This window comes from Sporolactobacillus kofuensis (assembly GCF_024125425.1).
Lineage (GTDB): Bacteria > Bacillota > Bacilli > Bacillales > Sporolactobacillaceae > Sporolactobacillus > Sporolactobacillus kofuensis.
This window is the reverse complement of sequence record NZ_JAMXWN010000001.1, coordinates 1-57,671: the sequence shown is the minus strand read 5'-3', so window position 1 is coordinate 57,671 and position 57,671 is coordinate 1. Positions and strand designations below refer to the sequence as shown.

53 protein-coding genes and 1 other annotated feature (1 of these 54 running past the window's edge) are annotated in these 57,671 nt (G+C 41.0%); of the genes, 19 read left to right on the top strand and 34 right to left on the bottom strand.

Annotation, left to right across the window (positions count from 1 at the left end; genetic code table 11):
* Window positions 1-668 carry the 3' portion of a DUF421 domain-containing protein gene (locus NIE32_RS00265; RefSeq protein WP_253051837.1) on the top strand. Its footprint begins 16 nt before the window's first position, so 668 of the gene's 684 nt are visible here — the last part of the coding sequence; the start codon falls outside the window, past its left edge; its stop codon occupies window positions 666-668.
* 74 nt (window positions 669-742) lie between these two features.
* On the opposite strand, the gene NIE32_RS00260 is transcribed toward NIE32_RS00265, so the two are convergent.
* From NIE32_RS00260 to NIE32_RS00250, 3 genes are all read right to left on the bottom strand, one after another.
* Window positions 743-973, bottom strand: coding sequence for a hypothetical protein (locus NIE32_RS00260; RefSeq protein WP_253051835.1), 231 nt, complete (start codon window positions 971-973; stop codon window positions 743-745).
* 64 nt (window positions 974-1,037) lie between these two features.
* Complete coding sequence (locus NIE32_RS00255; protein ID WP_253051833.1) at window positions 1,038-2,018, bottom strand: hypothetical protein; 981 nt, start codon at window positions 2,016-2,018, stop codon at window positions 1,038-1,040.
* A 343-nt stretch (window positions 2,019-2,361) separates the two neighbouring features.
* Complete coding sequence (locus NIE32_RS00250; RefSeq protein ID WP_253051831.1) at window positions 2,362-3,501, bottom strand: BMQ_0737 family morphogenetic spore coat protein; 1,140 nt, start codon at window positions 3,499-3,501, stop codon at window positions 2,362-2,364.
* 204 nt (window positions 3,502-3,705) lie between these two features.
* On the opposite strand from NIE32_RS00250, the gene NIE32_RS00245 reads away from it, so the two are divergent.
* Window positions 3,706-4,011, top strand: a complete 306-nt coding sequence (locus NIE32_RS00245; protein ID WP_253051829.1) for a hypothetical protein — start codon at window positions 3,706-3,708, stop codon at window positions 4,009-4,011.
* Between the two features lie 259 nt (window positions 4,012-4,270).
* Here the strand turns inward: NIE32_RS00245 and fabI are convergent, their stop codons facing one another.
* A complete protein-coding gene (gene fabI, locus NIE32_RS00240; RefSeq protein WP_253051827.1) occupies window positions 4,271-5,047 on the bottom strand; it encodes an enoyl-ACP reductase FabI in 777 nt (258 codons plus the stop codon).
* A gap of 343 nt (window positions 5,048-5,390) precedes the next feature.
* On the opposite strand from fabI, the gene NIE32_RS00235 reads away from it, so the two are divergent.
* Both NIE32_RS00235 and prpE read left to right on the top strand, forming a co-directional pair.
* Window positions 5,391-6,557 carry an FtsW/RodA/SpoVE family cell cycle protein gene (locus NIE32_RS00235; protein ID WP_253051825.1) on the top strand — a complete coding sequence of 389 codons (1,167 nt, stop codon included), beginning with the start codon at window positions 5,391-5,393 and terminating at the stop codon, window positions 6,555-6,557.
* Between the two features lie 191 nt (window positions 6,558-6,748).
* Window positions 6,749-7,489: a bis(5'-nucleosyl)-tetraphosphatase PrpE gene (gene prpE, locus NIE32_RS00230; protein WP_253051823.1), complete on the top strand. Its 741-nt coding sequence runs from the start codon at window positions 6,749-6,751 to the stop codon at window positions 7,487-7,489.
* On the opposite strand, the gene NIE32_RS00225 is transcribed toward prpE, so the two are convergent.
* The 3 genes from NIE32_RS00225 to yjbM are packed head-to-tail and all read right to left on the bottom strand — an operon-like array spanning window position 7,470 to window position 9,969.
* On the bottom strand, window positions 7,470-8,420 hold the full coding sequence (locus tag NIE32_RS00225; protein WP_253051821.1) for an RluA family pseudouridine synthase: 951 nt from the start codon (window positions 8,418-8,420) through the stop codon (window positions 7,470-7,472). The two genes, prpE and NIE32_RS00225, sit on opposite strands and share 20 nt — an antisense overlap.
* Window positions 8,421-8,443: 23 nt before the next feature.
* Complete coding sequence (locus tag NIE32_RS00220; RefSeq protein ID WP_253051819.1) at window positions 8,444-9,283, bottom strand: NAD kinase; 840 nt, start codon at window positions 9,281-9,283, stop codon at window positions 8,444-8,446.
* Window positions 9,284-9,333: 50 nt separating this feature from the next.
* Window positions 9,334-9,969, bottom strand: coding sequence for a GTP diphosphokinase (yjbM, locus tag NIE32_RS00215; protein ID WP_290443361.1), 636 nt, complete (start codon window positions 9,967-9,969; stop codon window positions 9,334-9,336).
* A 165-nt stretch (window positions 9,970-10,134) separates the two neighbouring features.
* Between yjbM and NIE32_RS00210 the strand changes: the two genes are divergently transcribed.
* From NIE32_RS00210 to NIE32_RS00200, 3 genes are read left to right on the top strand one after another with little or no spacing between them, the layout of a single operon-like run.
* Window positions 10,135-10,719, top strand: a complete 585-nt coding sequence (locus NIE32_RS00210) for a CYTH domain-containing protein (protein WP_253051815.1) — start codon at window positions 10,135-10,137, stop codon at window positions 10,717-10,719.
* 7 nt (window positions 10,720-10,726) lie between these two features.
* On the top strand, window positions 10,727-11,458 hold the full coding sequence (locus NIE32_RS14145) for a lytic transglycosylase domain-containing protein (RefSeq protein WP_290443359.1): 732 nt from the start codon (window positions 10,727-10,729) through the stop codon (window positions 11,456-11,458).
* 33 nt (window positions 11,459-11,491) lie between these two features.
* Window positions 11,492-11,656 carry a hypothetical protein gene (locus NIE32_RS00200; protein WP_253051813.1) on the top strand — a complete coding sequence of 55 codons (165 nt, stop codon included), beginning with the start codon at window positions 11,492-11,494 and terminating at the stop codon, window positions 11,654-11,656.
* A 315-nt stretch (window positions 11,657-11,971) separates the two neighbouring features.
* Here NIE32_RS00200 and NIE32_RS00195 read toward each other — a convergent pair whose 3' ends face one another.
* Window positions 11,972-13,666, bottom strand: coding sequence for a M3 family oligoendopeptidase (locus NIE32_RS00195; RefSeq protein WP_253051811.1), 1,695 nt, complete (start codon window positions 13,664-13,666; stop codon window positions 11,972-11,974).
* A gap of 164 nt (window positions 13,667-13,830) precedes the next feature.
* A complete protein-coding gene (locus tag NIE32_RS00190; RefSeq protein WP_253051809.1) occupies window positions 13,831-15,075 on the bottom strand; it encodes an MFS transporter in 1,245 nt (414 codons plus the stop codon).
* Between the two features lie 315 nt (window positions 15,076-15,390).
* Between NIE32_RS00190 and NIE32_RS00185 the strand changes: the two genes are divergently transcribed.
* Window positions 15,391-16,269: a LysR family transcriptional regulator gene (locus tag NIE32_RS00185; RefSeq protein WP_253051807.1), complete on the top strand. Its 879-nt coding sequence runs from the start codon at window positions 15,391-15,393 to the stop codon at window positions 16,267-16,269.
* A gap of 51 nt (window positions 16,270-16,320) precedes the next feature.
* Here NIE32_RS00185 and NIE32_RS00180 read toward each other — a convergent pair whose 3' ends face one another.
* Window positions 16,321-17,301, bottom strand: coding sequence for a YitT family protein (locus NIE32_RS00180; RefSeq protein WP_253051805.1), 981 nt, complete (start codon window positions 17,299-17,301; stop codon window positions 16,321-16,323).
* 383 nt (window positions 17,302-17,684) lie between these two features.
* Here NIE32_RS00180 and NIE32_RS00175 point away from each other — a divergent pair, with 383 nt between their 5' ends.
* From NIE32_RS00175 to NIE32_RS00160, 4 genes are all read left to right on the top strand, one after another.
* On the top strand, window positions 17,685-18,590 hold the full coding sequence (locus NIE32_RS00175; protein ID WP_253051803.1) for a DsbA family protein: 906 nt from the start codon (window positions 17,685-17,687) through the stop codon (window positions 18,588-18,590).
* Between the two features lie 175 nt (window positions 18,591-18,765).
* Window positions 18,766-19,995 carry a DNA polymerase IV gene (locus tag NIE32_RS00170; protein WP_253051801.1) on the top strand — a complete coding sequence of 410 codons (1,230 nt, stop codon included), beginning with the start codon at window positions 18,766-18,768 and terminating at the stop codon, window positions 19,993-19,995.
* Window positions 19,992-20,357 (top strand): YhjD family protein, encoded by a 366-nt coding sequence (locus NIE32_RS00165; protein ID WP_253051800.1) that lies wholly within the window; start codon window positions 19,992-19,994, stop codon window positions 20,355-20,357. The genes NIE32_RS00170 and NIE32_RS00165 overlap by 4 nt, the downstream gene beginning before the upstream one ends.
* Window positions 20,358-20,507: 150 nt before the next feature.
* The gene (locus tag NIE32_RS00160) at window positions 20,508-20,684 is read left to right on the top strand and encodes a hypothetical protein (protein WP_253051798.1); all 177 of its coding nucleotides are present in this window, start codon (window positions 20,508-20,510) and stop codon (window positions 20,682-20,684) included.
* 50 nt (window positions 20,685-20,734) lie between these two features.
* Here NIE32_RS00160 and pepF read toward each other — a convergent pair whose 3' ends face one another.
* From pepF to mecA, 3 genes are all read right to left on the bottom strand, one after another.
* Window positions 20,735-22,549 (bottom strand): oligoendopeptidase F, encoded by a 1,815-nt coding sequence (gene pepF / locus NIE32_RS00155; RefSeq protein ID WP_253051796.1) that lies wholly within the window; start codon window positions 22,547-22,549, stop codon window positions 20,735-20,737.
* 182 nt (window positions 22,550-22,731) lie between these two features.
* Window positions 22,732-23,952 carry a competence protein CoiA gene (locus tag NIE32_RS00150; protein WP_253051794.1) on the bottom strand — a complete coding sequence of 407 codons (1,221 nt, stop codon included), beginning with the start codon at window positions 23,950-23,952 and terminating at the stop codon, window positions 22,732-22,734.
* A gap of 239 nt (window positions 23,953-24,191) precedes the next feature.
* Entirely contained in the window at window positions 24,192-24,899 is a 708-nt protein-coding gene (mecA, locus tag NIE32_RS00145) for an adaptor protein MecA (protein WP_253051792.1), read from the bottom strand.
* A 300-nt stretch (window positions 24,900-25,199) separates the two neighbouring features.
* Here mecA and NIE32_RS00140 point away from each other — a divergent pair, with 300 nt between their 5' ends.
* A complete protein-coding gene (locus tag NIE32_RS00140) occupies window positions 25,200-25,883 on the top strand; it encodes a TerC family protein (RefSeq protein ID WP_253051790.1) in 684 nt (227 codons plus the stop codon).
* A gap of 108 nt (window positions 25,884-25,991) precedes the next feature.
* Here NIE32_RS00140 and spxA read toward each other — a convergent pair whose 3' ends face one another.
* The 6 genes from spxA to NIE32_RS00110 form a co-directional block, all read right to left on the bottom strand.
* Window positions 25,992-26,387 carry a transcriptional regulator SpxA gene (gene spxA, locus NIE32_RS00135; protein WP_023509241.1) on the bottom strand — a complete coding sequence of 132 codons (396 nt, stop codon included), beginning with the start codon at window positions 26,385-26,387 and terminating at the stop codon, window positions 25,992-25,994.
* 911 nt (window positions 26,388-27,298) lie between these two features.
* Window positions 27,299-28,294 (bottom strand): ABC transporter ATP-binding protein, encoded by a 996-nt coding sequence (locus NIE32_RS00130; protein ID WP_253051788.1) that lies wholly within the window; start codon window positions 28,292-28,294, stop codon window positions 27,299-27,301.
* The gene (locus NIE32_RS00125) at window positions 28,287-29,312 is read right to left on the bottom strand and encodes an ABC transporter ATP-binding protein (protein WP_253051786.1); all 1,026 of its coding nucleotides are present in this window, start codon (window positions 29,310-29,312) and stop codon (window positions 28,287-28,289) included. The genes NIE32_RS00130 and NIE32_RS00125 overlap by 8 nt, the downstream gene beginning before the upstream one ends.
* Window positions 29,313-29,326: 14 nt before the next feature.
* Window positions 29,327-30,334, bottom strand: a complete 1,008-nt coding sequence (gene opp3C / locus NIE32_RS00120; protein WP_253051784.1) for an oligopeptide ABC transporter permease — start codon at window positions 30,332-30,334, stop codon at window positions 29,327-29,329.
* Entirely contained in the window at window positions 30,334-31,260 is a 927-nt protein-coding gene (locus NIE32_RS00115; RefSeq protein WP_253051782.1) for an ABC transporter permease, read from the bottom strand. The genes opp3C and NIE32_RS00115 overlap by 1 nt, the downstream gene beginning before the upstream one ends.
* Before the next feature lie 191 nt (window positions 31,261-31,451).
* The gene (locus tag NIE32_RS00110; RefSeq protein WP_253051780.1) at window positions 31,452-33,134 is read right to left on the bottom strand and encodes a peptide ABC transporter substrate-binding protein; all 1,683 of its coding nucleotides are present in this window, start codon (window positions 33,132-33,134) and stop codon (window positions 31,452-31,454) included.
* 280 nt (window positions 33,135-33,414) lie between these two features.
* Here NIE32_RS00110 and NIE32_RS00105 point away from each other — a divergent pair, with 280 nt between their 5' ends.
* Together NIE32_RS00105 and trpS are read left to right on the top strand one after the other, a co-directional pair.
* Window positions 33,415-33,807 (top strand): DUF3899 domain-containing protein, encoded by a 393-nt coding sequence (locus NIE32_RS00105; protein WP_253051778.1) that lies wholly within the window; start codon window positions 33,415-33,417, stop codon window positions 33,805-33,807.
* A 74-nt stretch (window positions 33,808-33,881) separates the two neighbouring features.
* Window positions 33,882-34,126: a binding site (T-box leader), on the top strand.
* Between the two features lie 75 nt (window positions 34,127-34,201).
* Window positions 34,202-35,194, top strand: a complete 993-nt coding sequence (gene trpS / locus NIE32_RS00100; protein ID WP_253051776.1) for a tryptophan--tRNA ligase — start codon at window positions 34,202-34,204, stop codon at window positions 35,192-35,194.
* A gap of 191 nt (window positions 35,195-35,385) precedes the next feature.
* On the opposite strand, the gene NIE32_RS00095 is transcribed toward trpS, so the two are convergent.
* From NIE32_RS00095 to NIE32_RS00085, 3 genes are all read right to left on the bottom strand, one after another.
* Complete coding sequence (locus NIE32_RS00095; protein WP_253051772.1) at window positions 35,386-36,135, bottom strand: DUF3603 family protein; 750 nt, start codon at window positions 36,133-36,135, stop codon at window positions 35,386-35,388.
* A 755-nt stretch (window positions 36,136-36,890) separates the two neighbouring features.
* The gene (gene fabF / locus NIE32_RS00090) at window positions 36,891-38,129 is read right to left on the bottom strand and encodes a beta-ketoacyl-ACP synthase II (protein WP_253051770.1); all 1,239 of its coding nucleotides are present in this window, start codon (window positions 38,127-38,129) and stop codon (window positions 36,891-36,893) included.
* Between the two features lie 79 nt (window positions 38,130-38,208).
* Entirely contained in the window at window positions 38,209-39,144 is a 936-nt protein-coding gene (locus NIE32_RS00085) for a beta-ketoacyl-ACP synthase III (RefSeq protein WP_253051765.1), read from the bottom strand.
* A 224-nt stretch (window positions 39,145-39,368) separates the two neighbouring features.
* On the opposite strand from NIE32_RS00085, the gene NIE32_RS00080 reads away from it, so the two are divergent.
* A complete protein-coding gene (locus NIE32_RS00080) occupies window positions 39,369-39,716 on the top strand; it encodes a YppG family protein (protein WP_253051763.1) in 348 nt (115 codons plus the stop codon).
* A 110-nt stretch (window positions 39,717-39,826) separates the two neighbouring features.
* Here NIE32_RS00080 and NIE32_RS00075 read toward each other — a convergent pair whose 3' ends face one another.
* Together NIE32_RS00075 and NIE32_RS00070 are read right to left on the bottom strand one after the other, a co-directional pair.
* Entirely contained in the window at window positions 39,827-40,474 is a 648-nt protein-coding gene (locus NIE32_RS00075; protein ID WP_253051761.1) for a hypothetical protein, read from the bottom strand.
* A 300-nt stretch (window positions 40,475-40,774) separates the two neighbouring features.
* Window positions 40,775-41,101, bottom strand: a complete 327-nt coding sequence (locus tag NIE32_RS00070) for a metal-sulfur cluster assembly factor (RefSeq protein WP_381451258.1) — start codon at window positions 41,099-41,101, stop codon at window positions 40,775-40,777.
* A 138-nt stretch (window positions 41,102-41,239) separates the two neighbouring features.
* On the opposite strand from NIE32_RS00070, the gene NIE32_RS00065 reads away from it, so the two are divergent.
* Window positions 41,240-41,512 carry a NifU N-terminal domain-containing protein gene (locus tag NIE32_RS00065; RefSeq protein ID WP_253051755.1) on the top strand — a complete coding sequence of 91 codons (273 nt, stop codon included), beginning with the start codon at window positions 41,240-41,242 and terminating at the stop codon, window positions 41,510-41,512.
* 231 nt (window positions 41,513-41,743) lie between these two features.
* Complete coding sequence (locus tag NIE32_RS00060; RefSeq protein WP_253051753.1) at window positions 41,744-42,847, top strand: ABC transporter ATP-binding protein; 1,104 nt, start codon at window positions 41,744-41,746, stop codon at window positions 42,845-42,847.
* A 96-nt stretch (window positions 42,848-42,943) separates the two neighbouring features.
* On the opposite strand, the gene NIE32_RS00055 is transcribed toward NIE32_RS00060, so the two are convergent.
* The 10 genes from NIE32_RS00055 to NIE32_RS00010 all read right to left on the bottom strand — a co-directional run bounded on the left by NIE32_RS00055 (window position 42,944) and on the right by NIE32_RS00010 (window position 56,051).
* A complete protein-coding gene (locus NIE32_RS00055; RefSeq protein WP_253051751.1) occupies window positions 42,944-43,807 on the bottom strand; it encodes a helix-turn-helix domain-containing protein in 864 nt (287 codons plus the stop codon).
* Between the two features lie 133 nt (window positions 43,808-43,940).
* On the bottom strand, window positions 43,941-44,600 hold the full coding sequence (gene pgmB / locus NIE32_RS00050) for a beta-phosphoglucomutase (RefSeq protein ID WP_354326689.1): 660 nt from the start codon (window positions 44,598-44,600) through the stop codon (window positions 43,941-43,943).
* Window positions 44,578-46,896 carry a glycoside hydrolase family 65 protein gene (locus tag NIE32_RS00045; RefSeq protein WP_253051749.1) on the bottom strand — a complete coding sequence of 773 codons (2,319 nt, stop codon included), beginning with the start codon at window positions 46,894-46,896 and terminating at the stop codon, window positions 44,578-44,580. The genes pgmB and NIE32_RS00045 overlap by 23 nt, the downstream gene beginning before the upstream one ends.
* Window positions 46,893-47,771: a DUF1189 domain-containing protein gene (locus tag NIE32_RS00040; protein WP_253051747.1), complete on the bottom strand. Its 879-nt coding sequence runs from the start codon at window positions 47,769-47,771 to the stop codon at window positions 46,893-46,895. The genes NIE32_RS00045 and NIE32_RS00040 overlap by 4 nt, the downstream gene beginning before the upstream one ends.
* A 63-nt stretch (window positions 47,772-47,834) precedes the next feature.
* The gene (locus tag NIE32_RS00035; protein WP_023509217.1) at window positions 47,835-48,686 is read right to left on the bottom strand and encodes a sugar ABC transporter permease; all 852 of its coding nucleotides are present in this window, start codon (window positions 48,684-48,686) and stop codon (window positions 47,835-47,837) included.
* Window position 48,687: 1 nt separating this feature from the next.
* A complete protein-coding gene (locus tag NIE32_RS00030; protein ID WP_253051745.1) occupies window positions 48,688-49,995 on the bottom strand; it encodes a carbohydrate ABC transporter permease in 1,308 nt (435 codons plus the stop codon).
* 30 nt (window positions 49,996-50,025) lie between these two features.
* Entirely contained in the window at window positions 50,026-51,291 is a 1,266-nt protein-coding gene (locus NIE32_RS00025) for an extracellular solute-binding protein (protein ID WP_253051743.1), read from the bottom strand.
* Between the two features lie 101 nt (window positions 51,292-51,392).
* Window positions 51,393-53,180, bottom strand: a complete 1,788-nt coding sequence (locus NIE32_RS00020) for a glycoside hydrolase family 13 protein (protein WP_253051739.1) — start codon at window positions 53,178-53,180, stop codon at window positions 51,393-51,395.
* A 15-nt stretch (window positions 53,181-53,195) separates the two neighbouring features.
* Window positions 53,196-54,881, bottom strand: a complete 1,686-nt coding sequence (locus NIE32_RS00015) for a glycoside hydrolase family 13 protein (RefSeq protein WP_253051737.1) — start codon at window positions 54,879-54,881, stop codon at window positions 53,196-53,198.
* Between the two features lie 216 nt (window positions 54,882-55,097).
* The gene (locus NIE32_RS00010) at window positions 55,098-56,051 is read right to left on the bottom strand and encodes a LacI family DNA-binding transcriptional regulator (RefSeq protein WP_253051735.1); all 954 of its coding nucleotides are present in this window, start codon (window positions 56,049-56,051) and stop codon (window positions 55,098-55,100) included.
* Window positions 56,052-56,283: 232 nt separating this feature from the next.
* On the opposite strand from NIE32_RS00010, the gene NIE32_RS00005 reads away from it, so the two are divergent.
* Window positions 56,284-57,654, top strand: a complete 1,371-nt coding sequence (locus tag NIE32_RS00005) for an MATE family efflux transporter (protein WP_253051733.1) — start codon at window positions 56,284-56,286, stop codon at window positions 57,652-57,654.
* Window positions 57,655-57,671 lie beyond the last annotated feature (17 nt).

Below are 57,671 nucleotides of genomic sequence, written 5' to 3'. Positions count from 1 at the left end.
CCATTGCCATTGAATTAAGTGTTGGCTTATTTGCTTTGCTCATCCTAACTAAGGTTATGGGCAGAGCATCATTATCCGAATCCACACCATTCGATTTCATTTCAATGATCGTTGTCGGCGACTTTGTCAGCGATGCAATCTATGACCCGGAAACACACATTTTTAAAGTGATTTTCGCGATCCTTTTCTGGGGAAGCTTAATTTACATTATTGATGTTGTGACTTTAAAGTTTCACAAATCACGCGGTTTTTTTGAAAGCCAACCGTCCTTGGTCATTAATAAAGGAATGATTGACAGAAACGTTATGAAAAAAAATCGAGTGGATATGAATCACCTTCAGATGCTTCTACGCGATCGGGATATCTTTTCATTTAAAGAAGTTGAGTTCGCCATTTTGGAACCGAACGGAAAGATTTCAATCATTAGAAAGCCAGAGTATGAAACAACAAAACGAGGGGACTTGGACCTAGCTACCCGGTCGGTCTCCATCCCTGTTACGTTAATCAGTGACGGCGTTATTATCAACAGAAACTTAAATCGTTTAGGAAAAACAGAACAGTGGTTGATCAGCGAATTGAAGAAACACTCAATTGAAGATTCGGCAACAGTAATGATCGCCGAATGGCATGATGAAGATGGGCTATTTGTTCAAACGATTGTCTCTTAGGGAAACCAAAGAAAAACCGGGCAAGCTCTGTCCGGCAAGTTGCATCGTAATCCTTCCATCTGTTTCGTTTCTTCTTATTCTTTCTCTTTTTGAGGTTCAGTATCTCGAGGAGCACTATTCGGAATCGGGAATCCCCAGAAGTCGCGTGCAATCGGCTGGTTGGTGTTCGGTTGCCGAATTGGTCCGCCATGGAACGGTCCATTGTTCTGCTCTTTGTGTTCCTGCTGAATAATGACTTCGTCCGCTTTGATAATTAATTTTCCAACACGAATGACCTTAGGTTCTTTTTTACTTTCTTCTGCCATATGAATCTCCTCCTTAATGGTCTCCTGACAGAATATGCAGATACCCGGTCATCTGTGTAGCGAATTACTTTTCTTCTCTAGATACCATGCTTATCACAATCTGGTTGCCACATTTGATTTTGTACTCATCCTCTCCAAAGAACACAAAACACTCGATCCGGACAGAATCTGAATAGGTGTGGTCAATTGGAATTTGAAAATTATTGAAGGCTATGGATTGTCCCGGAAGAAGATCAGACAATTCAAGTGGTCTCACCCAAATTTCTCCATTCTGGTTGGTATCTTGATCTTCTTCCGTATCAAGAATCACCCACAGATGCTCGCCTTGTTCTCGATCTTCGCCGTAAGCATCCTCCTCGTGAACCACTCGCCCTTTTAATGTTGCTAAATCTCCGGGATGAAAACGAAAGCAAACCGTTGGTGTCTTCAGGGGTATGGAGCCCGTATTTTCAATAATAACATCCCCTTGAATAACACTTTTAAAGCCGTTTAGCATCCATACATAATTTAAAAAGGCAACCGCACGGGATTTCAAATCATTATGGTCATCGCCAGGCGTAGGTACCGGAACTGCCTTTTTCTGCTCGTTTTTCAACCGACGTTCAAGAATTGCGATCCGTCTTTCATAGATTTCGATACGGTTCACCTTTTCATTTAATGCTTTCTGCATGTCTGTTAAGAGTTTTTCATAGCCCTCTACACGATGATGGTAGATTTCATCTGAAAGATCTGAATCTGCGCGCTGGTTTCTTTTCAAGTCGGCAATTTTCTTTTCAGCTTCTTCAATTTTCTCTCGCGCCGCTTGTAATTGATCATTTAACGCATCATATTCTTTTTTCAACTCAGCGGACTTACGCTGTATCTCAACTTTAAGTTGTTCAGCTTTCCTCGATTTGACTTGTTCATCTTCCAGCTCACTTTTGAGTTGCACGACTTCTTCTCTGGCAAAAATCACTGCTTGCTCAAGTTTCAGCGCCTTATTGCGGTAGAATTTCTGCCGATCTTCCAGTGATGCGCTATTTAACTTATCTTTTTGATTGACCAAGATAGGCGCCTCCCCATATATGTCATCACTGAGTTCAGTATATGTTCGGTGTCCTTGTCCATTGCCTGCCCCTATTTTTTTGCAGCTCCCTTTACATTGATCGCGACAATTAAGGAAGACAACATTTTTGGTTATACTCAACCGTTCAAAGTAATGAGAAAAACCGGGCCGAAAAAAACCACCCAGTCCTTAATTTCCATCGATTGTGCTGCGATATCCTCTTACCAAAAGCGATCTATAAGCATCCTCATCCATGTATGTTCTCTGCGGGTCATGAATGTTTCTTATCTTTCAAAAAAAATTGAGAGTGAATCAATCACTCTCATTACAAACGAGATTCTTTTCAAAGTTCTACGTGGAGACTTTCATCATTTGTCTCCACCAAACCGGTTTCGAATGTTACTTTATCTTTCTTCCCATCAATCAGTTTCAAGCTAAATTTGCTTGATTCTGTTCCGCTTGCCAGATCTAGTGTAAAATCCAGCTTTTCATCATTATCCGCTTTACCTTCTCCTGCGAGCTTCAAAATGGCGTATCCATTTTTCTCGAAGGCTTCCAAACTTTCTGGATCAACATGCGTAGCATTAAAGGTTAAGCTTTTGCTGTCGCTCCCTTTATTTGAATCTTCGAACTTGAATTTAACAGAACTGTCTTCCAACTGTCCATTTGGAGCAATATTGACCTTGAGACCTGCAACGCCCTTTAATTCAGATCCTTCGGTAATCGAACCACTTACTTTACCACGCGCGCTTGCGCAGTAATGTTTTCCTGGGAAAATATCCTCACATTGCTTTGGAAAATCCGGCTCTGGACAATGGTCATCCCATTCTGGATCATGGACATGAATGTCATTACCGCGAGGATCGCAGAATTTAGCCTTTACTTCCAACTTAACCTCTGCTTCTACTTGAATATCGGCGCAGAAGAATACTTTAATCCGCAATGTTTGCGGGAACGGGCCGTTCAGAATGATCGAATCGCCTAACAAACGTGAGGTGATCTTTGAAATTCTGCAAAATAGATCGGTTCCATCTGGATAGCAAAGCGCAAAAGATTCAAGTGCCGAGACGTCTGTTTTTACTTTTGCAACTTCCTCTCCCTGTCTGTCGACGACAAGTACAGTAATCGTAGCAGTAAACAGTAAATCTACCAATTCAGCGCTGACTTCATGCCCGTGCAGCCATCCTGTTACAGGACGCTTTTCTCCAACCTGCTCACAGAAGAAATCTTTATGATGGCCCTTTTTTGCCTCACTAGTACCAAGTGGAAATAAAGGCGGAGTTTTCGGTGCTTTAACCACCACTTGAAGTGGTCTTCTGTATGGATCGGACAAAGCGCGATCAATGTCTTCAAGCTGCGCTTCAGTAAAACGGATTCTAACCTTTGTCGGTATTCTGTCCGTTACCCAGTCATAGACCTTGGGAACTCTGATACACTCATCTTTAAGCCCACTATGTGGCTTAGATATCAATTTACTTCCCATTCAAAACCTTCCTTTCTAACAAATATAAAAACATGGTTGGTTGTTTCCCTACATAGTATGGATATGGCATGGGGATTGGCACACATATCGCTGCCCATTTTGTGCTAATAACTAGAAAAATGACAATGAAAAGCACATTGAAAATCATGACGATGCTCATCTACAAAGCATAATGTAGAGTGGCTCAATAAAAGGAGGGATAAAATGTCAGATGAACGTCGAGATCAGCGGAAAAGAGCACTCGAGATACTTAATTCCTCAAATTCATGGCCGATTTGGCCAAAAAAGAAAAAAAAGATCACTGAAGACCTTGACCAGAAAATAGACTTGAAAAATGTGCCAAGCACGGGTGATGAAGAAGCAGAGAGCATCTTTTATCAGTCATTTAAAGAACGAACAATCAGGGAAACAGAACGACACCCCATTCAGCCATTTAATCAAAGTGAGCGACAGTCTGCTCAGATCGATCCATTTAAAGAAGACAACGCTAACGGCCCAGACAACCAGTGACATTCTGAATACGATGAAAGGAGACTTGAAAAGGAGCTGGGTACAATGGTTTATCGAAAGGATCCTAAGGTATCCCGAAAAAGAAAAGGGCAAAAGAATAAATCCACACAGGAGGCCGATCTGTTCTTTGAAGCACCAAAAAACAACTGTAGTACTTGTGGAAGAGTCACCTGGCATCCGGGACAGACAAAATAAAGAAAAAAAGATACCTGACCCATGAAAAATAGGGGCCAGGCATCTTTTATTAATGATTTGACAATCAGATACTGATAATGTTGAAACCGGCATCAACATGAATCGTTTCACCGGTAATACTTTTCGACAAATCACTAAACAAGAAGAGTGCGGTGTTGCCAACATCTTCCGGATTAATGGCTCGACGCAGTGGCGCTTTTTCTTCGATTACTTTCAGTACACTATTGAAATCGGAAATACCTTTTGCTGAGAGTGTACGAATCGGACCTGCAGAAATGCCATTTACGCGAATGTTGTCCTTGCCAAGGTCGTTAGCCAAATATTTGACACTCGCGTCTAGGCTCGCTTTTGCCACACCCATCACATTATAATTTTTAACGACGCGTTCTCCACCGAGATAGGTCATCGTGACGACACTGCCGCCTTCAGTCATCAAATCCTTCGCTTCCTTAAGCACTGCGGTTAAGGAATAGGCACTGACATTCTGAGCGAGCAGGAACCCGTCACGTGTTGTATTCATGTAGTCTCCGTCTAGTTCTTCTTTCTTTGCGAAAGCAATACAATGTGCCAATCCGTGAATAACGCCTACGTCTTCTTTGATTTTGGCAAAAGTGGTCTTTATTTCCTCATCAATCGTAACATCGCATGCATAGAAAAGACTGTCTTTTCCTTCCAGTGTTGCAGCAAGTTTTTCGATTGGTTCACGAAAACGTTCATTATTATAAGTAAAGACTAGTCTTGCGCCCGCGCGATCAAGCGCTTGAGCAATTCCCCAAGCAATACTTCTTTTATTAGCGACACCCATGACAACATATGTACGTCCTTTAAGTGTTAATTCCATGTCTAATCCTCCCTAGTATCACATCAATCCAAATGATATTATATCATGAAAGCGCGCGAACGTCCTATTCGAGTCTATGAGCACAGAATTTAACCGAAAAACTGATGAACGTTTTCCTCAACTAATGCTTCGAATCGTATTTCTCAGTTTAAATAACGAATTATTTTACTCTATAGTAAAAAAGGTAAAATCCATACGAATAGTATAAAAAGCAATCACCTCACCGCTTTTGAATGATCGCAATCCTCATGATTATTGTTTCTTTTTTTCAAATGATAGGCTATCATGATAAAGGATTATTATCCGTGAAGTAGTGAAATTATTTCTGAAGAAGGATTCATTTATGATGAACAGAGACTCTCTCGCAAAAATAGATTATACACTGTTTTTTATTGTCTTCTTATTGGCATGTATCAGCTATATCTCCATATCGATGGCACCGCTAAGTTCCGGTGCACCTGCGGTCAGTATGGCTCATCGCCAAATCGTATGGTACGTGATCAGTTTCATCTTCGCATTGGGGATGATGCTCTTCGATTATGATCGTTTAAAGCGCATGCACTGGATTTTCTATGGCATCGGCATGTTTCTGCTCTTTGGTCTAACACTTGCTCAGATCGGCTTACCAATCCCATTGGTTGATAAATCACACGGGGCAACAAGTTGGTATATCCTACCTGGAATCGGCCAACTCCAGCCCTCGGAGTTCATGAAACTCTTTATGATTGTTTCACTTGCTACCACTATTGATAAGCATAATGAAGCATATCCAATTAGAGGACTTAGAGAAGATCTGCACTTGTTAGGCAAAATTGCGCTCGTCTCTTTTCCACCATTTGCTCTGGTATTTATCCAACCCGACCTTGGAACCGCACTTGTGATGTTTAGCATTATCATCTCCATGACTCTCGTGAGCGGGATCAATTGGAAACTGATTGTGAGTATTCTCACTTCCATTGTCTTTGGACTGACTTTCTTTGCCATTAGTTGGTTTAAGTTTCCTGCAATCATTAATCTTGTACTCAAATCGCATCAAAAGGATCGATTTTTAGCTTGGCAGGATCCTCAACGCTATTCTTCTGAGGAAGGTTATCAGTTGCTTCAGGCATTAAATTCGATTGGCTCGGGCGAATTTTTCAATCATAAATTTAATCCGGCGATCTCACTTCCTGAATCCTATAATGATTTTATTTTCGCTGTGATTGGTGGTAGTTTTGGGTTCGTTGGCGCGGTAACTGTTGTCTTGCTGTTCTTTCTATTGATATCAAGAGTCATTAAAGCCGCCGTCGAAACGCATGATCCTTTTGGCAGCTATATATGTACCGGCATTGTCGGTATGATTATGTTTCAGGTATTTGAAAATATCGGTATGAACATTCAATTGATGCCAGTTACAGGTATTACCCTTCCCTTCCTAAGTTATGGAGGAAGCTCACTGCTCGCCAGTATGATCTGTGTTGGTTTGGTCCAAAGTGTACGGATGCAAACGCAAAAGTTCATGTTCACCTAAAAACGGTCATTTGACCGTTTTTTTTTACACATAAGTAAGTATCATACGCTGGTGGTGTTTCGTGTAGGCGCAATCGATCATCAAGAAAAACTACATTTTTACACAAACAGATTTGCACTTTCTTTATTTTAAAATAGGCCCGTTTGGAGAAAATAGAAGCTAAAGCTAATTCAACATGAAGGATGAATGGTATGTATGATGTAATTGGAGACGTTCATGGGTGTCTTCGCGAATTTGTTCAACTGACTAAAAAACTGGGTTATCTGTGGCAAAATAATCTGCCCATCCATCCGGATCAACGCAAGCTCGTTTTTGTCGGAGACATCACAGATCGTGGATCATCATCTGTCGCCATGATTCGAATAGTTACACGCTTGGTTGACCAAGGTCTAGCTCTGTATGTGCCCGGTAATCACTGCAATAAACTATACCGATTTCTTATCGGCCGCCATGTGCAAGTTGCTCATGGACTGGAAACAACGGTTCAGGAACTGGATCAGCTCGATGCTCAAGTCCGCGACCAAGTCTCAATGCAGTTTATTAATCTCTACACAAAAGCGCCACTGATTCTCTATTTGGATCAGCAGCGCTTAGTCGTTTGCCATGCAGGTATTCAGGAACAGGATTTAAATCAACCGATTTCGAATCGCATCAAAACTTTTGTTCTCTACGGGGACATTACCGGAAAAAAAGATGTCAATGGACTTCCCGAGCGCCGAGATTGGGCAATGCATTATCATGGAGATCCATTGATTGTGTATGGTCATACCCCAGTTTTAAAACCACGTTGGAAAAATAGGACATTAAATGTGGATACCGGTTGTGTCTTCGGGGGCATGCTAAGCGCCCTTCGCTACCCAGAGATGGACGTTGTGTCCATAGCTTCCTCCATGCCGTATAGTGAAAATCGATTCAGATCGTTTCCAGATTAATTTGTTCATTAATCAATCGCACCATATCTTCTGGACACTGCTTATGAATATGGATCATTTCATCGGTAAAAGGATGAATGAAGGACACTTCGAAGCTATGCAACGCTTGACGGTTGATCTGGTCCATTTTCCCGCCATAGAGATCATCGCCAAGAAGCGGGTAACCGATTGAAGCAAAATGGACCCGAATCTGATGCGTTCTGCCTGTCTGCAGGCGAACAACAACTAATGTCCACCCTACTCCGCGTTTTAGCACTTTGTAATGCGTCACGGACCTTCTTCCAGATTGCCAATCCACCATGCGCTCAATCGCACTCCCATCCTTACGTCCGATCGGCGCATCGATTGTCCCATGATCCTGTAATACATTCCCCTCAACAATCGCTAAGTATCTTCGATGAATATCTTTTCGTTTCTGCATTTTAAAGAACCGCTCATGGCTGAATCGATGTTTTGCAACAAGCATTAGACCCGATGTGTTTCGATCAAGGCGGTTAATAATATGGACTGTTGAAGCAAGATTTTCATTTTTAAAGTAACGAAGCAAGCCATTTGCTAGTGTTCCTGACGGGTATTGATGTGATGGTATGACCGGAATTCCTGCTGGTTTATTCACGATCAGCACGGTATCATCTTCATAAACGATATCGAGATCCATCTCCTCATCAGAAAGAAAGTCACTAGGCGTTTCCTGAGGAAAAATAACTGTTAACCGTTCTCCCTCTTGGAGTACGTGGCGCACAGACCGCTCCTGCCCATCCACAAGCAACTTGCCACCCTTGTACTTAATCGCTGAAAGTGCACGTCGGGATACTTTGATTTCTTTCTTTAAATAGTCCCGCATGAGCATACCTTGCTCGGCAGCACTCATTATTTTTTCAATTGTATAACACTTTTTCTCCATACGAATCGGAACACGGTTGCCCCTCATTCACGTCCTTTACCAAAATAAAATCAACCAATAAATGCATCCCGTACGCGCCGCCAGAATGGAAGTGGCCGAAAACGCGCGAAGCGAATTTTTTCTTTTGCCACACCAAATTCAATTTGGCGTACATTGTCATGGATGCTCGACAAATGATCCAGAGAAAGCGTAAACGAACGATCAGCGACTGGAATCACCTGACAATGATGATGCTCGGGAAGAATCAATGGAGATCCAACGGTACGATAGACTCGATTGTTAATGGATGCAATCTCTGTGAGCTGTACTGAGGGTAATGAGGGATGTATGATTGCACCGGATAACCCCTTATTATAAGCGGTGGAACCTGTAGGTGTTGAGAAGCACAGTCCATCCCCTCTAAAGCTCTCAAATTTTTCGTCTTTAATCATCACATCTGCAACGAGCAACTCATTAACACTTCTTACCGTGCATTCATTCAGTGCCAGAAAATGTCTTGAGGGTTGTACATTCATATAATGAATAGATACGGATAAAAGCGGATATTCAACGCTATTGAAGTCCTTACCAACAATCGATTGAACTAAGTCGTCAACTTCTTCCGACGTCCAGTCCGCATAGAAGCCTAAATGACCCGTATGTACGCCAACAAATGCAGTTTCATTCAAACGGTCCGTATACCTGTGGAAGGCTTGAAGCAACGTCCCATCACCGCCAACTGATATCACAAGATCGGGGTGAATCTCATCATAGACCAGCTTATGCGTTGTGAGCTTTTCAAAAATTTGTTTTCTCAATGTATCTGAAAACGAGTCGCCTCTGTTTTCAATTGCAAACTTTTTCAAAGATCCTGCCGGGACATCCTTTTTATAGATCGGTTTCTCATTCATGTTTCATGAACTCCTTCCCTTGCGCCAATGAATCGGATATGCCCCTCTGGTCATTTCTCATCTTTATTCTCATCAGCATTCTTCTGAAGAAAGCGTCGTTGTGCGACCTGAATTTCATCTCTAATTTGAGACATTTCTTCATCAAGGCGAAAAGCCGCTTCTGCTGCACTTAATAATCGCGTTTTTACATCCGCCGGGATATTCCCGTTATATTTATAATTCAATGAGTGCTCAATTGTTGCCCAGAAATTCATAGCGAGTGTACGCACCTGAATTTCAACCAATATTTTTTTCTCACCATGAACCGTCTGTACCGGGTATTGAACAACCACATGGTAAGAACGATAACCACTTTTTTTCTTCTCACTAATGTAATCACGTTCTTCGACAACAATAAGATCCGTGCGACTCCGGATCAGTTCAACAACTCTGCGGATATCGTCAACAAACTGACACATCACGCGAATACCCGCAAGATCTTGCATCTGCGTATTCAGCTGGGTTAAAGGCATTCCCTTTCTCCGGGCTTTTTCAATAATACTTGGTATCGGTTTAACGCGACCGGTAACGAATTCAATCGGGGAATTTTCTGAGGTTACTTCATACAGATCCCGATACCCACGTAACTTCACTTTGAGTTCATCTACTGCTTGCCGGTAAGGGGCAAGAAATATTTCCCATTCCATGACAATCACTCCATTGTTCCAAGACAAATACAGGTATGGTTAAGACGTTCCCATCCCGAAATTTTATATACCGTCTGTTGTTTCTTCCCCCCCATTATGTCATAATTTAGAAGAACTTACGAGTATCTAATTAGCAACATTGTTGAGGGGCGGGGCGTTATCATTATGGCTCAAGAATTGGAAATTGAATTTAAGAATATGCTGACAGCTGAAGAATTCACTATGCTATGCAAGAGCTTTGGCTTGGAGCCTTCCTCGTTTTTCAAACAAGTCAATTACTACTTCGACACCCCCACTTCCGCATTGAAAAATAAAAGAACGGTACTGCGGATCCGTGATGACGGACGGCAGCACGATTTTACTTTAAAGCAGCCACATGACGATGTAATTCTAGAGACCCACCAACAGCTTAATGATGAGGAAAGCCGATCCATGGTTCATCTAGGCATTGTCCCGTCGGGCGAAATTGAACAAGCCATCACGAAAATGGGCGTTGATCCGGATCAGCTTGTATTGATTGGTGAACTGACCACGAAACGTACTCAGTTTCCTTTTGAATCCGGTGAACTCTTCTTAGACCACAGTTACTATCTTGACCATCATGACTATGAACTTGAATACGAAGCAGAAAGTCAGGCGACCGGTGTTGAAATTTTTCAGAAGCTCCTTCAGGATTATTCCATTCCGCGTCGGCCTTCGATGAGTAAAATGATGCGGCTATATCAAGCGATGCAGTCAAAAAGGAGCTGAACCTCTTATGTCCGTCGATCCAAACACAATTGCTCAACTGTTATCAATGTCTATGCTGTCCGGCAATCAGAGCACCCTCGATCAATCGAGTTTATCATCCGGACAAACCACCAATAATAACTTCTCCAATCTATTAAATACTCTTATATTGCTTATGGAGAACGGTGATGATTCTTCGAGCACTACTACGGAACAATCATCGGGCGGCCTTGATTCATTAGCCTATATGCCTAATATGCTTGAAAGCTCAGCTTCTACAAATCGTTCAGATGGGGACAATCAACTCTGGCAACAACTTTCTTCATCAGTATCCCCACTAAGTCAACATTATTCATCACTCGGAACATCTTCATCAGTGAATCAAACTACGTCGGATTACAACGACACGATTCAAGCAATGAGTAAAAAATATGGGGTTGACGCACGGCTCATTCAGTCGGTGATTGATGCAGAATCTGGGGGCAATGCTCTTGCAACGAGCAATGCCGGTGCACAGGGGCTGATGCAGTTGATGCCTGGAACAGCAAATGCCTTAGGAGTAGATAACCCCTATGATCCAGTGCAGAATATCGAAGGCGGCACTAAATATCTGCGTAAATTGCTCGACCGCTATGACGGTAATTACAGCCTTGCACTCGCTGCGTATAACTCAGGATCCGGAAATGTTGAGAAATATGGTGGTGTGCCACCATTTGCCGAAACACAAGCATATGTCAAAAAAATAATGAATAACATATAAAACGCTCATGCATGAAAGGTGGCTAACCGTTCTATGGATGAAGAACGATTGAAGGAAATAGAACAACGTCTGAATGCAATGGATCGGCAGCTACAAGCGTTGCAAGCTGCTCACCATCGCCCACTCATTGGTTCGAATATCTGGGTGCTTGTGCCCGTAATCGCGATTATCATGTGGGGTCTGAAAGGAATCTTTTAAGCGATCCTAGAAAATTCTGTTAACCATTTCTTTTTTTCCTTGTATAAAACACTCGATGATTAGAATCTCTATAAGCTAGGCAACCGCTCAGTCCTTATTTTACATTGATTTTACTTCGATTGCTGGCACCAGCTGGAACGACCGTGGGCGATCCGTGCGCCTCCACGGTCAACCCACGGTCTGTGGCGCGCATCTGCGCTGTTTTTTTGCAAAAGCCTTATACTTTCTTATTTTTTTAGAAAAAATGAAAAACCTCGTATTGGTCTCATCCAATACGAGGTTTATTCTTTATTCTGCAATTTATTCAGTGACTCATCAGTATTTACTGTCATCCACCTGATCTAGCCAATCCGTAACAGCCTTCACAGTTGAAGCGACACAACCTTCATTAAGTGGTGATTCAAGTCCCGCTGTCTTAACGAGATCCAAAAAGGATTGGCTTCCTCCTTGTTTGCACAAATGCAAGTAATCCTTCCAGGCAGCACCATAATCTTCCTGTGACTTCTTCCAGAATTCAAAGGCGCACACTTGAGCCAGTGTATAGTCAATATAGTAGAAAGGTGATTCAAAGATGTGGCCTTGCCGTAGCCAAAATCCACCCATCTCGAGAAATTCAATGCCATCATAATCGCGGTAAGGTAGATATTTCTTCTCAATATCCTTCCACGCTTGCTTGCGCTGTGCCGGTGTCATTTCCGGATGTTCGTAGACAACGTGTTGGAACTCATCGACACTTACTCCATACGGTAAGAACAAAAGCGAATCGCTCAGGTGAGAGAATCTGCGCTTATCGGCATCTTCCTTAAAGAACAGGTTCATCCATGGCCATGTAAAGAATTCCATGCTCATTGAATGAATTTCAGCGCCCTCAAATGTCGGCCAACGATATTCCGGAATATCCGTATGCGTCGAATAGACCTGGAATGCATGTCCGGCTTCATGTGTGAGCACATCGATATCATCTGCCGTCCCATTAAAGTTGGAGAAGATAAATGGTGACTCATAATCAAAAATGTATTCACAGTATCCGCCGCCCGCCTTTCCTTTCGTGGCAAGCAGATCCATCAGATGATGATCCAGCATAAACTGATAGAATTCGCCGGTCTCCTTTGACAGCTCTGAATACATCTTCTTTCCATTCTCAATAATCCAGTTCGCATTGCCTTTTGGTACTGCGTTCCCGGTTGTGAACTGGAATGGGACATCATAGAACTTTAATGAGTCCACGCCAATTCTTTTCCGTTGCCGTTCATAGAGTCGTTGAGCGGCCGGTACAACATATTTTTTAATTTGTTCCCGATAATTTTTGACCATTTCTTTGTCATAACCGATACGTGCCATTCGAAAGTAGCTAAGATCGGCATAGTTATCAAAGCCAAGCTTGTGCGCGATTTCTGTTCGAATCTTAACCAATTGATCGTAAATTTCATCGAACTCTTTTTCATGATCAGCAAAATAACCAAAATACGCTTCAAGCGCTGCTTTTCTTACTTTTCGATCAGAAGATTGTTGAAACGGGACCATTTGTGCCAGTGTGCGTTCTTCTCCGTCGAATGGGATCTTCGCAGCTGCAATCAGTTTCGTATACCTTGACGCCCATTTGTTTTCCTGCTGCATCAATGGAATGACTTCTGGAGAGAACGATTTGAGCTGCGCTTCGGCAAGTGCGAAGAGCTGTTTGCCCCATTTCTTCTCCAGTTCAGCGCGAAATGGAGAACTTAGCAGCAGCTTATAAAATTCAGTTGTTTTCCCTTCAAAAATAGGCATTGTTTCATCAGTAAAATCATTTTCTTCTTTATAGAAAGGATCTTCAGTGTTAATGGTATGTCTAATTTCAACAAGGCGAAACATCGTATCCAGATGTTTTCGTAAGTGGTTGACCTCTTCAACAGCATGTACTGCATCTTCAAATGTTGCCGCATTTTTCAGCGTATCGAAAGCCTTTTGAAAAGCTTCTTCGTATTTGGCAACTTCTGGTCGTTCGTACTGATAATCTTCAAAAACAGTCATTGCCCAGCACCTCTTTTTTTCTTTCTGCTCATTTCCATAACTTAACTATTATAATATAGAAATCTTGGTGAAGCCAAGCGTCAGCGACAACTGAGCTGTAGTCGATGAAAACAACAAAACGGAAGATCAACTGCATGATTGATCTTCCGTTTTGTTCTTACTGATTAAATTTGTCCTGCAACTTTATGATGATGGTGATGGTGCCGAAAACGATGGCACTCTCCATTCATGACCAGTTTGCGCACAATATAGGCGAGCAAAATACCAATGAAACAGAGAATTGAAATTGAAGCCACAACCCCCGCCCATCCATACCATTCAAGGAATAATCCACCAACAGGGCCAATAACACTGGATCCAACATAGTAGAAAAGTAAGTAAAGCGAAGATGACTGTGCTTTTTCACGCCTGTTGGCTAGAATTCCTACCCAACTGCTGGCAACCGAATGTCCTCCGAAAAAGCCAAACGTAAACATCACTAAACCAAGTATTTTCAAGATTAGGATTGGGGACATCGTGATCAGTAAACCTGAAGTCATCATAATAATACAAAGTGCAATCACCCCAGATCGACTCGTATGATCAGACAATCGTCCCATCCATGTCGAACTAAATGTCCCAACAAGATAGATGATAAAAACAAAGCCAACTAAAGTTTGGCTCAAATTATACGGTGGTTCCATGAGCGGAATACCAAAGTAATTGTACACCGTCACAAAGCTTCCCATCATAATGAACCCGATTAAATAGAGGATGACCAGTGCTGGTGATTCAATATTTTCAAGAAATCCTGCTGTCGTCCTTTTCATCGATCCACGTTTTGCATCAAAATGTTTCGATTTGGGGAGCAAGAGGATAAAAAGTACACACATAACTAAGTTTAGAATACCAAGAACTGCGATGGCTACATTCCAAGAAAAAGTATCACTAAGTGAGCCGACAATCAGTCGACCGGTCAATCCGCCCAGACTGTTTCCACTCACATAGATTCCGATGACGTAACCAAGTACTTTCTTGTCAAATTCTTCATTAATATAAGCCATAGCAATCGATGGATAACCCGCAAGTAGTGCCCCTTGGATAAATCGTACGGCAATGAGTAAAGGAAGATAATGGATGAATCCGACAATTAGAGAAAGAAAGGCTGATGAGACAAGAGCAAGTACCATCACCTTTTTTCGGTCATACATACCTGAAGTGAAGGAAACAAATAATAGAAAAATGGCAAGTGCTCCAGTTGCTGCCGACAAAGTCAGACTAGCAGCAGCCGGTTGCACATTAAATTGAGCCGCAATCACCGCAATGACTGGTTGCGTACAGTAAAGATCCGCAAACATAATAAAACTACCCAGAAACAAAGCCACGAGTGTTCTTTTAAAAGCTTTGCTTTCTGGTGAAATGTAATTCATAGAAAAATTCCATCCTCTCTGTTTCTCTTTGTATCATCCATACTATGACAAACAACAAGTGATGTCTAATATATTCTGTGAATGATATTGATGCATGAAATCTGTTGAATGCACTACTGTGATGCTTTTCTACTTCAATTTTTGGACCCAATACAACAAGAAGCAGAGTGACAAATTCGGATGTTGTTCCTTCTGACACCCCTATTTTTAAAATGATCACAATAAATTTTCATAATGGTGAAATATTTTAGGTTGAATATGTTATCTTTATATTTACAATAGAATAAGCCTCTCAACTTCTAGGAGTGATCATTTATGGAATGGCAGCAGATTGAGTACTTTCAGAAAGTTGCTCAATTGCAGCACATGACGCAAGCTGCGGAAGACTTGTCAATTTCTCAGCCTGCGCTCAGTAGATCAATCGCCCGACTTGAAGAGGAACTCGGTATTTCCCTTTTTGAGCGACAGGGTAGGAGCATCATCTTAAATCAGTACGGTAAAGTATTTCTGAAACACGTGAACCGAATTCTTAAAGAGATTGATGAAACAAAAATGGAGATCAAGTCCCTGCTTGACCCAGAATATGGTGAAGTTTCGTTAGGGTTCTTACACACTCTTGGGGTCAATATGATACCGGACATTCTCCGAGCATTTCAGAAAGAGCATGCCAACATTAAAATCAAGCTCTACCAAAATAACAATGTATCACTGCTCAAGCAGCTTCAAGCCGGAGAAATTGATTTGTGTCTCGTCCATCACTCATTTGATGACCCACATGTTCAATGGGAAAGATTATGGGATGAGGAACTCTTTTTGATGCTCCCTGCGGCCCACCCCCTTGCAAAGCGTGAATCGATCACATTGGATGAAATTCAATCGGAGCCAATGATCGCGCTCAAAAAGGGGTACGAACTGCGTAAAATTGCCGATAAACTCTGCAGAAAAGCAAACTTCACGCCAAACATTACTTTTGAAGGTGAAGAAGTAACGACGCTCGCCGGTCTCGTTGCCGCAGGTTTAGGCGTAGCCTTGCTTCCTGATCAAAAAGATATTGACGATAGCAAGGTAGCTAAGGTTCATGTACGATGGCCGAGCTGTTCACGTCAAATTGGGCTTTCTTGGTATGAAGACCGCGCATTATCACCGGCTTCTACACATTTTAAACGCTTTGTTTTTACTCATTATAGAGATTAAAAATGAGGGACACCGATTATTCATCGGTGTCCCTCATTTTTTTCTATACGTTTATTTTGCAGTGGATGGATTGAATAATTTTTGGAACCGCTCATAGTCCTGAGCGCCGAGCGTCTGTTCCATCTTTTGCGAATGCTCCCCATGCTTCATCGCTTGAATAGCCATTTGTTGCTCTTCAGTGTGAAACGTACCAATAATTTTATTGGTTTCCAAAATATTTGTAAATGCATTCGGATCAATGGCCTTGATTAAGCGTTCCATCTTGTACAATTCATAGTGGCTAATGACCATCATCACCGTACTCTTCTTCGTTCCGGTATAGCCACCATATGAAGGAATGATCGTCATTCCGCGATCAAACTGGTCCTGAATAGCCTCAGTTAATCGCTCTGCCTGATCGGTGATGGTCAACACCGTCAACTTCTGATATTTGGTATGAATCATATCGATCACATAGCTGTTCACAAATCGTGAAATTAACGTATAAAGTGCATACTGCCATTCATAGACCGCACCGGCGATGATAATAATAATACCATTTAAAATTAAAAAGTATTTTCCTGATGAGGCATTACGGTTCCTCCTTGTCAGGAAGATCGCAATAATATCAAGCCCACCGGTTGAAATACCGTACTTCAAAGCAACGCCTACACCAACCGCAGAAATCAATCCACCAAATATTGAATTCAATAAAATATCCGATGACAAAGGGTGTACCGGAAGCACCGTAAGAAAAAATGAGGTCAACATCACAGTAATAAAACTAAATAAAGTAAAGCTCTTCCCTACCCGATACCATCCTAATACAGCAATCGGCAAGTTCAGAATCAAAACCAACAAACCGATCGAAAGATGAAGATGCACCCTGTCAAACAAAATGTCGGAAATCAGCTGAGCAGCGCCATTGATTCCTGCTGCATACACATGCGCCGGCACAAGGAACAAATTCATGCTTATCGCGCATAAGAAAGCAGCACAAATTGAAATACCTGACTTTTTAATAAGTTCACCAATTGCAGAAGAAGTCGCCATTTCTGTCTTCCTTTATTTAAGTGTATTTTTTCTATTTCCTTGGGTCTCAAATTATAGCACCTTCATTTTATGATTCAACACCTAAAGACATTTTCCTAAAAGTTTCATTTATCTCACTAAATGAATTTTCATAATATTGATCGCTCTCGATGAACAACCTTTCCCAAGTACTGATTAGTTGCCCTTATCCTTATGATCTTGTTACAATGTAGTTAGTTTCAGATGACGGCTATCACCGATTCAATGAATGAAACTGACAGAATATAATAAAGGCAGGTTGACTTTATCAATAATGGATAATCCGGATATCGGCAAAGCCTATCTGAGTCAGGCGCCATTTTTGATGCCGTTGCAGTTAAAAATTCTTCTAAAGGTGGGGTTCCATGACACGCTTTGACGAAGGATCAACATGTGAAGGAACACCAGGAAACGAATCATGTACGATCAGACCAAATAAGAAACGGTCCTTTCAACGTGTTGAGATCCTGACTTTCATTGACCCACTTTGTTTTGAATGCTGGGGGTTTGAACCCCTACTGAAAAAGTTTATTTTTCAATACCATGAGTATTTTACATTTCGCGTTTTATTGACAACAAATCATGACACAACAAATCGTTGCCAATTTCACCGTGCAAAAAAAATTGCTGAGGAATGGGACAAATACGCGCGCCTCACCGGTATGTGCTGTGACAGTGACGTATGGCGTGAAAATCCTCCTTCCCCCTATTCCATTGCTTACGCGATTAAGGCTGCTGAATTTCAAGGGGGAGCAGCCGGACAAATTTTTCTCCGCCGTGTTCGTGAACAAATATTTCTTAAAAAGCACGGTTTGAATCAGTTTAATGAACTTTTGGAAGTCGCTCAGCTGGCAGGATTGGATGTTGAAGAGTTCTCTAATGATTATCATTCCTGCCGCCCGATCAAAGCTTTTCAATGTGACCGGCGATTAGCAAATGAATTATCCATTACCGAGTTACCAACACTTGTTTTTTCAGCACCTTGCGATGACTCGGAAGCCATCAAGGTTAACGGTCACTACCCGTATTCAGTGTATGTGCAGGTTTTAACCGAATTATTAGGTGAAGAACCTATTCCGGCTCCGAATCTTCCACTAAAAGATTATTTTCAACAGCAATGCTTTTTGACCACCCAAGAAGTGGCCGTCATTTATGATCTAAGCGAAGAAGAAGCGTTGAAAGAATTACGCAAGCTGCAGCTGCAGCAAATTATTGAACCGATTGTTTTAAAAAGCGGTGCGTATTGGACGTATATCGCCAAAACCAAATAAGCAGTCAATAAAAGCCTTACTTCTTAAAAAATGAGAAGTAAGGCTTATTTTTCTGTTTTTTCCTTTTTGTTCCTGATGATTGCCAATAAAAACGAACATATGTTTTTATTTCCATTGTTAAAAGAACAAATGTTCGTGTATAATAAACGCATATTCACGAATATGAGGTGGCAACATGAATCGGGTCATTTTCCTAATCGATATGCAAACCTTTTATGCTTCCGTTGAAAAGGCGGATTTCCCGGAATTTAGAGATCGGCCTCTGATCGTTGCTGGCGATCCAAAACAGAGAAGTGGCATTGTACTGGCCGCTTGCCCGATCGCCAAGCAATTTGGCGTGCTTACCGCAGAACCGCTCGGCCAGGCACTGCTAAAATGCCCACAGGCAGTCATCCGTTTGCCGCGCATGCAGCACTATATTGATATTTCTACTCAAGTCACACGATTTCTCAATCAATTTACCGATCTGGTGGAACCGTACTCGATTGACGAACAGTTTATTGATGTGACGAATAGTCAAAACATCTTTGGTTCTCCATGGACGATTGCGCGGAAAATTCAACACTGCATGCAAGAACATTTCGGTATCTATGCACGTATCGGCATTGGACCAAATAAGGTTCTGGCAAAAATGGCTTGCGATCATTTTGGCAAAAAAAACAAGACCGGTATTTTCGAATTGAACCGAAAAAATATTGAGCGTTACCTTTGGCCATTGCCTATTGGAGAATTATTTGGCGTCGGACATCGTATGGAGCAACATTTTATCGGAATGGGTATTCGCAGAATCGGGCATCTCGCCCAATATCCTGTACATCTGCTTCGTAAGCGGTGGGGGGTGAACGGCGAGCTGCTGTGGCGAACGGCGCATGGGCTGGACCACGCTCCTGTCTCACCCGGAACCTTTACTGAACAAAAAGCGATCGGGCACCACATGACACTGCCCTATGATTATCCGGATCTAAAGGATATACGCGTTATTCTTCTTGAATTGAGTGAGGAGGTGGCTTATCGAGCGCGTACCAAGCATTACATGGGAAATGTCGTTTCTGTAGGCATTTCCGGCACCTTTGAACGGCACACGGGCTTTCACCGTCAGATTAAGCTGCCGTTCGCCACGAATTTCGGCATGGACATTTATCACGCCACTAACCTACTGTTTACAGAAAGCTGGGATGGACTTCCTGTACGGGCCGCCGCGGTCACACTCGGAGATTTGCAGCCAGCTTCAGCTAATTATCAGCTTGATCTATTTGCCCATCATGAAGAAAAGGAAAAGTTAAGCAGCGCAGTGGATACGATCTATCGAAAGTATGGGAAAACAGCAATTTTCCGTGGCACTTCGCTGATGCCGTCCAGCCAGCTGCGGGCTCGTGCCAGCAAAATTGGGGGGCATTTCAAATGAGTGACGATGAACGCTATCTTCCGGCTTCTGAGATGACACCAGATGAAACCAGAATTGCCACTGAGTATGCACTTTTGCCGCTCATCCGCATGGCACTCGCACGTGATCGCCAAGTCATTGCGATAACCCATACAAAATTCCGTGTACTCTATTTGGAAATTTTTGATGATATCATCCATGAAGTCACGCAGGACTTACGTGAGAACAAGCAAGAACTCTTTGCCCACCACATCAGAATGACGAAACGCGACTGGTTCAGTTATGACGTGTATATCCGCGGACGACTTTTTGACTTCGTCTATCAGAAAAGTGTGGCGATGGATTGGATCCATGAACGTTTAAAAATGTACCTCAGACCTTAACCGAACATTCTCTATTGTCCTACGCATAGGATTTTCATAGCGCCTGTATATTTGGTTAGGATGACGCAAAGTAAATCCATGACCATGGAGGTATTTTTGACTGTTCATCTTCATAAGGTTGTTCTAAGAGAATCTATGGAGGAACGATTCATGAAATCGGTCATATTCTGTCTACTCGCCGCACTGGTTGTATTTCTTTTCTATCATTTTCTACTTGGCCTGCTTCACCTTGAATCGCTATTTATCTCCGGAGCACTGCTCTTCTTGACTATTTTCCTCATGGTCCGCTTTCTGACCTGGCACAGGGGCAACAAGGGTAAGAACTAAAAGACGGGACTGAAGCTTCGGCTCCAGTCCCGTCTTTTAGTTCATGCTTATTAGCTAAACAATAGTTCCTCTGTTTCGTCCAGAACTTTACTGAACACATCCATCGCTTGTTGGACAGGTTTAGGATCCGCCATGTCCACACCCGCCTTTTTGAGCACTTCAATTGGAGAATCTGAGCTGCCCGATTTCAGGTAGTTTTTATAACGCTCAACTGCCGGTGCACCTTCCTGCAAAATCTGTGAGGACAATGCAGACGCGGCGCTATACCCTGTCGCATATTGGTAAACATAATAATTGTAGTAGAAATGCGGAATTCGCGCCCATTCGAGGCCAATTTCCTCGTCAACAACGATATCCGGTCCAAAATATGTTTTATTTAGATCGTAATAAGTCTTTGTTAGAAGATCAGCCGTCAGCGCTTCTCCGGCACGTGCTTTTTCATGAATGATATGTTCGAACTCAGCAAACATGGTTTGTCTGAAGACCGTTCCTTTAAAGCCTTCTAACTGATTATTTAGCAGATAAAGTTTCTTTTTCTTATCATCCGTATTTTCCAGCATGTAGTGATTCAGCAACGCTTCATTGCACGTCGATGCCACTTCCGCCACGAAAATAGAATAATCCGAATACGGATACGGCTGGCAAGTACGTGAATAATAGCTGTGCATTGAGTGGCCTAATTCATGTGCAAGCGTGAACACGCCGTTGACATTATCCTGCCAGTTCAGGAGAACATAGGGCATTGTGCCGTAACTACCACCTGAATAAGCACCGCTCCGTTTATTTTGCGTCTCCCGGACATCAATCCAACGTTTTTCAAAGCCATCCTTGATTACATCAATGTAGTCTTCACCAAGTGGGGCCAGCGCTTTAAGTACAATCTCCTTAGCTTCATCGTAAGTGACTTCAATCTTGGCATTCGGCACAAGCGGCGCATAGAGGTCATACATGTGTAATTTATCGACGCCAAGTGCCTTTTTGCGTAATGCCACATAGCGGTACATCAACGGTAGATTTTCATGAATTGTTTTAATCAGATTGTCATAGACCGTTTCAGGAACTTCATTGCTGAACAATGCGGCTTCGCGTGCCGACTGATAATGACGCGCCTGTGCATAAAAAGTATCCCGTTTGATCTGGCCGCTTAGTGTCGAAGCTAGTGTGTTTTTGAACGCACCATAGGTTTTATAGATCCCCTCAAACGTATCCTTACGAACTTGCCGATTTTCACTTTCCATAAGCGTGCCATAACGCCCATGGGTAATCTCGATGTCCTTTCCATCTTCACCTTTGATTGTGGGAAATTTTAAATCAGCATTATTCAACATCCCAAAAGTGGTCGACGATGCATCGGTTACCTCTCCAACTGCAGCAAGAAGTGCTTCTTTTTCACTATCCAGAACGTGCGGACGGGTTCTAATAATTTCATCGAGTGCACGACGGTAGAGTTGTAACCCTTCATTACTTTCCAAGTAGGTTTTCAAGGTTTGCGGATCAATAGACAGAATTTCCGGAACAACAAAAGCCAGCTTACTTCCGGACACAGCGACTAGATTTCCAGCTCGATCGTGCAGCGCCTGGAAGGTCGCATTTGCTGTGTTCTCGTCGTTTTTCATGTGTGCATAGACAAAGACTTTGTACAAAAGTTCAGTCATTTCATCCTGCTTTTTAAGCAAAGAATATAAATTTTCAGCGGATGCTCCAAGTTTGCCTTTAAACTGCTCAGCTTCCGCAATTAGATCCTTTACTTTATTAAACGCACGTTCCCATGCTTCCACACTTGAAAAGATAGCTTCCAGATTCCATGTTTCTTCAACTGGAATATCCTCTCTCCTAGGGAGCGCATTAGTTTGTTCACCAGCCATTGCGGCACCTCCAATATCGTTGCTTTTCCAAAAAATGTATCAATATTATCCTACTTCTTTTTTCCTTTTTACGCAAAACTAAACCAATCTCAATAGTCTCGAGGTCATCAGGAACAAGCCCGAAGTGTCTCGCAACCACGCATTCATAGACCCATTCCTCCGAGAAACCGTTTAGACATACGTTATTTCTCATGCTTAAGCAACAATTCCAATCGATCGAGTACCCTCTGATCCTCTTGAAGAGCGGTTGGCAATGACAGTTCTGGCCAATGCCCTGTTTTCAAACGGTAGCTCCGCCCTGTTTTCTCAGCAATACCTAAGCTCCACAGGTAGTCGAGATAAATGCACAGAGGCCATCTCATCGATTCCTTCGGACAAAGTGGAAGACTGCGCAAGGCAAAGAGATTGCCCATCCGTCGTTTTTCTGTTTCTCTAATAATCCGCTCCGTAGTGAACCAACAGCCGCTTTCTATGGTGCCCATAAGCAGAACAAGCCACATTTGCCATAAAAAAGGAGAATTAAGAAAATAGATGGCCGACGCAAGCGGCAACCCAACATAACCAGGCACACAAGAAAATTGTTTTCTATGCTGATAAACTTGGTTACGCAACGCGTATTCTTCATTTGATAACCGAGTGGGTGGAGATAACCGCCATTGTCTTTTTGTGGCAAGCCATACCTCTTTAAAAGTTTTCGATGAAAAACGTTCGGCAGGAGCAGTTAATTGAAAGGGCATAATCTGTGATCTATTGATCATATTTTCCTGGGAAATAAAGCGTGTTTTTGAAATGGGGAACAGTTGTGTTGCAAGAAGAAAATACTTGGAAACGGAGTCATAGAAACAAACATAGTAAGGTGAAGCAAAAGGATGTTGACCAAGGAAAAGGCGCGATTGGCGAATGGATAAAGCAGAAAATCCTGATAATTTCAGTGTTCTTCGGCGTTTGTGAAAACGATTGGCGCCGATTACCCAGACAGGTGTAATTCCATCATTTAAGTATCCATAAGATCGTTTCACAAATAAATCTTCTGGGATCAAGCTACATTGATATTCAATCGCTACCGGTTCGATACCGGGTAAATAGATATCCGGTCTCTGCTGAAGATGACAAAGATAGTGCTCCAATTTAGGCGATCGACCAGCGTCTTGACACCAGCGAAACAAGTCTTCTTTTCCAGACAGATGAGTCGGCGTTTCTGGTTCGCCTTCGATATGACATCCCTGATGAGGAAGATGGGCAAAGTGCCAGTGCCGCTTTGTGCCCATTTTCAGCATCACCGGTGCTCGGCAGATTGGACAGATAAATCCATTTGATCTTCTCAAGCGTACCAGCTCTTGTTTTGATTGATTTGTGTCAAGTAGAGATATTCTGATTTCATCTTTTGTGGCTGCAATGAGCAAAGACTCACCACCTTTCATGAACAATGAATTCCATAAGTTCTGAAAAGATTCCTGCTTATCAATCAATTTTTATAAAATGCATAAGCAATGACGAGTGGTGCGCAACAGTTGCGGTTATAGGTTGATTGCCTTTGGATGAGTGGTGATGCATGTACGACCAATATTTGGATAGATATCAATAACAGAGAGCTTGCCTGTTTGGCAAGCTCTCTGTTACAAAATATTGTCTCTTTTTCCTTTTAATCACGTAAGGGAAAATGAGATTTAATTGTCTCCAACGCATGATCGTGAATCAATTCTTTCCCATACTCCTGAAGGATAAAATGCGTTAAACTGGTATCTAATCCAAATTCAAGCATTTTGCTTAAATCATCGTCTTGGCTTTCATCTGACAACGCATCATCAAATGTCAATTGTATATAATATCGATTTTTATATGCGAATAATGCAGTATCCATGGCTTCATGCGTTTGAAATGCATGACTTAATGCAATGAGATTTTCGAAATCGTCAAATTCAATAATGAATGAAATTGGCTGAACAGCGCCTAACTCCTCTTCACCTTGTTCCATATCGGCGTTATCTTTGGACTCTTGGCCTTCCGAGATCTCCTCCTGTTCAAATTCTCTATCTTCGCGTTCATTGATTGGTATATCCAAATGTTTATCTTCTGAGATCGGGAGCTGCAAATTTGATCCGTCTTTGGAAAGTTGAGCACGGGTTACAATTATTTCCATCCCTTTTTCCAATGCCTGAACCTGGATCCATAGCGGTCCTTCAAGAGAGAAGGATTCTTGGTTATGTGCTTCATCCATCATTTGCCAGAACAATTCTTCACTCCGGTCTCGATTGTACCAAATCTCTTCACGGTCAAAGCCAAGATCTTCGATATCCAAATAACTGATATAGAATTTTAATGTGTTTTCATTTATTCGTTCGATCTTCATCGCTATCTCTCCCTTCTTCTTCACTAGTATGGGAGTGACCAAGTGTCATTGGGACAACATGTATCCTGTACTTCTATTGTATGATAAATCTTTCGTTATTGAAATATATAATGATCCGCATTTAAAATATTCCGCACTTGCCTTCTCAGCAAGATAATCCGTTAATTGCTTCATCTTATTGGTAGAAGAAGCACTTTATGCACAAAACATTACGAAACTTTGTCCATGATAATGACCGGAATGATTCAGGACAAGTCCGCATAAGTTGAAACGGAGACAGAGGAAAGGAGCTCTATGCGCATGTCTTTTGATTTCAACACCTTACTCTTCATCATAAAAATTATTTTTATAGATATCATTTTAGGAGGAGACAATGCGGTAGTCATTGCTCTTGCCTGTCGCAGGCTCGGTGAAAGGCAGAGAAATCAAGCGATATTCCTAGGTACAGGACTTGCTGTTGTTGTCCGTATAGCACTTACAGCAATGGTCGTTTCATTACTTAATATTCCTTTTCTTCTCCTAGCAGGCGGGCTTTTTCTCATTATGATTGCTCTCCGATTGATGACCAATAAGGAGGAAGAACACCACATCCGTGCCGGTTCCTCCTTATTAGCAGCGGTTCGCACCATAGTCCTTGCGGATGTTGTCATGGGGTTTGATAATATGTTAGCGATCGCCGGTGCTTCAAAAGGCCATATCGGTTATATTGCAATTGGGCTCATTGTGTCCGTGCCCATTATTGTATGGGGGAGCAAACTCATTCTGATTGCTATGGAACACTTCCCTTTACTCATCTATTTGGGCGGAGGCGTTTTGGGCTACACCGCATCAGAAATGATTCTGGACGAGCCAAAATTGCACGGATTTTTTAATGCATATCCACAATGTTCTTACCTGTTACCTGTCCTATTGATTACTGCTTTACTAATGGTCAGTTGGTTAACCAATGTTTTCTCTTCTCGTCAAGTCACTGATAAATCATAACTCATTCAGAATAATTGTAACGGCCGTCCGGAAACGGACGGCCGTTTTAACATGATTATCTAAACCAAAAAATCCTTATTGAATCAACTTGGTTTCTAAAAGATGACTTTAGTTAACCAAGCGCTGCGCTTCTTGAAGTTGGAAGGTCCGTACCTTTCTAGGAAGAAAACGACGGATTTCATCATCGTTGTAGCCGACCTGCAACCGTTTGTCGTCAAGCATAATTGGGCGGCGCAACAAACCTGGGTTATCTTTAATTAACTCAAAGAGTTGCTGAATAGACATTGTTTCCAATTGAATATTCAACTCTTGAAATGCCTTAGATCGTGTTGAAATAATTTCATCTGTCCCGTTCTCAGTCATACGTAGAATATCCTTAATTTCTTCGATAGACAACGGTTCGGAGAAAATGTTCCGTTCTTTAAATGGTATGTCATGTTCCTTAAGCCAAGCTTTCGCCTTTCTGCAAGATGTGCAGCTTGGGGATGTATAAAGTGTGACCATTTTTTTCCCTCCTTTGGATAATAGAAACTTTCTATTCTTCTCTGAGGCTAACTTTATTATATAATAATTCTTATAAATTTTATACCCTTTTTTATATGAAAATAATCTCACATTTCTTCGATATATGTGCTTTTTTCGTCATTGTTCGACACGAAATATTTTTTCATTATAATTGTTCATTCTCATTTCGGTATTGAGAATGTAAAAAGGACTCCTCAAATGTCGAGAAGTCCTACTCACCATTCATTATATTGGAATTCATCCCATCACATTAAGCAGGTAATTTCAAATTAGCCGACGGTGCGTCCTGTGACTTAGGTTGTAATTGCCCCAAGGTCTCTTTCAGCCATTTCCTAATGGAATGTTTCCGCCTCCGTCTTACTTCCTTAGGTTTCACCAACGATCTCCTCCTTAATTTACTGCATTGATTTTATGTTCTGAATCCTCATCAGAGCATTCTCTGTCTGACTTTATTCTCAACCGTCCCACACTACTTGTCAAGAGCTCACTTTATTACGAAGGAACCATTCATTCTCATCTACTTGAGATTGAAGTTCGATTATGATAAGCTTGGACACCAATAAATACTTTATGAGCATCATGTATTCCTCACTATGAGCCCAAAAATGCCTTTAAGAAGCATTCCTTTTATTAATATACGTGAGCGAATCAAAAAGTATTCAAAAAGATGATCTGAGGAAGTGAGTCTATGTTGCGTATGATCACGATTATTTTCGCTCTTCTTCTTGTGGTGTCCATTACTTTATATCATTTTTTTCAAATCTTATCTATGTCAATCATCACTTTTTTGCTCGTATTAACCTTACTTAGTTTTATTGCTCAACTCATGCTTAATCGTCGAAAAAAATAATTCCCGTTACCGTTTGCGGTAATGGGAATTATTCATCTTCTTACACATTATTTGCTTTTATTTCTTCATCATGCAAGTGGCAAGCAACCCAATGCCCTTCTTCAGCCTCATGCCATTTTGGCCGTACTTTGGCACAAATATCCATAGCAAATGGGCAACGTGTTCTAAATCTGCACCCGCTTGGAGGATCGATTGGGCTTGGAACATCGCCTTCAAGAATAATCCGTTCGCGTGAACGCTCAACTTCCGGATCAGCCACAGGGATCGCAGATAAAAGTGATTTTGTATAAGGATGAAGCGGATGTTCATACAATTCGTCACTCGTTGCAAGTTCTGCCATGTTTCCAAGATACATAACACCTACACGGTCACTAATATGTTTTACCATTGACAGATCGTGGGCAATAAACAAGAACGTTAAGCCTTGCTTTTCTTGAAGTTCCTGAAGCAGATTGACGACCTGAGCTTGAATTGAAACATCCAATGCTGAAATGGGTTCGTCAGCAATGATAAAGTCTGGGTCAACAGCAAGTGCCCTTGCAATTCCTATACGTTGCCTCTGCCCACCACTGAATTCATGTGGATAGCGATTGGCGTGTTCACGGTTTAATCCTACTGTTTCGAGCAATTCATAAACACGATCTATCCGTTCCTTCGGTGACTTTGCCAAATGATGAATATCAATGCCCTCAGCAATGATATCTTTGACCATCATTCGTGGATTAAGGGAAGCATATGGATCCTGAAAAATCATCTGCATCCGTCTGCTCAAATTCTTCTTCGCTTTTGTTGACAATTTGCCGGCAATGTCTTCACCATCAAAGATCACTTCACCGTCTGTCGGTTCATATAAGCGAAGAATTGTCCGTCCGGTAGTTGACTTCCCACATCCTGATTCACCAACAAGTCCTAATGTTTCGCCTTTGTAAATATCAAAGCTGACTTCATCAACCGCTTTGAGTATCTCTTTTCGGGAAATGTTAAAATACTTCTTCAAATTTTTGACTTGAAGCAGTTTCTCTCTAGAATCAGTCATTGTTCGTTCCCCCTACACCGATCGTCTCCGGCGGAGCAACTTTTGGCGCCCGTTCATCGAGCAACCAACAAGCTGCCTTCTGCGTTGCCGATAATTCCGTATACTCAGGCATATGAGTTGTGCATACGTTCATTGCATGAGGACATCTTGCCGCAAATGGACATCCTTTTGGAGGATCACTTAAATCCGGAGGTGTTCCAGGAATTGCAAGCAATTTATCTGTTTTCGCATGTAGCTTCGGCATCGATGCAAGAAGGCCCCATGTATACGGATGTTTCGGGTGATAAAAAAGTTCATCCAATGTTCCCGTTTCAACAATTTTACCGCCATACATAACAGCCACACGCTGTGCAATATTCGCCACGACACCTAAGTCGTGCGTAATCAAAATAATTGCAGTACCTGTTTTCTTTTGCAGGTCACGCATCAAGTCAAGAATTTGTGCCTGAATCGTTACGTCTAGCGCCGTTGTTGGTTCATCGGCGATCAAGATTTTAGGATTGCATGCTAATGCAATCGCAATAACAACACGTTGACGCATACCGCCTGAGAATTGATGTGGATATTCATCGACACGTTTCTCCGGCTTCGGAATGCCAACCAGTTTCAGCAATTCAATGGCCCGCTCACGCGCATCATGTTTTGACATACCTTGATGCTTAATTAAGCTTTCCATAATTTGTTTGCCGATTTTCATAGTAGGATTTAATGCAGTCATCGGATCCTGAAAGATCATTGATATTTCTTTTCCTCTGATTTTCTGCATTTGTTTCTCACTATATTGAACAAGGTCCTTACCTTCAAACGATATACTTCCTTTTGCGATCTCACCAGGAGGATTTGGAATCAACCCCATGATTGCTTTGGAAGTCACGGATTTACCTGATCCGGATTCACCGACAATTGCAAGAGTTTCACCAACATTCAAGTCGAGGCTAACTCCGCGGACAGCTTGAACACGACGTCCAATCAAGTTAAATTGAACGTGCAAATCATTAATTTCAAGTAATTTACTCACGATTCTACCTCCTGTTAATGGCGTAACTTCGGATCGAAAGCATCACGAAGACCATTTCCAATAAGATTAAACGCAATTAGCAAGAGACAAATAACAAGCCCAGGATACACGGTCTGATATGGATGCAACTGCAGTACTTCATAACCACTGTTGATCAAAGAACCCAGCGAAGCCTGTGGCTCGCGAATTCCTAATCCGATAAAACTCAAAAATGCTTCAAAGAAGATCGCCGATGGAATAGAGAACATGGTATTAATAATGATCATTCCTAAAGAATTTGGGATCATATGTTTAAAGATAATTCGAGAGTGACTCGCTCCTAATGAGGTGGAAGCAAGAACAAATTCTTGATTTTTTAGCTTTAACATTTCTCCACGGACAATTCGAGCCATAGCAATCCAGTTTGTTGCCATAATTGCGATCGTAATCGGTATAAGGCCAGGCTTCATCACAAGTATAAGCAGGATAATCCAGACAAGACTAGGGATACCAGATATAATCTCCAAGATACGTTGAAGAATGTTATCCGTACGTCCACCGAAGTAACCTGAAATACCTCCGTATGTAACCCCGATAAATACATCCACCAAAGTTGCGATTAGTGCAATAATCAACGAAATTTGAGTACCATCCCATGTACGCGACCAAAGATCTCGGCCCAGTTGATCTGTTCCGAACCAAAAATCTTTTTTAATCCCATGTTGTTGGTACACATCAATGCCGTCTTCCTTACCACTGAAAAATGGGAGCCACGATAAAGCTGCAATACGTGGGGGAAGATTTGAGCGATTTAGATCCTGATCTGTTGGACCGTAGTTATTCAGATGCGGACCAATCAGTGCCATCAGAACAATGGCAATGACAATAATCAGAGAAGCTACCGCTCCTTTATTTTGAACAAAACGTCGGAAAGCATCTTTCCATACGCTAACTACTTCACCTGAAATTTTTTCGTTTGCCGATTGATCAAGTTCTGCCGGCAGAAACATGTCCTTTGTAATACTTTCATTTGCCGCTGCCATTAAGCTCGACCTCCTGACACACGTATTCTTGGATCAATAATTCCATAGAGAATATCCACTACAAATATCGATAAAATAAATAATCCTGCATAGAGTTCGGTTGTACCCATAATCATTGGATAATCATTCGTTGTAATTGAAGATACATACTGTGAACCAATTCCTGGAATACCGAATATGCTTTCAATAACAAGAGATCCTGTAATAATAGCTGCAGTCAGTGGCCCCAAAATGGTCACAACGGGAATCAGTGCATTTCTGATCGCATGCTTATAAACGATCGCTGCTCTCGATAAGCCTTTCGCCTGCGCCGTTACAATATAATCCTGATTGATCACTTCAACCATTTCAGTACGCATAAAGAGTGCAACTTCAGCAAGTACGCCGACAGCAAGTGAAATCACGGGAAGCACGTGAGAGCTTGGCCCATTCCAACCTGCAACCGGAAATAACTGAACGTACACACCTAGAAAATATTGCAACACTCCTGCAAAAATGAATGAAGGAATAGATATACCTAAAACCGAGAAAACCATCGTTCCCCAATCCAGAACTTTTCCACGATGTAATCCTGCGATTATACCAAGAAGAATTCCGAAAATTGTTCCAAGAATAATCGCTTCAAGGCCAAGGTCCATGGAAACTGGGAATTTTGCCATTAATAGAGTTGACACCGATTCATTCCCAAACTGAAATGAACCACCCATATCTCCATGAAGCAGATTCCATAAGTACTTAACATACTGGACAGCAACCGGTTGATCCAAACCATAGTAATGTTTTAATTGATTAATTTGTACCGGACTCAATTTTGGGTTTTGGAATGGTGTGCCAGGTAACAGTTTCATAGACAGAAAAGTCAACGTAATGACAACATAGAATGTGACACACATATACCCTAATCGTTTCAGAACATAACGCCCCACTGGGTTAGAACCTCCCATGAAAATCATAATATAACACATATCTATTTTTTATTTCATCGTGATCAACGTAATAAACTGTTCATTATTTTTAAATTTTTAAAATAATGAAGGAGAGCATATGTATTACCAACATATACTCTCCTCCCACAACAGTTTTCCAATAAACTTGATTCAAAAGTCTTGTGTTTGTCTTAGTGTTTCGTAATATAAGTCTGCACAAAGTCAACTTGCGGACCATATGAAGGATAAGACAAATCTTTAACAAATGGTTTTTGAGCCCATGTTTCGCCGCCTTGGTAAATCGGTACGATTGGGTAATCAGCCATCATTGTTTTTTCTGCAGCTAGCATGTCGTTCCAACGTTTAGAAGGATTGCCAGTTTCAGTTTGTGCACTCTTGATTAGAGAATCAAATTTCTTGTTCGACCAACCAGTTGTATTCTGTGGGTTACCTGAAGTCCACATATCAAGGTAAGTCATTGGGTCTTGATAATCTGGGAACCAACCGCTAAATGCAAGGTCGAATTTGAAGCTTTGGTTCAGTTTCAAATAGTTAGCCCATGGTTGTTGGTTAATTGTTACCGTTACACCAGGAAGATTCTTTTGTAACTGGTTAGCAAGATAAGAATCCCATTGTTTGTATTGAGCGCCATCAGAGCTCAAGAAGTTCAAATTCAATTTCTTAATGCCAAGTTCTTTTTTCGCTTTATTCCAATATGCTTTTGCATCTTTTGCAGTTCCAGCAGAGTAGCCGCTAACTGGGTTAGCACCACGGAAGTCTTTGCCATCTGGGCCAACTGCATAACCCTTTGGTACTACATAGTTAGAACCAACAGATCCATCATTGAACAGTACTTTTACAAAGCTGTCACGATCGATTGCTGCGTTAATTGCTTTACGAAGGTTAAGGTTCTTCAAGTTCTTGTTCGTTTTCTGGTTAATGTACAAGAAGAACATGCTTGGGCTTAATGCGGTATGAATTTCATCTGCATTTGTTTTCTTAAGTGACGTTACATATTCACCTGTAAGTCCAACTGTAGCGATCTTGTCTGTCTTATAAAGGTTAACACGTGTTTGAATGTCGGTTTGAACCTGAACATTTACAGTGTTAAGTTTTGTTGCTTTTGCATTCCAATAATCTTTGTTCTTCTTGTAAGTCCAGCCTGAACCTTTATTCCAGCTTGAGAGAACAAATGGGCCACTGTAAAGAAGATTGGAAGCACCTTGTGCATATTTCTTTCCTTGTTTCTTAACAAAGTCAGCACGTTGTGGATAGAACTGAGGTTGTGAAAGAATACTATAGAAGAAAGGTGGCATTGGTTGTTCAAAAGTAATTTGAAGTGTTTTGCTGTCCAATGCTTTAATACCAAGTTCGTTATATTTGCCATAGAATTTTTTGTTTGTCGGATCTTCAATTTTTGCAGCGTTTTTAATGCTTGCTGCTGCAAAGAGGAAGTTATACGCTGGTTTAGCCGCAGGATCATTTTGACGGTGCCATCCATAAACAAAGTCTTGTGCAGTAATAGCTTTGCCATCGGACCATTTTTGATCACGAAGCTTGAAAGTAACTGTCTTCTTGTCTGCACTTACCTTAGGTGCACCAGCAGCAAGATCCCAGTGATACTTGTTGTTATGCATTCTTGTAAGTCCAGATTCTGTCATTGCGATAACGTTTGTTGACGTCGTGTCTGTTGCAAGGTTAGGATCAAGAGTTGGAATATCAGCAGTAGCTGCCAAATTCAACGTTTGATCCTTTGCTAATGAAGTACTGCTACCACTTTTCTTAGAACTTGTTCCACCACCGCAGGCAGAAAGAACAAGGCTCAGTGCTAATACTAACGATAGCACTAAGGACCATTTTGCCTTCTTTTTCATAAAAGCAATAACCTCCCCTAAATTATTATCTTTTTTAGGTGATCTTCCTTTCTTTTCTGAAAGTTCGATTTAACCTACAGATGCTATTATACAAGTAATTATTTCATTTTGCATGTTTTTTTTTTGGAAATTAATAGATTTTAACCCTCGTGGTGTCGAAATTATTGATCTTAAGCAGTTTTTCTTGGTTTGAAATTTTTATACTATTGTCATAATACCTGACATCGGCATTTGATTGGAAACGTTTGCATCTGTTAGAATGTGGGTGAGGTGATCGATAATGAAAGTATTTTTGACAAATTTTCGAATTTCTTTTTTATACATAGGACTGGTCGAAGTCGTTCTCGTAATGATCAGTCAATTCCTATATCACGATCCTTTCTCCATGCTTTCACTAATTGATGCTGTATCAATGGTGAGCCTATTTTTTTTTAGTATAGGACTAATTATGTTTATCTATCAGGGCGGTGCTTTCGATGGCATCCTTTATAGTTTCAAACGTTTTGCAAGGGCGACACGTAATAAACGATTGGGTGAGCATGATGTGGAAGCTCCGCTGGCCGAGTTCAAGCATCGGGATGGAAAGAGATCCTTCGTGGTCTGGTCTTTAATCTTCGATAGTTTAGTTCTATTTATTTTCAGTTTGATTTTTTCATTCTTCCTTTACCATTGATTTGCCAACTGTTTTTACCTGTTTGCAATCAGATCGATAATTGACTATAATGTAGGGCATTAAGAATTTATATCGTACAGGCAATGATGAAGAAGAGTACCTGCAGAAGGTCTTAAGAGAGCTCGGGAATGGTGAAAACCGGGTGGCGGACTGTTTGGGAATGGACTTCTGAGCTGTAATCCGACTTCGGAGTAAGTGCCGTGGGTAGGAATTAACGTTTCCGCACGTTATAGCGGTGATGATTCAATTTTTGGATCAGATAAGTTGTTTCTGTTTTTCAGAAAAATTAGGGTGGCACCGCGGTCTATTCGTCCCTTGTGGATGGATAGGCCTTTTTATATGCCTAAAAACCGGCAGTAGCTCAACCTTATATCAAATCAGGAAGGTGAAGATTTTGGCAAAGATTTTTTCAGGCGTTCAACCGACGTCAATTCCAACACTAGGTAACTATTTAGGAGCAATGCGTAACTTTGCAACACTTCAGGAAGGTAATGAGTGTATCTATTGTATCGTAGATGAACATGCAATTACTGTGCCCCAAGATCCCAAAGAAATCCAGTCAAACATCCATTCTCTTGCAGCACTTTACCTGGCAATGGGTATTGACCCGAAAAGATCGATACTCTTTATACAATCGGAAGTACCTTGCCACGCACAACTTGGCTGGATTATGCAATGTACTAGTTACATGGGTGAACTTGAACGCATGACTCAGTTTAAAGACAAATCAAAAGGCAAACAAGCGATTCCGGCCGGTTTATTGACCTATCCGCCACTTATGGCAGCAGATATTCTGCTCTATCAGACCGATCTTGTTCCTGTAGGCGCTGATCAGAAGCAACATCTTGAACTGACACGTGATCTGGCCGAACGATTCAATAATAAATATGGTGATGTATTTACAATGCCTGAGCCCTACATTCCACCGGTTGGAGCACGAATCATGTCTCTTGCTGAGCCAACCAAGAAAATGAGCAAATCAGACGCAAACCGTAAAGCAACGATCTTTACTTTGGACAGTGAAAAAGATATTATCAAAAAAATAAAATCAGCAACTACAGATGACGAAGCAACGGTTCGTTATGATCGAGAAACAAAGCCAGGCATCTCGAATTTGCTTGATATTTTTTCTCTCTGTTCCGGCACCTCACTAGATGAATTGGTAGCGAAATATCAGGGAAAAGGATATGGAGAATTTAAAACGGATGTCGCAGAAGCTGTTGTCAGCATGATAAAACCAATCCAAGAACGCTATAATAATCTGATCGAATCTAAAGAACTTGATGAGATACTGGATGAAGGTGCCGATAAAGCTTATTCAATTGCAAAAAAGACGCTGACAAAAGCCGAAGCAGCACTTGGTATTGGTCGTCACAACAGACATTGAACGTATTTGGATGCCTCTTTCGACATCGAACCCCAAACTGATGTCATCGAGTTGTCCGCTCAGTTTTAAGTTCAAAATAACAAGCAGCCACCGAAGTTATGAGCTTCGATAGCTGCTTTTATTATAGGGATAAATCTCATCATGCTGTTTCATTTATACAGTCAAAATCATCATTAAAGAATTCGAATCCCTTACTGAACCTTAGAGCCTTGTTCAAGCTCCCATAACTTTTCAAAGTAAGACTGCCCTCTAATTAATCGTTCACAAAGGTCATTATGTTTATCAGACCAACCGTGCTCCATCCCAGAAACAAGTTCGTGCCAAGCATAGTCAAAATTCATGCTACGGCTTGCTACATACTTAGTCGGAAACCATTCAGTATACCAATAACGCATCTCTTCAACATTTCCCGAAGCATGTAATTGATCAAGTGCCATAAATAACAATTGTTTTAGTTGTCTTTCTTTTCTAGTCAGACCAAGCATCAATTCCGGACGAAGTGAGAGCAGATGATACTCTTTTTTTCGGTATCCTCCATAGGGTATAGGATACTGCGCAACATCCATCTTCTCCGACTTTTGCAAAATCAAGCTTTCCTGTCTGGGAATCAGTCTACTTTTTCGAATGGGGACCGCATAACCTAATGTATCAGCAACAACAGATCGTTCACCATCTGTAGCGATAAAACAATATTCAATAATCTCACGTTGATTGTTTTTGCATAGCACACTTTTGTTCCGGACATCTTTCAAAAGTTCCTGTGGAAGATCCTGTAAGTCATTCTCAATGTAATCTAGGAGTGGTTTCTCCACTTTAATAAGTGGGATTTGATCTAGAAGTTCAATAAAGTCATGTCTGCGCCATTCATAAAATTCACAGACATTATAGCTGTTCTCTTCACCTTCAAACCAATTCACCCAGATATCACTGATCATTTCCATGAACCTACATCTCCTCTTTATTGATTTGACAACATTATGGTCATCATTACAGAAATCTATTCTGATTCTCGTATTTTTTTATCCTAGGTGAACGACTTGTCCTATCTTATTCATGACGTAAAGAGTCTATGTATTTATTTCTGACCTGCACCATCTCAAGTTTATTAGTTATCAATAGCATTCTTACTCTATGCCAGAGTGCAAGCTTTTGAACGTCAATCTGTGCTCGATTACACATCAATTGCTCGCATCAACCGGAACGATCCCGCAGGCGTCTCGCATCTTCACTGCTTTTTCAAACAAAAGGCCTATAACTTTCATTTTTTAAAATCTAGGCAAAAACCTTCAATCCTTATCTTTTATCAAATCGTGCTACGATTGCTCGCTTGCCGCGGGCGATCCGTGAGCCTCCTCGAACAGGCAAGAGTCTGCGGGGTCTCACTGGTTCGCTGATCCCGCAGGCGTCTCGCATCTTCGCTGCATTTTCAAACAAAAGGCCTATAACTTTCATTTTTTAAAAACTAAGCAAAAACCTTCAATCCTTATCTTTTATCAATTGTGCTACGATTGCTCGCTTGCCGCGGGCGATCCGTGAGCCTCCTCGAACAGGCAAGAGTCTGCGGGGTCTCACTGGTTCGCTGATCCCGCAGGCGTCTCGCATCTTCGCTCATTTTTAAGCTAAAACCCAAAAGCGCCATTCCATTAATGTCTAATGGAATGGCGCTTTATTGGTAATTTTATTCGCTAATAATTCATTAAGCCTCGTATTTCTTAAACACGAGTGTTGCATTATGTCCGCCGAACCCAAAAGAGTTACTGAGCACAACACTGACTTCTTTTTTCAGAGCTTCATTTGGCACATAATTCAAGTCACATGCTTCATCAGGCGTTTCGTAATTAATCGTAGGCGGAACAATTCCCTCTTCCATCGCTTTAATTGAGAGAATTGCCTCTACACCACCTGAAGCTCCAAGCAAATGACCCGTCATCGATTTCGTAGAACTGATCGCTAAATCATAGGCAGCATCGCCAAATACCGCTTTAACGGCTTTTGTTTCTGTGGAGTCATTAGCTTCCGTGCTTGTTCCATGAGCGTTTACATAATCAACCTGTTCTGGCTTCAAGCCGGCATCCTCCAAAGCCATCTGCATCGAACGAATAGCGCCTTTACCATCCGGATCCGGACGAGTGACATGGAACGCATCACTGGTTGCACCATAGCCTGCAATTTCAGCGTAAATGTGTGCACCGCGTTTTTGTGCGGATTCAAGAGATTCAAGCAGAAGAACACCTGCACCTTCACCCATAACAAAACCATCGCGATTTTTATCAAATGGACGACATGCAGTTTTTGGATCTGGGTTGGTCGAGAGCGCACGCGCTGATGAAAAGCCTGCAAAAGACATATTGGTCAGTGGTGCCTCGCTTCCTCCGCAAATAATTGCATCATTGTCCCCACGCTGAATCGCCTTATAGGCACTTCCAATTGAATCTGTACCCGTTGCACACGCAGTAACTGTACATGAATTAATTCCTTTTGTACCAAGTAATATGGATACCTGACCGGAAGCCATGTCCGGAATCATCATCGGTACAAAGAACGGACTGACTCGGCGGAATCCTCTTTCAATTGCGACACGCAACTCTTTTTCATAGGTTTCCATACCGCCAATACCTGAACCAATCCATACCCCTGTGCGTTCAGCATTTGATTCATCTATTGTAAAATCTGCATCTTTAACCGCCATCTTTGCTGCCGCAACAGCAAATTGAGAAAAACGGTCCATGCGAAGTGCTTCTTTTCGGTCAACATAAAGTTCAGGATCAAAATCTTTAACTTCACCAGCAACCTTCGCTCTAAAATCATCAGGATTGACTCGTGTCACAATCCCAATCCCTGATTTTCCAGCAATGGCATTGGACCAAGTAGTCGCAACATCATTACCAAGTGGTGTTACTGCTCCTAATCCGGTCACAACGACTCTTCTATTCATTCAATTCTCTCCTTTTTAATAAAATCTTAAGGATTATTGCGCACTCATGCATGATGCATTATAAGAATAAGAGATAAGGTCATTTGCCCCACTTAAGGGTAAGTGCGCCCCAAGTCAGTCCGCCTCCGAAGCCAACCATGACAAGGATATCTCCATCTTTAATTTGTCCTGCTTCTACAGCATCGATTAAAGCAAGCGGAATAGACGATGCCGATGTATTTCCGTATTTTTGTATCGTTTTGATCATTTTTTCTTCAGGAATATCCAGTCTTTCTCTTGAAGCTTCCATGATCCGAATGTTTGCTTGATGTGGGATCAAATAATCAATATCTTCTTTATTAAGTCCTGCTTTCTCAACAACATTAACCGCTGATTCACCCATCTGGCGAACTGCAAATTTAAATACTTCGCGGCCGTTCATTTTAATAAATTGATCCTCTTGATATAGATATTTGCCGCCGCTTCCATCTGAACCTAATTCAAAGGATAGAATGCCTCTTCCCTCAGATACTTGACCAATTACTGCTGCTGCTGCCGCATCGCCAAATAACACAGCTGTGCCACGATCATTCCAGTCCGTTATTTTTGACAGCTTTTCCACACCAACAACCAGCACATGCTGATAGGTATGACTATCGATAAACTGTTTCGCAGTGACCATACCATACATAAAGCCAGAACATGCTGCACTAATATCCATTGCAGCAATATGATTAGCTCCTAATTTGTCCTGTAACATACAAGCAACCGATGGAAATGGATGATCTGGAGTTACTGTTGCGACAAGGATAAGATCAAGATCTTTCGCTGTCAATCCGGCATTCTTAATTGCCTGTTCAGCTGCTGCAAATGCCATGTCTGAAGTATCCATAGTGTCATCTGCAATCCGGCGCTCTTCAATCCCAGTTCTTGTCCGAATCCATTCATCGGAAGTATCCATAGTTTTCTCTAAGTCTTTATTTGTAACAATGCGTTCGGGAACAAACTTCCCCATTCCCAAGATTCCTGCGGACATCCGCAATTCCCCTCTCAAAACTTAACAGTATATATAATGACTTGGTATCAATATAATACATCAAAAAACATTTGTCCAACAAGCAATCAATCTGAGCAAGACATCTCAACATGCAAAATCCCCCACAACATCGGGCGAATGAAAGACACGACCGACTGAATGAGGGCATAAGATACACTAAGAAGATCTCTATGATTCAATTGATTGTGAAGGAGGGAACCTTAATGCAAACAGGTCCAAATCCAAGAGACAGTCACTTTGATCCTTTTACCTACCTCATGTTTGGTTCACAGATACCACCAGCTCAAGCTCCACAGAACTTCCAACCGCCACAAGCATTCTATCAGAATGGCGCTTGGCAGGCAAGTGGAATGCAAATGCCTCCAGTCCAACAACCGCAATCTCCACAGCCGATCCAGCCCGGATTTCTTAAACCATTTCTGGATCAACAAGGACATATTGATGTAGGAAAAATGGTAAATGGAGCAAGTCAGTTAATGAACGTCATTAATCAAACAGCTCCGGCAATCAAACAGCTGTCTCCATTGCTGAACTTCTTTAAGAAACCATGACTCCCGACATTGGTTTCATCATTTTTTAACTGAACCAAATGATTATGGACTGGATCCATGATCACTAATAAGAACTGACTGAGAAAATGATCTCATCGGTTCTTTTTCATTCATAGCCATTTTATATAGTCATCCGGTAATAGGCTCCTCATCTTATCATTACTCTGTGCTTTAGCGTCCTCACACCTTACATAAGGCACGAGATCCAAACCCTCGTGATCTTTTTCGAGCACACCATGAATCAATCGGACCATCGATGCGCTTTTCTCTTCGATTGTAAGAACATCTGGGTGGGTTCTGATGATCACAGCTTCTTTTCTTTTCATCTCGCGAAGTAAACTAATAAAGAAAGATTCCATTGCATCCTTACTTAAACCCTCTATCGATTCAAGATCATGAATTGTTTTCTCCTCGTCATTTTCTCTCAGAGTCCTATAAGAGAGAAACACCAGGCGCTGATAGGTTAGATTCTTTGAAAAGAGAGCGTTAATTTTTTCCTTCAATGCCCTTGATTCCATCGTGTCCATCCTGAGCGTATCAGCAAGGATGATGCAATCCGTTTCCATGTGTTTTGCTTCATCTTGCCGATGAAAGAGCGCATTACGTCCGAGAAAAAAAGCATTTTCTTCTTCTTGTTCACGATTCTGCTCGGTCACCGCTGAACTCATGGATACAACATTTACCCCTTCATCTAAGAAGTATTTCGTTATCGGATAACCAAAAGGTGAGAGACCGCCGAAGATTAATAACTGATCCATGATCATTCCCCCATCTTAAACAGAAACAATTGATCATCAGTTACTGTCCATTTTATGTCTGTAAGCGCCTATTCATCACTTTATTGATTGAAATCTACGCCAAGAGCGTGATTTGACTTTCATATCCTTGGATAAACTCGGCAAATACTGCCTACTCCATATTTTGCTTCACTTGCACTTCTATTGCTTGCTGGATGCGGGAGCACACTTGCACCCCCACGTGCGTCTCCATCATATCTTTATAAAAAAATCAGGGTGGAGATCAATTGATCCCCACCCTGAGTACATGCTTTGCTTGTTTTATTCTGAAAGCCCAAGCGCGATTCTCGCGTATCGAGACATCCGTTCTTTTGTCCACGGCGGATCCCAAACAAAGTTTACTTCTACTTGATTTATTTCTTCAATCTCACCGAGTGTCCGCTTAACATCATAGGACAATGAGGCGGAAAGAGGACAGCCCATAAATGTTAATGTCATGTTGATTATCACATTATTTTCTTCATCTATATCGACACCATACACGAGACCGAGATTCACGATATCCACACCGAGTTCGGGGTCAATAACATCTTCCAATGCCTCGAGTACGCGATCTTTCAATTCTTCAGTAGAACTGTTTTCAGCCACTTCACATTCCTCCTTCCTCTTGCTCATTAGTATACCCGATTGCAAACTGTTTTTCATCTTTCAAGAATCTTGACGAGCCTTTTCCGATGATCCTGTATATAATAGAAGAAGAAATTCTTGCTCTAGGAAAGGAAATGAATGATGCGATTTAAAGCGAGTAAAACACCTAATCCAAATGCCATGAAATTCACTGCTGATCGTCCTTTATTTTCAGGACGAATTGAAATAACAGAGAATTCAGCGCCGGATTCCCTACTGTTAATGAACCTAATGGCTATTAATGGTATTGAACGTTTATTTGGTTATAATGATTTTCTTACAGTCTCAAAGTTGCCTTCTGCTGATTGGGATCAGCTTATTCCACAGATTGAAACGGTGCTTGAAAAAATGACCGATACCAAAAATCAATAAGCCTTCTCTACCTAAATGCGTTAATCGTGCGCACAGGATTCATGTTACATATAATGGAGTCATTTAATTAGCCCGTAAAAGATCACTACTTAAAAGAACGTTAACGAATGCTTCATCCCCCGTCCATACAAACTGCCCAATAAAAATTGCAATGTTTCATTCAATTTGACATTTCTACATGTAAACGTTTTCATTATAATGAAAGCATCTGATAACAAGGAAGTGACCAAATTGGCAGAGCTCTCATTGCAACATATTTATAAAATTTATGATAATAATGTTACCGCTGTCACTGACTTTAATCTCACTATTGCGGACAAAGAATTCATCGTCTTTGTTGGTCCCTCGGGCTGCGGAAAATCTACAACGCTACGAATGATTGCAGGACTTGAAGATATTTCTAAGGGAGAATTGTTCATTAACGGCAAAAAGATGAATGATGTTACCCCAAAGGACAGAGATATCGCCATGGTATTCCAGAACTATGCGCTTTATCCGCATATGACTGTATTTGATAACATGGCATTTGGTCTAAAGTTACGTAAGGTGCCAAAGGCTGAAATTAAGAAGAGTGTAGAGCATGCAGCGGAAATATTGGGCATTAAAGATTACTTAGACAGAAAACCAAAAGCGCTTTCAGGTGGTCAAAGACAGCGTGTGGCTTTAGGAAGAGCAATTGTTCGTAACGCAAAAGTCTTCCTGATGGACGAACCGCTCTCAAATCTTGATGCCAAACTTCGTGTACAGATGCGTGCAGAAATTGGCAAACTACATCAAGATCTTCAAGCAACCATGATCTATGTCACTCATGATCAAACAGAAGCCATGACGATGGCCACACGAATCGTTGTTATGAAAGACGGTGTGATTCAACAAGTGGGTACCCCAAAAGAAGTCTATGACAATCCTGAAAATCTTTTTGTCGGCGGCTTCATTGGTTCTCCGCCAATGAACTTCTTCCATGGAAGGCTGCAAGGCGATCACTTTATCGGAGATAATGTTGATATCCAAATTCCTGAAGGAAAGCTAAAAGTATTACGCAGTCACGGGGTACTTGATCATCCGATAGTCATGGGCATCCGTCCTGAGGATATTCATGATGAACCTCTTTTTATTGAATCCAATCCGAACAGCGTTATTCATGCGGATGTCGTCATTGCAGAATTAACCGGTGCAGAGTTTATCCTCCATTCTCGAGTAGGCAGCCATCAATTTGTGGCTCGAGTAAACGCCCGCACCCAATATCAGCCAAAAGAAAAAGTTAAACTTGCGCTTGATACCAATAAAGCTCATTTCTTTGATCCGGAAACCGAAAAATCACTGACAAAAAATTAATCACTAATACAGAGCAATAAACACTGTGAAACCGAAGGATTAGAATAATCTACTCTAGTCCTTCGGTTTGTTTCGTACATAAGAGAAAGACACCATTTATAATGTAGACATATATGCGATCGTTAAGCCATTCATCTTCCTAAGAGAAATTCCAGTTGCTTCATAGAATTTGTCCATACGATATTGAAGCGTATTTCGATGCATATATAAATGTTTCGCTGCAAGACTTATATTCCCCTGATATGCCCAGATTGCATGCAGGATCGCAACCCAAGTGTCATCTTCAGCGATCAGCATTCGTACATCTTCTAAAGCAGACCATTTGTTCAGCTGCGGTCTTAATTGAGAAAATAGCTTTGACTCGACACTCGTTACGTTACTTACATGCGTTTCCGTAATTGTTTTCTCAAAGAGACGAAGTTCCTCAGAAAAAATTTGTTTTAGTCGCGGTGATACCGCATGCTTTAGTCCTATTTGAAAAGAACATTGGATTGAAAAATCATTTGCCAATGTATTCGCAATCGCATCAAGTTCTTGTTCAGAAAGTAATCCAGTCTCTTCAATAATGAAACCCCTTTGTGATGAGAGGGAGACAAATGACGTCTTGATATCGAAGAATGCTTTCAATGCATCATCCCATTCAAGTCGGTCAGTATACGCTAAAGGTGTGTTCAAATAATAATAGATCACTCTAATCTTCTTATCTTGATCTTTACTCGTTAACGGAGTGCCATTAATTAATAAATCATACCAATATTGAGATGATGGTGAATAATAAGGAGGTATTTCTTGATGAAATAACGATTCAATTAGCATTCGTTCTCGATCTGTCAATCTTTCTAATGGAATGGAAGTATAATAAGGGTTGTGAAAAAAGTAGATCGTACCCTTATCAGGTTGAAAAGGTATTTTCTTGCAGATTGTACCCGGATAATTTACCATAAGCTGTTCAATACTCAATGGATCCGCCTCTACTCTGGTTATTTCGTTATCATAGCGATTCTACCTCATTTATCATAATCATGGCAAAAAACTGTATCCACAGAATCTCATGAATACAGTACTTTTGTCGAAGTTGGATCAATTAACCTAGTTATTGGTGCTTGAAATGCGAAAACAAAGATTCTATCGTTAGCTCTGATGTCGATACGACGCGCAGATCCGCACCAATATTTTCCGGTACACCGATACCCACTGCGAACATCCCGGCAGCATGAATAGATTTAATGCCAGCCACTGAGTCTTCAATACCCACACATTCTTTAGAATCTATCCCCAACTGTTCTGCTGCAGTCAGAAATATTTCTGGATCGGGCTTTCCATTTCTGAGCTTGGCGGGGTCAACGACTGTATCAAAAAAAGAATCAATCTTCAATCGTTCAAGAATGTATGGACCATTCTTACTTGCAGAGGCCAGTGCAATCTTAATCCCATTATCTCGTAAGTCAACGAATAGTTTACGAATGCCCGGAAGTAATTCATTAGGTGTAATCTCTTGAATGAGCTGTTTATAAGCATAATTCTTTTGTTCTGCCATCTTTTCTCGTTCAAGAGCTGTAAATTGATCGAAACAATTTCCATAGTCAAGAATTATTTTAAGTGAATCCATTCGTGAAACGCCTTTAAGTCGTTCATTAAATTGCTCATCTAGTGAAATACCTATTGCAGACGCAAGATGCTTCCACGCTTTAAAATGATACTTTGCTGTATCTGTAATCACACCGTCCAAGTCAAACAGTACTGCCTTCATCATCGACACGCTCCTCATCATCAGGCATGTTAAGAGAACATTGAGCATCAAGATTTACGGTTTGCCCATATACTTTAATTGATAATGAATTTCCTGATAACAGCGTCAGCAATACTTGTTTTCCTTTAACACAAACATCAATCAAGCGCCCACGATAATTGATTTTAAACGCATACGAGCTCCATCCATTCGGCAAAAAAGGTGAAAAGGAAAGTGTCTCATTGTACGTTTTCATACCGGCAAATCCTTGAACAATCGCAAGCCAGCTCCCAGTCATCGATGTGATATGCAACCCATCTTCAGTATCATTATTATAATTGTCTAGATCTAGTCTTGCGGTTCGCTGATAAAGTTCGAGTGCTTTATCTTTCTTACCAAGCTCCGCGGCCAAAATCGCATGGACGCACGCCGACAAACTGGATTCATGAACAGTAAGCGGTTCGTAAAAATCAAAGTTCTTCTCTTTTTCTTCTATAGTATAGTGATCATTCAAAAAGTATAAGCCCTGAAGAACATCTGCTTGTTTGATATAACACGACCGAAGAATCCGATCCCATGACCAGTGCTGGTTAATCGGGCGTTGATCAGCAGGAATGGCAGATACAGGTTTAATGTCTTTATCAAGAAATGTATCATGTTGGACAAAAATGCCCAGTTCTTCGTCTTGCGGATAATACATCCGCAAGACAATATCTCTCCAATGAGCGATCTCCTGATCGGATAAATTTAGCGTATTGTATTTTTCTTTGCTGATCGATTCAAGTGCGTCAATTGTATACCCGAGTGTCCAAGCTGCCATCGTATTTGTATACCAGTTGTTATTCACGTTATTTTCGTATTCATTAGGTCCGGTGACACCATGAATCATATATTTTTGAGCACGTTCTGAAAAATGAACCCGATCTGCCCAAAAACGACTAATCCCGACCAGGACGTCAATACCAGCCTCTTCAATATAAGCTTTATCACCTGTGTAATTAACATAATTGTAAATAGCGTAAGCGATGGCGCCATTTCGATGAATTTCTTCAAAAGTAATTTCCCATTCGTTATGACACTCCACACCAGTGAACGTAACCATTGGATAAAGAGCGCCTTGTAATCCTTGCTGTTTCGCATTGTGATAAGCACCATCTAATTGCTTATATCGATAAAGGAGCAGCTGCTTGGTTACACTTGGATCTGCTAATGCCAGATATAAAGGAACCGCATAGGCTTCCGTATCCCAGTATGTGGCACCACCGTATTTTTCACCAGTGAAACCCTTAGGTCCAATATTCAAACGGTCATCCTCTCCGTAATAGGTAGAAAAAAGCTGGAACAGGTTAAATCGAATCCCCTGCTGTGCTTCATCATCCCCTTCAATGGAAACATCCGCCTTATTCCATCGATCTTCCCAAGCTGAGCGATGCTCTTCTTTTAGCTCATTATATCCATGGGACAACGCTTGAGCTAACAATTCTTCTGCGCGAGTCATCAGCAAGGATTGATCATAATCTCTGCTTGTTGTCACTGCAATGAGCTTATCCAATGTCGCCTTTTCACCGATTTCCAGATGATACGTGTACTCATGAGCTACATATAGATTTTTTTGAAAAATTGTTTTTTCTGCTTGTTGGTCCGTTTGTACACCCATTGAGGCGCAAACCGAGAAAACAGGAACACCAAATGAATTATCAATGGTTCTCACCGTAAGACCTGAATAGTCTTCGTAAGACTTTCGATCAGTCTCTAACCAGAACATTTCGTCATAATTCGAATCTTCATTTCGCACATGAGCATCAAGGAACGGAACCATTTTGACTGTAACATTTTCCGTTAATGCAGTTACTTGAAAACGTATAGCACAAATTTCTTTGTTTACAGCACTCAAAAAACGTTCTGTCTTAACTTTAACTTTTTTATTATTTTTTGAGACAGAGTAAGAACGATGCAATATCCCTTCATGCATATTCAGTTCAAGATAAAAATTCTCAATCTGATCTTGATAAAGATCCACTTCTTCTCCATCAATAAACAATTTAATCCCTATAAGATTCACAGCGTTAATCACTTTGCCAAAATACTCAGGATAACCATTTTTCCACCAGCCTACCCGTGTTTTGTCTGGATACCAAACTCCAGCAATATACGTCCCCTGGTGGTGATCACCAGAATAAGTTTCTTCAAAGTTGCCTCTCATGCCCATATAGCCATTGCCGATAGAAGTCATACTCTCTTGCAAGCGTATGTGCTCTTTATTTAGATGTTGGGTTGCTAGTTTCCACCCATCAATATCGAATAGCCTTAAATTGCTCATTTACTCTCATCTCCTAGTACTGTCAAATGCCGGTTTATAACTTTTCGGTTGTTTTGAAAATGAGTTTTCCAAAATACAAGTGAAATAACTAGAACAAGCCCTATCGATTGAATCATAATAAGGGATCCATAATCGAATGAAAACAAAGATAGAAACAGTGCTGCGATTGATGGCCACCCTGCTGACGTAATTACGATCGCTGCAGCTTCGCGTAACGAACGAATATCCGATATCTTCGAATACTTTGTTAGCCATAGAATGAAGGTCATGGCACTCATAAGAATGATGTTAGAAACCAGCAAAGCTGCAAAACTAAGTAGTGATACAACAGCTACATAGATTGGCTTATACTGATCCATCCATAGTTCGGAAACAAGCGTCTTAACACCACCCTTGTGTCCTGTTAATGATAAATCCTTGTGTTTCGGATAGTCGATCACAAATCCATATCCGTTTTGATCGGTAAGAATCAAATGATGTTTTTGGAAAACTAAAACACTCTTATATCTACTAACGCTGTGATGGTACCGACTTCCTGAAACCTTTAGCGTATTTTTTGGATCCGTTGCAACAACCACACGATTGTCAACCAATTTTTTAGTTTCAGCAGCACCTGTTAATCCGCCTTCTTTAATCGCTCCATCCAAGCGAACATTTCCAGTAACTGTCCGGTCTACGGTCGGTGCAACCAATGATAAAGGAGCTTGTGTAACCGATGAAAGATGTATTGAAATCGGCATCATTAAGCATCCATTGATGAACAGAAATAAGAAGACAAGTTTCCACCATTGAAAGCGAGTTCGCTCCTCAAAAATGCGCTTCAGACTGCTCATTGACACAAGATAATTAATTGGGAATCCTTTTTCTTTTATCATCACATTCTCACCTTGCACACATTATATTTCTTTTCCCCACTACGATGATCATACGCCTGATTATTATCCTTTCGTTCCCCCTGCTGTCAATCCGCTTTGGAAATTCCGTTGTAGGAGGAAAAATAAAATAACGATTGGAATTGAGATTAGGAACGAACCCGCCGCGAACATGGCAACACGTTGATTGGTCGGGTCAGCGATGAACTGCTGTAGCCCAACAGCAACCGTCATATTTTCTGGTGATCGAAGTAGAAACGCTGATAACAAATAATCGCCAAATGGGCCCATAAATGCCCAAAGTGCCTGAACAGCAATCATTGGCATGGCTAGTGGTAAGTTAATTTGCCATAAGATACGTAAGTGACCGGCACCATCAATGCGTGCGGATTCATCCAAATCACGTGGTATCGTGTCAAAGTAGCCTTTCATCAACCAGGTATTCATCGGAATACCACCGCCAACATAGACCATAGTTAGGAACCAATATTGATCAAGACCGTTGATAATCAGTCCAAGCACAAAGTATGCAGTGAGTGCTGCCATCGTCGGAACCATTTGAATGACTAGAAAAAAGATTAACCCATTTTTTCTTCCTTTAAATCGATAACGACTATACGTGTAGCCTGCGAGTGTGACAATGATGACTTGAATAATCATCGTTGAAACTGCAATAATCATCGTATTCTTAAACCACGTCAGATAGAGGGTCTGAGTAAAAAGTTGCTGAAAATTGGCTAGTGTCCAATGCATGTGCAAATCGAGTGTAAATGCAGTCAAATCACTAGCGTTAAATGCAGATTGAACCGTGATCAGTAATGGGTATATGATAATAATGCTGAGCACGATCAGAAACAGATAGGTCAAGAACCGACTGAAAAAACGATTAAATTTTGTACTGCTAAGTATGCCTCTCATGTTACATCATCTCCTCATTACTGAAAGCATGCGTTTTCTTGAAAGTGAGTAATGACACACCTATGACAATAATTGATATGACAATAGTCACTGCCGAAGCCAATGCATATTGAGGTGATGTTCCCGTTGTTAGTTTGTAAATCCAGGAGATCAAAATGTCGGTAGAACCCGCACCGCCGCCAACATCTCCCGGCCCTCCTGAGTTAAACAAATAGATAATCGAGAAATTGTTGAAGTTGAATGTATATTGAGTAATGAACACAGGTGCGGTGGCAAACAAGATCATTGGCAGTGTAATTTTTGTGAATTTCTGAATGGCATTAGCACCATCGATATTGGCCGCTTCATAGAGATCATCTGGAATTGATTGCAATACTCCTGTCACCATGACAAAAATATAAGGAAATCCTAGCCATGTTTGAATCATAATCAATGCGGTTTTCGTCCAGAATGGGTCTGTTTTCCATGGTATGTCTGAAACATGAACGAATGGGATATAATTTAATAAACCTAAGACCTGTTGATTGATCGCACCAATACTATCATTAAACATGTTTGAAAAGCTCATAATAGTGACAAACGCTGGTATTGCCCAAGGCAGAAGAAAAATGATGCGGAAAAATTTCTTCCCAATGATAAACTTCTGATTTGTGATCACGGCTGTCAGTATACCAAGAGTAATTTGTCCTGTTGTCGCCAGAAGCGTCCAAATGATCGTCCAGCCGAGCACACTCACAAATGTCGAACGGTACGCACTTAGAAAGAACATATTTACAAAATTCTGCAACCCTACCCAGTCAATAAGTTTTGCCGGAGGAATATGATAAAAATCATAATTTGTAAACGCCATCAATAGAGTTACCAAAACCGGAAACACAATGACAAATAACATAACAAAATAAGCAGGGATTGTGAGCAAATAAGGAAATCCATTTTCCCAAATATTTTTTAACATCGAGCGTGCAGAACGATTGACATAGCCCAATGTATTGTATTGCTTAGCCACTTGCCTTGCATCACTCACATTAAGTATGAGTACCATCAAAAAGACAAAGGTGATAATGATTTGTAATGTTCCTTTTACAAGTAAGAAAAGGGAATGGTCCCGAATTGGAACCGTTCCCAATGTGACAAAATCTTGAAAAGCAGGTATCCCAATAGTGACAAGTTCAATTAAAAATGCAATGGTTACAGCAAGAAAAGCAAATCCTTTTAGTTGCTGACCATTATACATTTGTCCTAATCCGGGAATGAGGGATAACAAACCTGCTTTCCTAACACTTTTTTTCTTAATATTTTGACTTTCCATGGTGTTCCCCTCACTTTGATCGAAGCTTAATTATTTATCTTTGTATTTTTGTGCGATTGTTTTGTGCAATGAAGACACAGCATCGTCAAGAGTTTGTTTTGGTGATTTTTTTCCTGAAGCAGAGTTGAACATAGCGGGTTCCATTGTTGTCCATACTTCAGCCATTTCTGGAATATTTGGCATTGGAACGGATGAGTCATACTGCTGAATAACAGCCTTTGCAAGCTCGTCTTCGCCGTTGTTAACCTTTACTTGTGCATCAGGATTGACTGGAATTTCATTTGCATCTTTATAGAACTTATAAGCATTCGTTGCATTTGTTGCATACGTCAGCCATTTCTTTGCGAGGCTAGGATTCTTTGTGTAGGCAGAAGCAACCCAAGCCTTGCCACCTGCGAATGGTTTATATTCCTGACCATTTGGCAATGTTGGAATTTTGGCAACTCCAAAGTTAATTTTCGATTTCTTATAAACGGATGCTTGCCATGGTCCATCGATTACTGCACCGGCTTTTCCTTTAACAAATTGATTGGTTACAAAATTGCCTGAAGCTTTCACATCCTGCATACCTTTAGGCCATACTTTTTGGAACCAATGTGTGGCATAAGTCAATGCCTTAAGCGATCCATCATTGTTCAGCCCAATATCCTTTGGATTGGCACCGTTATTGCCAAATACATAACCTCCGTAACCAGCATAAAGACCGTATGCAAAATAGAAATCAGTCCATTTTACCAGGAAACCCGTGTTTTTGCCGGATTCAGATGAAAACGCAAATCGTTTGTCTTTTGCTAACGCTTCCAAATCTTTGAATGTTGTTGGGGCTTTCTTAACCAAATCTTTGTTGTAGTACAGAACTAGCGCTTCAATAGTCAGCGGAACACCGTAGTATTTCTTTCCATATTGAACTTGGCGATGTCCTTTTTCATTGAGGAAGTTGAGCATGCTCTTATCAACTTCGAGTAATTGACCTTGTTGACCAAGACCACCAACACGATCATATGGAGCAAGCATGACATCAGGAGCCTTACCCGCTGGTCCGTCTAGAGTCAGTGCAGTTAATTGATCGAACATCGGTTTCTTAACAACTTTAACCGTAACGTTATTTTCTTTTTCGAACTTTCCTTTAATGCTGTTCACGAATTCAGCATAAGCTGCGTTTGCTGAATCAACGGAAACGGTCAACGTTTTTTTTGCACCGTTACCGCTGCTTGATCCTCCTGAGCCACATGCCGCCAGTGTGAACACGAGCCCAAAAATAAGGATAGCAGATACTATTTTTTTGATGTATTTCATTTCTCTTTCCCTCCCTTTGATCTTACAAGCGTATTATAAGGTTTATTTGTAAACGGTTTCAACAACTGTTTTCATGTTACCGATAACAAGATGTAAAGCACTCAAACTCCTCTTTTGAGAACAGCAAACCACTGCGCTGAAACGTCGACTTTTTTGGTTTCGAGCTCCTTGCCATTCCAAATATCCGTATAAGAATAGGCCTCGTCTAATGAAACGCTTACTTCCTTATCTCCATGGTTAAAGATGAAAATGATCGCGTGTTTGCCTAATTCTCTACTGAAACCTATTGCCGATGAATCATTGGTTTCCAACCAATGAAGACTACCTTTTGAAAGAATCTCCTGATAATCTTTTCGCAGCTTGATTAACTTCTGTGTGAAGAGAAGCATTTCTCGGTCTTGCTTCTCTTCATCCCAAATCATACATTTTCGACATAGTGGATCATTGCCGCCGTCAAGTCCAACTTCTGTTCCATAATAAATGCATGGTGAACCCGTTTGTGCAAACAAGAATGCAAGTGCCTGTTTCACTTTTTGAGCATCGCCCTTTGCCAAGGTCAAAATTCGGGCAGTGTCATGACTGTCTAGAAGATTAAATGCTGCTTCATTGACATTCCGACTGTATTTCATAAAATGTTCATTCAGGCTACTGATCAATTGTGAAGAATCAATCTTATCTTCAATAAAGAAATTAATAATTGATTTTGTTAACGGATAGTTCATCACACTGTGAAATTCATCGCCTTGAAGCCAGTTCCATGCATTATGCCAAATTTCACCGACAATATACAAGTCTTCTTTTTCTTTCAGGACTGCCTGATGAAACTTTTTCCAAAAAGCATGATCTACTTCATTAGCGACATCCAGTCTCCATCCATCGATATCAAACTCTCTAATCCAATATGTTGCAATGTCTAATAAATAGTTTTGTACTTCTGGGTTCGCTGTGTTTAATTTCGGCATGGTCGTAGTAAACCCAAAAGCATCAAAAGATAGCGACGGTTTACCATCAAAATTGCCATTTTCTCCATCGCGTACAGGGAATGAATGAATATGGAACCAATCTTTGTAGACTGATTTCTGCTCATTCTCGATGACATCCTGCCATTGCTTTGATTTACTGCCGATATGATTAAAAACGGCATCAAGCATGATCCGAATGCCTCTCTTATGAGCTTCTTGAACTAATGTACGAAATGTTTCTTTGTCGCCGAAGTGCGGATCTATCGTATAATAATCCAAAGTATCATATTTATGATTCGTAGGCGATTTAAAAATTGGATTTAGATAGATACCACTAATTCCCAGATCTTTTAAATAATCTAAACGATTAATAATTCCCTGAATATCGCCGCCAAAAAAATCATCTCGATCAGGATCTTTCGAACCCCATGGCAGTACATTCTCTGGGGATCGATCGGGATCTCCATTTTCAAATCGTTCTGGAAAAATTTGATACCATACTGATGACTTTACCCACTCTGGTGTTTTGAACAAATCAACTTCATGAATATATGGAAATTTAAAAAAGTTATCGGGAACTGAAAATGTGACCTGGTCATTTGGTAAGAATTCACGATCCCCATAGAAGACAGACGCTCCATTTGAATCTGTGAGAACAAATGCATACTGCAAACGCCGATGCTCAGGTTTAACGGCAATAAACCAATAATCATGAAGACTGGTCGTCGCACTCTTTTTCATTTCAACTCGCCCACTTACCCATCGATAATTCTCGCCGACTTTGACATTTTCATACGGATCTCCGTAGACAAGAATCACGGATTGGATATCGTCTTTCTTAGAACGTACTTTAAGATGCATTGTTTCTTTATCATAAGGATAGGCGTATGAACTGCACGGCTGATGATATATTGCTGATTTTTCCATTATTGATCCTCCTTTTCATTCTTTGATCAACACATAGCACTCATAAGGCGCTAGTCGACTCGCTTCATCGTACTTGAATTTTCCTAAGTTATTCAGTAAACACGTCCATGAAGTCAGATCAGGTATTTCCAGTAACTGCGGGTGATTCGAAAAATTACAGATGACAAGAGCTGTCTTCCCTACTTCCTGACGTTCATAACCGTAGATCAATTGATTTTCTATATCTAGAATTCGACATGGTCCTTCAACAAATAGTTGATGACTCGCTCTTAACTTCAAAAGTCTGCGGTAATAATTGAGAATAGAATTAGGATCATTCTCCTGCTGTTGGACATTGACCTGATGATCGTCCTTATTAACCCCTAACCATGGATGCATTTCAGAAAATCCAGAGTAAGCACTCGTGTCCCATTGCATCGCGCCACGCGATGTGTGTTTTGATCGTAAGTACACAAACTGCATCATCTGATCGTAGCTATACCCCAGTTTCAGAAGATGAGCAGCTGATGCTGAAAGTGCCGAATCATGATAATCTTCAACTTGTTCCAGTTTTAAACTGGTCATACCAATCTCTTCTCCTTGAAAGATAAATGGCATACCCCAATGCAGGTACATGAGTGTTGCGAGCATCTTCGCACGTTCATTACGATAGCGGCCCGGATCACCTAATCTTGATAGCATACGCGGCATATCATGGTTATTTAAGAATAACGCAGGCCATCCTTCTTTATATAGCTCTTCTTGCCAATGCTTCATTATTTTTCGAAAAGATATTAAATCAAAATGCTCTTCCTGCCACTCTTTAGGAAGTCGGGTATCTCCGCTAAATGTAACCGCATCCAAATGTTTGAATGAAATAACACAATCACATTCTTTGCGGTCTTGTTTGGTGTATCGTTTCGCTAATTCAACATCTGCTGAAGCAGCTTCACCAATTAAAAGACAATCGGGTTTCATTCGTTTCATTTGTTGACTGAATTCACGAATGAACGCATGTACTTTTGGTAAATTGGCATAACACGGCTCTGCAATCACAAACTCTTCATTTTGGTCAGGATTATTAAAGTCACAAAAGCTCTGATCCTTAGCCAAGTGAATGATTGCATCCAGTCGGAAGCCGTCAATCCCCTTTTCCAGCCAATACCTTGCCATTTTGTAGACTTCAGTTCTGACTCTAGGATTTTCCCAGTTAAGATCCGGCATCTTCTTATCGAACAAGTGAAAATAGTATTGTTTGGTTAAAGGTTCATAAGCCCATACACTTCCGCCAAAGAAAGACGCCCAGTTATTCGGCTCTTTACCATCCTTCCCATCTCGCCAGATATAGAAATCCCTGTACGGATTGTCAAGACTCTTTCTCGCTTCCTGAAACCACGGATGCTGATCCGATGTATGATTAACAACTAAGTCAAAAATGACTTTAAGATTTCGCTTCTTCGCTTCAACAATCAGTTGCTCCATATCAGCATCCGTACCGAACTGCGGATCAATTGCATAATAATCACTTACATCATATCCATTGTCTACTTGAGGAGATTTAAAAATAGGATTAATCCAAATCACATTAACCCCCAAAGATTTAATATAATCCATCTTTTCTACAATGCCTTGAAGGTCGCCAATCCCGTCTCCATTAGTGTCATTGAAACTTTTTGGATAGATTTGATACACGATTGCTTTATGCCACCAAGGCTTATCCATTTACCTCACCTCCTTTACTCCTTAAAATTAGCATGCGCTTTCAAAGATAACAATCACCAATTGCTCTGTTACCGCTAACAAAAATAATAAAGGCGACCCTGAATAATCTGAGTCGCAATTGTCGGAGGTTTATTTACTTAGAAAAGATGACCAAACATTTACAAACAATTAAAGAAAAATCAAACAAGAATTACGAAAAATGAAAGCAACACCAAATTAAGTTGTTGTAGAATTTCGGATGATTAATTCAGGCTTGTATATTCGGTTTCCTTGTTTCATCCCGTCCTGATCAATTTTATCAAGTAATAGCTTAGCACACGTTTTTCCCATCTCCACAATGGGTTGGCGAATAGTCGTTAACTTTGGTTGTGCGATGCGATCCAGAAATACCCCGTCAAAACCAGTCACCATGACATCATCAGGAATATTTAGGCCGAGCCTCTGAGCTGCATGAACAACGCCAATCCCTAACCGATCCGATGCACAGACAAAGGCGATACGTTCGTGATTTTTTTGTAATACTTTTTCTGCTTCAAATTGAGCGATATGTGAACTGTTCTTCATCAGATTTATTTGAGGTAACAGCTGCTTCATCTTCATTGTTTCTTCATAACCTTCAATTCTTGAGCGCATGAACGGTTCGTCAATTTCAATACCGTAAAACAAGATTTTTTGACAACCATGATTTAAAATATGTTCCGTTACCATTTGCATTCCCTTTTTATTATCAACGTCTACATAGTCATAACCTTTTTTATTTTCTCCAAACAGAATTAGGGGCTGCTCAAGATGAGAAATAATGTGATCATAATCCGTTTCGCGCATTCCTGTAACGATTAATCCGTCACACCGACCAATAGTATGTGAACTACGCGTCACGAGTTGAAGTGAGTAATGGCGCTGATCTAGTTCGATTGCAATACCGGCCAATAAGTTCATATAATACGGCTCCGTTGTATCCATCTCTTCTAAAATAAGCAATTTTATTACTTGGGTACGATTATGAACAAGGGCTTGTGCGGCAGAATTAGGCACATAGTTCAGTTCCTTCATTGATTTATATACTAATTGACGTAATTCTGCCGAAACTTGCTCGGGATGGTTAATCACTCGTGATACTGTCATTTTTGAAACAACAGCTTTTCTCGCGACATCTGACAAAGTTGCCATTGAATCCCCTCACCTTCACTCGTTTCAAAAGTATTATATCATCATTATAAGTAACCGTTTACAATTTATTAAAAATGCTTTATGATACTTTGATGCACGTAAATTACGTTTATGCGAATCGTTTGTTTGGATTGCTTTGAAAAGTGAGGTGAATGCCAAGCATGACATGGAAACAGGGTTAAAGTATGAATAGCCGAGCAGTATCTATCCATGGTTTATGCTAGGCAAAAATATGAACGTTCAGGAATCCGATTACAACAATCAAACACTTTATTCAATCACGTGGCCCATTTTTCTAGAACTCAGTCTTCGTATGGCAATGGGTATTATTGCCACATTAATGCTCGGTCGTTATTCAGATGCTGCTGCTGCAGGAGTCGGTGTGGGAAATCAGTTACTTAATCTTTTTATTCTTGTTTTTAACATTACGTCAATCGGTGGAACAATTTTGATTGGCCACAATTTAGGTGCACGGAACCTGAAACATGCTGAAAGGATTGCTCATTCTGTTTTTTTCATGAATTTTTGGTTTGGTGTTGGCGTTTCTGCTCTCGTTGTTTTGTTTGGAAATCATTTTCTAATGTTCTTTCATTTGCAAGGCAATGTGCTCCATGAAGGACTAATTTTTATTCGTATTTGTGGTGCATCCTTATTTTTAGAATCGCTCTCACTTGCTTTAAGTGCCGTGCTGCGAAGCCATGGGTTTACGAAAGATGCAATGGTCATCGCTGTAATTATGGATGGAATCAGTGTTGCCGGAAATTTCTTTGCCACAACGAGTGCTTTTGTCCTGCCTCTAAGCGGAGTAACCGGCGTTTCTTGGGCAATGGTATTCGCTCGTTTCTTTGCTTTCTTTGCGTTGCTCTTTGTTGTCTGGAGAAGGTTAGCTATTCGATTTAGCTTGCGAGATTGTTATCATGCCAATCGAAAAGATATATCAGATCTACTCTCCATCGGTATTCCTTCAGCAGGAGAAGGAGTTTCCTATCAGTTTTCTCAATTGGTGATCACTGCATACGTTGTCCTGATCGGTAGCACTGCTCTCGCGGCTCGAGTATATATTATGAATATCACAATGCTATGCTTTCTCTTTACAGCTGCAATTGCCCAAGGGACTCAGCTTCTAATTGCTAGATATATCGGTGGCGGACAATTCGATCGTGCATACAAACGAGGATGGCGAACAGTTCTTTTTGCTGCCGGTTCATCTACTATTGTTTCATTCATTATTGCGCTACTCGGTTCAGATATATTAGGACTATTTACCGAAACATCTGCTATTGTTGGGTTGGGAATACCTGTGCTTTGGATGAATCTATTCGTTGAGCCGGGTCGTGCCATCAACATTGTGCTTATGGGCTCCCTGAAATCAGCAGGTGATGTCCGTTTCCCGGTCATTATCGGAGTCCTTTCAATGTGGACAGTTGCTGTTGGTCTAAGTTATGTATTCGCTATTCATCTCGGACTAGGGCTGATTGGTATTTGGCTCGCACAGGGAGCAGACGAATGGTTTCGTGGAATCTTTGCCCTTAAACGTTGGCATAGCAAGCCATGGATGCGGCTGCATCCGCTTATAACAAAAAATGATGCTGCAACAAAATAATAGAAGGATCCATTCCG

What these genes read in the sequence shown, in the direction of transcription:
- NIE32_RS00225 (WP_253051821.1), bottom strand. Translation starts at nt 8,420, where the DNA reads ATGAGGGGCAACCGTGTTCCGATTCGTATGGAGAAAAAGTGTTATACA.
- NIE32_RS00030 (WP_253051745.1), bottom strand. Translation starts at nt 49,995, where the DNA reads ATGGAAAGTCAAAATATTAAGAAAAAAAGTGTTAGGAAAGCAGGTTTG.
- NIE32_RS00185 (WP_253051807.1), top strand. Translation starts at nt 15,391, where the DNA reads ATGGAATGGCAGCAGATTGAGTACTTTCAGAAAGTTGCTCAATTGCAG.
- NIE32_RS00065 (WP_253051755.1), top strand. Translation starts at nt 41,240, where the DNA reads ATGATGCGATTTAAAGCGAGTAAAACACCTAATCCAAATGCCATGAAA.
- NIE32_RS00190 (WP_253051809.1), bottom strand. Translation starts at nt 15,075, where the DNA reads ATGAATTACATTTCACCAGAAAGCAAAGCTTTTAAAAGAACACTCGTG.
- NIE32_RS00105 (WP_253051778.1), top strand. Translation starts at nt 33,415, where the DNA reads ATGAAAGTATTTTTGACAAATTTTCGAATTTCTTTTTTATACATAGGA.
- NIE32_RS00170 (WP_253051801.1), top strand. Translation starts at nt 18,766, where the DNA reads ATGAATCGGGTCATTTTCCTAATCGATATGCAAACCTTTTATGCTTCC.
- NIE32_RS00075 (WP_253051761.1), bottom strand. Translation starts at nt 40,474, where the DNA reads ATGGATCAGTTATTAATCTTCGGCGGTCTCTCACCTTTTGGTTATCCG.
- NIE32_RS00110 (WP_253051780.1), bottom strand. Translation starts at nt 33,134, where the DNA reads ATGAAAAAGAAGGCAAAATGGTCCTTAGTGCTATCGTTAGTATTAGCA.
- NIE32_RS00260 (WP_253051835.1), bottom strand. Translation starts at nt 973, where the DNA reads ATGGCAGAAGAAAGTAAAAAAGAACCTAAGGTCATTCGTGTTGGAAAA.
- NIE32_RS00180 (WP_253051805.1), bottom strand. Translation starts at nt 17,301, where the DNA reads ATGGCGACTTCTTCTGCAATTGGTGAACTTATTAAAAAGTCAGGTATT.
- NIE32_RS00175 (WP_253051803.1), top strand. Translation starts at nt 17,685, where the DNA reads ATGACACGCTTTGACGAAGGATCAACATGTGAAGGAACACCAGGAAAC.
- NIE32_RS00040 (WP_253051747.1), bottom strand. Translation starts at nt 47,771, where the DNA reads ATGATAAAAGAAAAAGGATTCCCAATTAATTATCTTGTGTCAATGAGC.
- NIE32_RS00250 (WP_253051831.1), bottom strand. Translation starts at nt 3,501, where the DNA reads ATGGGAAGTAAATTGATATCTAAGCCACATAGTGGGCTTAAAGATGAG.
- NIE32_RS00005 (WP_253051733.1), top strand. Translation starts at nt 56,284, where the DNA reads ATGAACGTTCAGGAATCCGATTACAACAATCAAACACTTTATTCAATC.
- fabI (WP_253051827.1), bottom strand. Translation starts at nt 5,047, where the DNA reads ATGGAATTAACACTTAAAGGACGTACATATGTTGTCATGGGTGTCGCT.
- NIE32_RS00200 (WP_253051813.1), top strand. Translation starts at nt 11,492, where the DNA reads ATGGATGAAGAACGATTGAAGGAAATAGAACAACGTCTGAATGCAATG.
- mecA (WP_253051792.1), bottom strand. Translation starts at nt 24,899, where the DNA reads ATGAAGATCGAACGAATAAATGAAAACACATTAAAATTCTATATCAGT.
- NIE32_RS00130 (WP_253051788.1), bottom strand. Translation starts at nt 28,294, where the DNA reads ATGACTGATTCTAGAGAGAAACTGCTTCAAGTCAAAAATTTGAAGAAG.
- NIE32_RS00210 (WP_253051815.1), top strand. Translation starts at nt 10,135, where the DNA reads ATGGCTCAAGAATTGGAAATTGAATTTAAGAATATGCTGACAGCTGAA.
- NIE32_RS00235 (WP_253051825.1), top strand. Translation starts at nt 5,391, where the DNA reads ATGATGAACAGAGACTCTCTCGCAAAAATAGATTATACACTGTTTTTT.
- NIE32_RS00195 (WP_253051811.1), bottom strand. Translation starts at nt 13,666, where the DNA reads ATGACTGTTTTTGAAGATTATCAGTACGAACGACCAGAAGTTGCCAAA.
- yjbM (WP_290443361.1), bottom strand. Translation starts at nt 9,969, where the DNA reads ATGGAATGGGAAATATTTCTTGCCCCTTACCGGCAAGCAGTAGATGAA.
- prpE (WP_253051823.1), top strand. Translation starts at nt 6,749, where the DNA reads ATGTATGATGTAATTGGAGACGTTCATGGGTGTCTTCGCGAATTTGTT.
- NIE32_RS00165 (WP_253051800.1), top strand. Translation starts at nt 19,992, where the DNA reads ATGAGTGACGATGAACGCTATCTTCCGGCTTCTGAGATGACACCAGAT.
- NIE32_RS00220 (WP_253051819.1), bottom strand. Translation starts at nt 9,283, where the DNA reads ATGAATGAGAAACCGATCTATAAAAAGGATGTCCCGGCAGGATCTTTG.
- NIE32_RS00045 (WP_253051749.1), bottom strand. Translation starts at nt 46,896, where the DNA reads ATGAGCAATTTAAGGCTATTCGATATTGATGGGTGGAAACTAGCAACC.
- NIE32_RS14145 (WP_290443359.1), top strand. Translation starts at nt 10,727, where the DNA reads ATGTCCGTCGATCCAAACACAATTGCTCAACTGTTATCAATGTCTATG.
- NIE32_RS00035 (WP_023509217.1), bottom strand. Translation starts at nt 48,686, where the DNA reads ATGAGAGGCATACTTAGCAGTACAAAATTTAATCGTTTTTTCAGTCGG.
- fabF (WP_253051770.1), bottom strand. Translation starts at nt 38,129, where the DNA reads ATGAATAGAAGAGTCGTTGTGACCGGATTAGGAGCAGTAACACCACTT.
- pgmB (WP_354326689.1), bottom strand. Translation starts at nt 44,600, where the DNA reads ATGATGAAGGCAGTACTGTTTGACTTGGACGGTGTGATTACAGATACA.
- NIE32_RS00010 (WP_253051735.1), bottom strand. Translation starts at nt 56,051, where the DNA reads ATGGCAACTTTGTCAGATGTCGCGAGAAAAGCTGTTGTTTCAAAAATG.
- opp3C (WP_253051784.1), bottom strand. Translation starts at nt 30,334, where the DNA reads ATGGCAGCGGCAAATGAAAGTATTACAAAGGACATGTTTCTGCCGGCA.
- NIE32_RS00160 (WP_253051798.1), top strand. Translation starts at nt 20,508, where the DNA reads ATGAAATCGGTCATATTCTGTCTACTCGCCGCACTGGTTGTATTTCTT.
- NIE32_RS00020 (WP_253051739.1), bottom strand. Translation starts at nt 53,180, where the DNA reads ATGGAAAAATCAGCAATATATCATCAGCCGTGCAGTTCATACGCCTAT.
- NIE32_RS00085 (WP_253051765.1), bottom strand. Translation starts at nt 39,144, where the DNA reads ATGTCCGCAGGAATCTTGGGAATGGGGAAGTTTGTTCCCGAACGCATT.
- NIE32_RS00080 (WP_253051763.1), top strand. Translation starts at nt 39,369, where the DNA reads ATGCAAACAGGTCCAAATCCAAGAGACAGTCACTTTGATCCTTTTACC.
- NIE32_RS00095 (WP_253051772.1), bottom strand. Translation starts at nt 36,135, where the DNA reads ATGGAAATGATCAGTGATATCTGGGTGAATTGGTTTGAAGGTGAAGAG.
- spxA (WP_023509241.1), bottom strand. Translation starts at nt 26,387, where the DNA reads ATGGTCACACTTTATACATCCCCAAGCTGCACATCTTGCAGAAAGGCG.
- NIE32_RS00025 (WP_253051743.1), bottom strand. Translation starts at nt 51,291, where the DNA reads ATGAAATACATCAAAAAAATAGTATCTGCTATCCTTATTTTTGGGCTC.
- NIE32_RS00140 (WP_253051790.1), top strand. Translation starts at nt 25,200, where the DNA reads ATGTCTTTTGATTTCAACACCTTACTCTTCATCATAAAAATTATTTTT.
- pepF (WP_253051796.1), bottom strand. Translation starts at nt 22,549, where the DNA reads ATGGCTGGTGAACAAACTAATGCGCTCCCTAGGAGAGAGGATATTCCA.
- NIE32_RS00015 (WP_253051737.1), bottom strand. Translation starts at nt 54,881, where the DNA reads ATGGATAAGCCTTGGTGGCATAAAGCAATCGTGTATCAAATCTATCCA.
- NIE32_RS00245 (WP_253051829.1), top strand. Translation starts at nt 3,706, where the DNA reads ATGTCAGATGAACGTCGAGATCAGCGGAAAAGAGCACTCGAGATACTT.